This is a genomic window from Burkholderia sp. Bp8986 (genome assembly GCF_003854225.1).
Classification (GTDB): Bacteria; Pseudomonadota; Gammaproteobacteria; order Burkholderiales; family Burkholderiaceae; genus Burkholderia.
Map to the genome: position 1 here is coordinate 1 of NZ_QTQM01000007.1, position 56,670 is coordinate 56,670.

Genomic DNA, 56,670 nt, shown 5'->3' on the forward strand with positions numbered 1-56,670 from the left:
GGCTTCGAGCCGGACCTGATCACGATGGCCAAGGGCCTGACCTCGGGTTACGTGCCGATGGGCGCGGTGGGCATCCATGAACGCGTCGCGCGCCCGATCATCGACAACGGCGAATTCAATCACGGGCTCACGTACTCGGGCCACCCGGTCGCGGCGGCGGTGGCGGTCGCGAACCTGAAGCTGCTGCGCGACGAAGGGATCGTCGAGCGCGTGAAGCACGACACGGGCCCGTACTTCCAGGCGCTGATGCGCGAAACCTTCGCGCGTCACCCGATCGTCGGCGAAGTGCACGGCCACGGGATGGTCGCGAGCCTGCAGCTCGCCGAGTCGCCGGCCGAACGCCGCCGCTTCGCGAACGGCGGCGAGGTCGGCACGATCTGCCGCGACTTCTGCTTCAACGGCAACCTGATCATGCGCGCGACCGGCGACCGGATGCTGCTGTCGCCGCCGCTCGTGATTTCGCGTCAGGAAATCGATGAACTCGTATCGAAGGCGAAGAAGGCCGTCGATGCGACCGCCCAGCAACTGGGCCTTTCGTAACGACTTTGCCTACAGGCGTGCGGCGGGTGCCGCGCGCCGCCATAACCCAGGGGAATTCCACCATGCGTGCCTGCTTTCTTCGCCAAGCCTGTTCCATCGCGGCCCTTGCCGCGGTGGCCGCGTTCACGTCGGTCGCCAGCCCGTCGGCGCATGCCGACGAGCTGAACGTCTACAACTGGTCCGACTACATCGCACCCGACACGATCCCGAACTTCCAGAAGCAGACGGGCATCCACGTCAAGTACGACAACTACGACAGCGACGACACGCTGCAGGCGAAGCTGCTGGCGGGCAGCTCGGGCTACGACATCGTCGTGCCGACCTCGAACTACATGGCCAAGCAGATCCAGGCCGGCGTGTACCAGAAGCTCGACAAGTCGAAGATCCCGAACCTCGCGAACCGCGACCCTCTGCTGATGAAGATGATCTCGGACGCCGATCCGGGCAACCAGTACGGCGTTCCCTGGGCCTACGGCACCGACGGCATCGGCTACAACGCGCAGGCGGTGAAGAAGGCGCTCGGCGACAAGGCGCCCGTCGACAGCTGGGCGCTGGTGTTCGACCCGGCCAACATGGAAAAGCTGAAGAGCTGCGGCGTGTCGTTCCTCGACCAGGCCGTCGACGTGTTCGCGGCCACGCTGCAGTACATGGGCAAGGATCCGAACAGCAAGAACCCCGGCGACTACCAGGCTGCGTTCGAAGTCCTGAAGAAAGTCCGCCCGTACATCACCCAGTTCAACTCGTCCGGCTACATCAACGACCTCGCGAACAACGACGTGTGCGTCGTGCTCGGCTGGTCGGGCGACGTCGGCATCGCGCACCGCCGCTCGTCGGAGGCGAAGCGCCCGTACGACATCAAGTTCTCGAACCCGAAGGAAGGCGGCCTGCTGTGGTTCGACGTGATGGTGATCCCGAAGGATGCACCGCACCCCGAGGCCGCGCTGAAGTGGATCAACTACGTGTCCGACCCGAAGGTCAACGCGGCGATCACCAACACGGTGTTCTACCCGACCGCGAACAAGGCCGCGCACCCGTTCGTCACGCCGGCCGTCGCGCAGGATCCGACCGTCTATCCGCCCGAGGACGTGCTGAAGAAGATGGTGCTGATGAAGCCGATGCCGGCCGACATCCTGCGCCTCGAGAACCGTCTGTGGGCGCAGCTGAAGACGGGCCACTGATCACGAACCATCACGGCGGCGCAGGCATCGGCTGAACGCCTGCCCGCCAGAGATCCGCGGACGCTTCGTCCGCCCGCGCGCATCGCGCGCTGTTCCATCCGGCACGAGCCGTTGTCCGCGAGTCGCGTTGTACGCCTCGCGCGGGAACGCTCACGCCTGCAATCCGTGAAGAACGAATGGTGACTCCCATGCAATCGATACCCTCTTCCGCTGCCGCACGCCACACCCAACCGGCCGCCGCGGCCCGCACGAAGAACGATGCGTTCGTGCGCATCGAAAACGTCGTGAAGAAGTTCGGCGACAGCACGGCCGTCGACAACGTGAACCTGACGATCGCGAAGAACGAGCTGTTCGCGCTGCTCGGCAGCTCCGGCTGCGGCAAGTCGACGCTGTTGCGCATGCTAGCCGGGCTCGAGACGGCGACCTCCGGCAAGATCTTCGTCGACGGCGAGGACCTCGCGTCGCTGCCGCCGTACCGCCGCCCGGTCAACATGATGTTCCAGTCGTATGCGCTGTTCCCGCACATGTCGGTCGAGTCGAACGTCGCGTTCGGGCTGAAGCAGGAAGGCACGCCGAAAAACGAGATCAAGGAACGCGTGGCCGACGCGCTCGCGCTGGTGCAGATGAGCAAGTACGCGAAGCGCAAGCCGCACCAGCTGTCCGGCGGCCAGCAGCAGCGCGTCGCGCTCGCGCGCTCGCTGGTGAAGCGCCCGAAGCTGCTGCTGCTCGACGAGCCGATGTCCGCGCTCGACAAGAAGATCCGCCAGAAGACCCAGCTCGAACTGGTGAACATCATCGAGAAGGTCGACGTGACCTGCGTGATGGTCACGCACGACCAGGAAGAGGCGATGACGATGGCGAGCCGCCTCGCGGTGATGAGCGAAGGCAAGATCGTGCAGATCGGCACGCCGGGCGAAGTGTACGAATACCCGAACAGCCGCTTCTCGGCCGAGTTCATCGGCTCGACGAACCTGTTCGAAGGCCGGGTGGTCGAGGACGAACCCGATCACATCTTCGTCGAAAGCGACGACCTCGAGGCACGCATGTACGTGAGCCACGGCGTGACCGGCCCGCTCGGGATGCCGGTCGGCATCTCGGTGCGGCCGGAGCGCGTGCACGTATCGCGCGAGAAGCCGGGCTCGCATCACAACTGGGCGCGCGGCGTGGTGACCGACATCGCGTACATGGGCGCCTACTCGCTGTATCACGTGCGTTTGCCGAGCGGCAAGACGGTCGTGTCGAACCTGTCGAGTTCGCACCTGATGCACGACAGCGCGCCGGCGTGGAACGACGACGTGTTCGTGTCGTGGTCGCCGGCCAGCGGCGTCGTGCTGACGCAGTGAGGACGACATGATGAGAACTTCCGCCTCCACTCCGTCCGCGCCGGTTTCGACCGGTGCCGCCGCAACGACACAGGCTTCGAAGCGCCGCAGCCGCTTCGCCGCGCTGTCGCGCTTCCTGCCGTCCGGCCGCGGCGTCGCGATCGGCGTGCCGTTCCTGTGGCTCGTGATCTTCTTCGCGCTGCCGTTCGTGCTGGTGTTCAAGATCAGCTTCGCCGACCAGGTGATGGGGATCCCGCCGTACACGTCGCTCGTCGAGATCAAGGACGGCGTCGTGCACTTCGCGCTGCAGCTGTCGCACTACGCATTCCTGCTGCAGGACGACCTGTACATCGCGACCTATCTCAGCTCGCTGAAGATGGCCGCCGTGTCGACGCTGCTGTGCCTGCTGATCGGATTCCCGATGGCGTACTACATCGCACGCTCGGAGCCGGGCCGCCGTAACGTGCTGATGATGGCCGTGATGCTGCCGTTCTGGACGTCGTTCCTGATCCGCGTGTACGCATGGATCGGAATCCTGAAGGATGACGGCCTCCTGAACCACACGCTGATCGCGCTCGGCATCATCCACACGCCGCTGCGCCTCTATCACAGCGACGCGGGCGTCTACATCGGGATGGTCTATTCGTACCTGCCGTTCATGGTGATGCCGCTCTACGCGCACCTCGTGAAGATGGACCTCACGCTGCTCGAGGCCGCCTACGACCTCGGCGCGAAGCCGTGGGTCGCGTTCACGCGCATCACGCTGCCGCTGTCGAAGAACGGGATCATCGCCGGCAGCCTGCTGGTGTTCATCCCGGCAGTCGGCGAGTACGTGATTCCGGAACTGCTCGGCGGCGCCGACACGCTGATGATCGGCCGCGTGATGTGGGATGAATTCTTCAACAACATGGACTGGCCGATGGCGTCCGCGGTGACGGTCGCGATGGTGCTGCTGTTACTGGTGCCGATGGCGCTGTTCCAGTACTACCAGGTCAAGGAACTGGAGGAAGCGAAATGATCAAGCCGAGCAAACCGCTGTCGACGGGCGTCCTCGCCTTCGGCTTCCTGTTCCTGTACATCCCGATCATCAGCCTGGTCGTGTACTCGTTCAACGAGTCGAAACTGGTGACGGTGTGGTCGGGCTTCTCGCTGAAGTGGTACGCGGCGCTGTGGCAGGACGACGAGCTGCTCACCGCCGCGTGGCTGTCGCTGAAGATCGGCCTCCTGACGGCCACCGCGTCGGTCGTGATCGGCACGTGGGCGGGCTTCGTGCTCGCGCGCTTCGGCCGCTTCAAGGGCTTCACGCTGTACACGGGGATGATCAACGCGCCGCTGGTGATTCCGGAGGTGATCCAGGGGATCTCGCTGCTGCTGCTGTTCGTTGCGCTGGAGCAGATGTTCGGCTGGCCGAAGGGCCGCGGGATGGTGACGATCTGGATCGGCCACGTGATGCTGTGCGTGTCGTACGTGGCGATCATCGTGCAGTCGCGCGTGAAGGAGATGAACAAGTCGCTGGAGGAAGCCGCGCTCGACCTGGGTGCGACGCCGCTGAAGGTGTTCTTCGTGGTGACGTTGCCGCTGATCTCGCAGGCGCTGCTGTCGGGCTGGCTGCTGTCGTTCACGCTGTCGATCGACGACCTGGTGCTGTCGGCGTTCCTGTCGGGGCCGGGCTCGACCACGCTGCCGCTGGTGGTGTTCTCGCGCGTGCGGCTCGGGCTGAACCCGGAAATGAACGCACTGGCGACGCTGTTCATCACCGCGGTGACGATCGGTGTGATCGTCGTGAACCAGATGATGATCGCGCGCGAACGGCGCCGGGTGGCCGACATGAAGGCGGCGTTCGCGGCGGCCTGACGCCCTGCTTCCCTTTTCATCGATAACAAGACCCGCGCGCCGCGAGAAGCGGCGCGCGGGCCGATCACAGATTGACCAAGCGCACGACAAGGAGAATCCGCAATGAAGAAGAAACTGATCTGCCTGCTGGTGGCCGGCGCGTTGCCCGGCATCGCGCTGGCCGACTCGACCTCCGCCGAAATCAAGGCACTGCAGGCGCAGGTCGCCGCGCTGCAGAAGCAGATGAAGGCCATGCAGGCGCAACTCGCCGCGAAGCCGGGCGGCACCCCGGTCGCGCAGGCCGGCGCGACGATCGCGGCTAAGCCGGTGATCGTGGCCGCCGACCCGTCTTCGCCGGACTACGGCAAGGCTCAAGCCACGCTGACCAACGACGAAGTCAGTGAAATGAAGCAGCAGATCGCGAACCAGCAGCTGAAGGTCGACTCGCTGACGGACGCGGCCAACACCGGGCCGCTCGCGGGCCTGTCGGTCACCGGCTACATCGACCCGACCTACATCTACAACCGCGCGGCCGGCACGTCGTCGTTCCTGTTCGCGAACCACGAGAACGCGTACAACTACTTCAACAGCACGTTCGGCGATCTCTACCTCGACATCAAGAAGACCTTCGGCGTCGGCCCGATGGCGCCGTCGGCGGAAATCACGCTGATGCCGAACCGCGGCAACGGCATCACGCTGCTGCAGAACTCGCGCGGCTCGATCACCGACAACCTGCTGAACACCGCGGTCGTCAACGTGCCGATCACCGCCGAGACGACGCTGGTCGCCGGCTTGATCCCGAGCTTCGGCGGCTACGAGGTGCAGCAGTCGAACCAGATGCTCACGCTCACGCACAACCTGCTGTACGATTTCTCGGATCCGGGCAGCTACGTCGGTGTCGGCGCGAACTACACGAAGGGCGCCTGGGCGTGGAAGTTCTTCCTCGGCAACGAGCAGTACCGCACGTACGGTTCGGTCACGCAGACGGGCACCAACGCGCTCGGCGACCCGATCTCCACCAGCAACAAGGTGCCGACCTTCACCGCGCGCGCGGACTACACGTGGTCGAGCGCGCTCGACATCGGCGGTTCGTTCAACATCGGGCGGCAGACGCTGGCGAGCGCGATCGACGACCAGGGCAACGTCCACTACGGCCCGGGCGGCGCGGCGCCGAGCGCCTACGGCTCGTTCTTCTTCGGCGAACTCGACGCAACCTACACGCTCGCCGACATTCAGTACAACGCCGAAGTCGACTACGGCCGACAGCAGCATGCGGCGTTCAACGGCGGGCTCGCGCAGTGGTACGGCCTGTCGCTGCTCGCGCACCGCAAGTTCAACGCGCCGGTGGTCGGCCGCATGGGCGTGACGCTGCGCTACGACCTGCTCGCCAACTCGAAGAACGGCGGCGGCGGCGGCGGTATCGCGCTGAACGGCAACGGGATGGATCCGAGCAACGGCTTCGGCGTCGACGCGGACTGTCTCGCGCAGTCGAAGGCCGGCGGCGGCCTGGGCTTCGAGTGCAAGGGCGCGGTGCGCCAGGACGTCGCACTCGACCTGCTGTTCTATCCGACCCAGCAGATCACCGTGAAGGTCGAATACCGGCACGACTGGGCGAACAACAAGGTGTTCCTGCGCAACGACGGTTCGTACGGCAAGTCCAACGACCTGCTCGCGACGCAGTTCATCTATTCGTTCTGATGCGGGCCGCGCGGGACGCCCTGCCGCGCGCATGGCGTCCCGCATCGTTTCACCCGGCCGGATCGCGGTGCGTCGCGCACCGGCGCCGGCCGTCTTCGACGGAGTCGGTTTGATGACGCAGTCTTTCACCCGCCGCGCCGACGCGCTCGCGCGCGACTCGTACTACGAAGCAACCGCCACGCGCCCCGTGGCCGACGACCCCGTGCTCGAGGAAGCGATCGACGTCGACGTGTGCGTGATCGGCGCGGGCTTCGCGGGCCTGTCGACGGCGCTCGATTGCCGTGCGCGCGGGCTGTCGGTCGCCGTGATCGATGCGCATCGGCCCGGCTGGGGCGCATCGGGCCGCAACGGCGGACAGGCGATCACGGGTTTCGCGAAAGACGAGGTGATCGAGAAGCAGCTCGCCGCCGCCGGTGCGCGTGCCGCGTGGTCGCTGTCGCTCGACGGCGTCGCGCTGATCGCCGAGCGGATCGCGCGCCATGGAATCGACTGCGACTTCACGCGCGGCTACCTGACGGTCGCGACGAAGCCGCGCCGCATCGGCGACCTGCGCGCCTGGATGGATGCCGCGAGTTCGCGCTGGGGCCATCCGTCGCTGTCGTGGCTCGACACCGACGCGATCCGCGCGCGCATCGCGTCGCCGCGCTATCTGGCGGGCGTCTACGATCCGCTGTCGGGCCACCTGCATCCGCTCAAGTATTGCCTCGGCCTCGCCGAGGCGGCGCGCCGCGAAGGCGTCGCGCTCCACGCGCACACGCCCGCGCTCGACGTCGTGCGCGGCGCCCGGCCGGTCGTGCGCACGCCGTCGGGCGAGGTGCGCTGCCGCTTCGTCGTGTCGTGCTGCAACGCGGGCCCCGGCGGCATCCTGCCGGCCGCGACCGCCGCGCGCATCGCGCCGGTCGCGTCGTACATCATCGCAACTGAACCGCTCGGCCGCGCGCGCGCCGACGCGCTGATCGCGCAGCGCGAAGCCGTGTGCGACAACAACTTCTTCCTCGACTACTTCCGGCTGTCGGCCGACCACCGGATGCTGTTCGGCGGTCGTGCGAACTCCGCGGGCGCGTCGCCCGACACGCTCGCCGACACGATCCGGCAGCGCATGGTCGGCGTGTTCCCGCAGCTCGCCGACGTGCGCGTCGACCACGCGTGGGGCGGCTTCGTCGACGTCACGCGCAACCGCGCGCCGGATTTCGGCGCGCTCGATCCGAACTTCTTCTACGTCCAGGGCTTCAGCGGGCACGGCGTCGCGCTGACCGGCATCGCCGGACGTGCGATCGCCGGCGCGATCGCGGGCGACACGCGCGCGTTCGACCTGTTCGCACAGCTGCGCCACCGGCGCTTTCCCGGCGGCGACGCATGGCGGCAGCCCGCGCTCGAACTCGGGATGCTGTATCACCGCGTGCGCGAGCTGTTCTGAACCCCCTTCATTCGTTTTCCTGAACATGCAGACATTCGCCAACCAGCCGCACGTCGCGTCGTACTACGCGGCGACCGCCAACGATACGACCCGCCACGCGCCGCTCGCCGGCGCGACCGACGCCGACGTGTGCGTGATCGGCGCGGGCCTCACCGGCTTGTCCGCCGCGCTCAACCTCGCCGAGCGCGGCCATTCGGTGACCGTGCTCGAGGCGTCGCGGGTCGGATGGGCAGCGAGCGGGCGCAACGGCGGCCAGTTGATCGGCGGCTTTGCATGCGACATCGACACGTTCGGCAACTTCATGCCGGAAGGCGACGTGAAGCGGATCTGGGACATGGGGCTCGAAACGCTGTCGCTCGTGAAGTCGCGCATCGCGAAGCACGACATCGACTGCGCGCTCGTGCCCGGCTACCTGACCGCCGCGAACACCGAGCGCGACGCGGATGCGCTGAAACGCTGGCGCGACGAGGCCGCGAAGCGCTTCGGCCACGAACGGTTCCATTTCGTCGAAGCGGACGAACTCGGCGACTACGTGCAATCGGCGCGCTATCGCGGCGGCCTGTACGACCCCGACAGCGGCCACCTGCATCCGCTGAACTACACGCTCGGGCTCGCGCGCGCGGCCGCCGACGCGGGCGTGCGGATCCACGAGGACAGCTGCGTGACGCGCGTGCGCGACGTGTCGGGCGGCCACGTCGTCGAGACCGGCCAGGGGCAGGTGCGCGCGCGCTTCGTGGTGCTCGCGTGCAACACGTACGTCGGCACGCTCGCGCCCGCGCTGTCGAAGAAGATCATGCCGGTCGGCACCTACGTGATCGCGACCGAGCCGCTCGGCGCGGCGCGCGCCGCCGCGCTGATGCCCGCGCGCGCGGCGATCTGCGACAGCCGCTTCGTGCTCGACTATTTCCGGCCGGCGCCCGACACGCGGCTCGTGTGGGGCGGCAAGGTCAGCTATTCGACGCGGCCGCCGCGCAATCTCGCCGACGCGATGCGCGCGGACATGCTGAAGACGTTCCCGCAGCTCGCGGACGTGAAGATCGACTACGCATGGGGCGGCTTCGTCGACATCACGATGAACCGCGCGCCGCACTTCGGGCGCGTCGCGCCGACGCTGTATTTCGCGCAGGGTTTCTCGGGGCACGGCGTGAACACGACCGCGCTCGCGGGCAAGCTGATCGCCGAGGCGATCGACGGCCAGGCGAGCCGCTTCGACCTGTTCGACAAGATCCGGCATCGCGACTTCCCCGGCGGCGCGACGCTGCGCACGCCGGCGCTGGTGCTCGCGATGAGCTGGTACCGGCTGCTCGACGCGTTCGGCATGCATTGAGCGGCGGCGCACGACACGACCCACGCGGACGTACCGGCCACGCAAAACGGCCGCGCAAGCGCGGCCGTTTCATCGAATCTCGCGGCTTCGGCACGGCAGGCAGGCGACCTTGCCTGCCCGACGCGCCGAAGCCGTGGTCCGCGCGCCGGTCAGTCGGTCCCGTACTTCGGCGAACGCGGCCCGTACAGCAGCCCGTTCGGCGGCCCGGCGGACAGCAGCCTGCTGCTGGTCAAACCGGCCACATCGTGCGCTTCGTCGGTCAGCGAATGCGCGACCTGCTTGACGGCCGCCTGCACCAGCATCCCGACGACCCCGAACGCGTTGACGCTCATGTTGTTGCCGACTTCCTTGCCGGTCGCACGGCCCTCGCCCTGCCACAGCACGTCGCCGGTCTTCAGGTCGACGAGCTTCGCCGACGCCGCGACCACCGTCGTGCTGTCCACCACCTGGTAGACGGAGCCGTATTGCGTGATCTTCGCGTACAGCGCGGCGTCCGCACCGAAGATTTCGCGCAGCTTCGCCGGCGACGTGCCCTGGATTTCCGCGGCGTTCGTGAGGCCGTTCTGCTTGAACGTCTCGTCCATCACCGCGACCGGCACCACGTAGTAGCCCGACTCGGCCAGCGGCTGCGTCATCTGCGACAGCACACCGTAGGTCGCGCCGACATCGGTCGTCTCGTTGAGCGGCGGCAGCACGAGGATCGAGCGCGGCTGGCTCTTCTTGAAGGCCGTGTAGTCGGGGCGTTTGACGGGCTGCGCGCACGCGCTCAACAGCGCGACGATCGACAGCACGGACAGCAGCTTGAATGAAAGTGTCTTGATCATGGCAGGCACGTCACTGTTTGGCGGGAGTCGGATCGGCATTCTTCTGGCCGGCGATCGTCTGGCCGGCGGCCGACGGATTCGCGGCCTTCGCGGCCTTCGCGTCGCCGGCTTTCTTCTTCATCAGGAAATCCATGAACGACGCGGATTCCGGAAAGAGCGCCTTCTCGGCCTGGAATTCCTGCGCGGCCTGCTGTTCGCTGCCGACGCTCGCGTAGAGCATCCCGAGATGCGCATGGAAGCCCGGCGGCGGCGTCTTGCCCTTCGCGCGAATCTCCTGCAGCGCCTTTTCGAGCGCGTCGATCTGCTCCTGCGGGGACTTCTGCCCCTTGAAGTATTCGTACACCTGCGGCTGATAGCCGTTCCATTGATAGAGCGGCGGCGTGGTCGGCGCCGCGCAGCCCGCGAGCAGCATGACGGCCGCCGTCGCCGGCAGCCAGATTCCCCGTTTCATGGTCTTGTCTCTTCTGGTTGGTGAATGATTCGTCGCCCCGTACTGCGCACGGCGCCTATTGCGGTGCCTTCAGCGTGCCGGCGTCGACCTGGTCGACGAGATGATTCACGGCTTCCTGGATCGCGAGGTCCAGCACCTTGCCGTTGAGCGTCGAGTCGTAACCGGCCGTGCCGCCGAAGCCGATCACTTCGCGGTTCGACAGGCTGAACTCGCCCGCGCCCTGGCTCGACGCGACGACTTCCGACGTCGTCGTGTCGACGATGTTCAGGTTGACCTTCGCATACGCGACCTGCGTCTTGCCGCGGCCGAGAATACCGAACAGCTGGTGATCGCCGACGTCCTTGCGGCCGAACTCGGTCACGTCGCCGGTCACGACGTAGTTCGCGCCCTTCACCGCCTGCGCCTTCTTCATGAAGCCGGCTTCCTGCTTGATCTCGTCGAGGTTCTCGCGATCGAGCACGTTGAAACGGCGGCTCTGCTGCAGGCGCGTGACGAGGATCGTCTTCGCCTGTCCGCCGAGGCGGTCGATGCCGTCCGAGAAGATGCCGCGCATGTAGCTCGAGCGGTTGTCGAACTTGCCGACCGCGATCGCGACGGGCTTGCCCGCATACGGTTTCTGCGCGCTGCTCACGGCCGGCACGTCGAGCGTGCGCGACGATTCGGTCGCGCAGCCGGACAGCGCCGCGACGAGCGCCGCCGCCACGAGAACGGTGCGTCGTGTCTGAATGTTCACTGCGGGTCTCCTTACGTGAAAAGATTGCCCGGAACGGGCTCGCCGGCTTGCCGACAAACCGGCGGTCGATGCGATGATCGAAGCGGCCGGGGCGCGCATCGGCGCGCGCGCGACTTCATCGCCCGGACGGCGATGGAGATGGCGGCATGCGAAGGGAAAGTGCACGCAACGGACGTGTTGCGGCGAGACGCGAACGCGCGGCGCATGGATCGACGACCCCGCTTGCGCCGGCTACCGCGTGATTCTGGTTACTGCGCTGTTGATCGCGCATGATCGGCCCCGTATATGATTTTGGCCGATCATACCAAGTCTGATTGTCGAGACGGGATTTCTTTAGAAGAATTGACGATCTTTACAAATCGCCGCGGATCCGTGGTGCGTCACACGCCAGCGGAGCGTGTGCGGGACGCCCGCGCCGGCCCGCGAGCCGGCGCGCCGCTGGCGGTCAGTCGGCCACCTTCTGCCGCATCGTCACGAACTCCTCGGCCGCGGTGGGGTGAATGCCGATCGTATCGTCGAATTGCGCCTTCGTCGCGCCCGCGCGAATCGCGATCGCGATGCCCTGGATGATCTCGCCCGCGTCGCGGCCGACCATGTGCGCGCCGATCACGCGCTGGCTGTCGCGCGCGACCACCAGCTTCATCAGCGTGCGCTCGTTGCGGCCCGACAGCGTGTGGCGCAGCGCCTTGAAGGACGTGCGGTAGATGTCGACTTCACCGTGCACGCGACGCGCATCGGCCTCGGTCAGGCCGACCGTCGCGACCTCCGGCTGGCTGAACACGGCCGACGGGACGTAATCGTGATCGGCCGCGACGCGTGCGCCGCCGAACAGCGTGCGCGCGAGCAGCGCGCCGTCGCGCGTCGCCACCGGCGTGAGCTGCGGCCGCGACGTGACGTCGCCGAGCGCATGGATCGAAGGCACCGACGTCGCCGAATACGCATCGACCGCGATCGCGCCGCGCGCGTCGAGCATGACGCCCGCGCGCTCGAGGCCGAGCCCTTCGACGTTCGGCACGCGGCCGGTCGCATAGAGCACCGCGTCGTACGGCCCGTGCTGCGCGTCGCCGACCTGCACGGAGAGCGTGCCGTCGTCCGCGCGCGCGATCGATTCGACCACCGCGCGCGCGTGGATCGCGACGCCCTGCTTCGTCATTTCGTCGGTGAGGAACTGGCGCACGTCGTCGTCGAAGCCGCGCAGGATCTTCTCGCCGCGATAGAACAGATCGACCTGGCTGCCGAAGCCGTTGAAGATGCCGGCGAACTCGACCGCGATATAGCCGCCGCCGACCACCGCGATGCGCTTGGGGCACGCCGGGAGCGACAGCGCCTCGCGCGACGTGATCGCATGCTCGATGCCGGGACGGTGCGGCAGCGCCGGCCGCGAGCCGGTCGCGATCGCGATGTGGCGCGCGCGGATGGTGCGCTCGCCGATCGCGACCGTATGCGCGTCGACGAGGGTCGCGCGTCCTGCGTGCATCGCGACGCCGGATTGCCGCAGCAGGTCGATGTAGATGTCGCTGAGCCGGTTGATCTCGCGATCCTTCGCGGCGATCAGCGCGGACCAGTCGAGCGTGCCGGCGCCGAAGGTCCAGCCGAAGCCCTTCGCATCCTCGAGTTCGTGCGGATAGTGCGATGCGTAGACGAGCAGCTTCTTCGGGATGCAGCCGCGCAGCACGCAGGTGCCGCCGATCTGCTCCTGTTCCGCTATGCCGACGCGCGCGCCGTATGACGCCGCCATCCGGGCGAGCCTCACGCCGCCGGAGCCGGCCCCGATGACGAACAGGTCGTAGTCGAAATCCATCGCAAGCCCTCATCGCAGTTCGGATGACGGCACGATAGCAAGATTCGGGAATTCGTGCGGAACGTGGCGCCGCAGGACGCGCGCGCCATAAAAAACGGCGAGAGACGTTGCCTCTCGCCGGTCAAACCGGCTGCCGGGTGTGCCATGCGTCACCGATCGACCACATGCCCGGCCTGCCGGCCGCGCGGCACCGGTCCGCCCGGATGCGCGAACGGCGCACCCGCGGCGGGACCAGCCGCCTTGCTCAGGCCTGCGACGTGTCGCTGCCGTCCGTCGCCTGCGTATCGTCTGCCTGCTGCGGCTGCTCTTCCTTCTTCTCGAGCATGCCTTCGATCGCCTCGGCGCCCTTGAAGCCGGCGACGGCCGCCGCCGCCTTGGTCAGCAGGCCCGCATCCGGATCGAGCTTCTCCGCCGCCTCGACGGCTGCCACTGCGCCAGCGATTTCACCCACGGTGTTCAGGATACCCATCGTCATCCCCTTTCAAGAAATTCGTGAGCGCATCGTCCCACGAAAAAAAACCGGCGGACCGTGTTTGTCATCACCGGATACACAAGTTACGCGCCAGGCCGGCCGCACGCGAAACGCGCGCCGGAACGACGCCCGCGCGTGCGTTGCGGCACGCGGCGGACCCTGCACGCAGCGTAGCGGAATCGCTTCGCGCGCACTGTCAAAGTATGTTCTGGAATGCCGACGGAACCCTTACGGGCGGCGTGTTCCCGATGGAGCAATCGCTGAATGGTCGTCTGCGCGCAGGAAGGCGCGTGGCGAAAAAAAAGAGGCTCCTTCCTGGAGCCTCTTCGATGCGCGCCGAACCGGGGCCGGCGCACGCGTTGACGATTTTCGTCAGAAGATATTGCGCAGGCCGATCGCGATGCCGGTCTGGTTGCTGCGACCCGGCAGCTCGACGTTCGCCGCGCCGTTCGTCTTGTTGAAGTCGACCGTGCCGTAGACTTCCGTGCGCTTGCTGAGCGCGTATTCGGCGATGCCGACGATCGCGTAGCGGTTGCCGCTCGCGAGCGTGCCGTTCGCGGTCATCGCGTTGCGCATGTGGTCGTAGTAGAACGCGCCCGTCAGCGTCAGCGGCGTGCTGACCTGCCAGCTCACGCCCGCGAACGGACCGTCGTCGATCCGGCCCGTGCCCTTCGCGACCGGAATCGACTGCTGCGCGAGCAGGCTGTCGACGAAACCGGTGTCGTCCTTCGAGCGCAGGTAGCCCGCATAGATCTTCGCCTTGCTGAACGCATACACGACGTTCGCGTGGTAGATCGTCTGCTTGCGTGCGGAGTTGTCGCTGTTCTGCTGCGCGCCGGCCGCGATGCTGAGCGGACCCGTCACGTACGACAGCGACACGCCCCATGCGTTGCCCTTGCCGAGCGAGCCCGGGATCTGGCCCGAGAAGCCGCCGGCGCCGGTCGATTCGTAGTTGGTGCCCGTCGAGTACATCGCCTTCGCGGTCAGGCCCGCGAACGTGCCCGTGTACTTGATCTGGTTGTCCGCATACAGGCCGCCACCGAGTGCGACCGGCAGCCATGCATTTTCGAGGTAGTTGCCGACCGTCAGCGGATCGTAGGTGTCCGACAGCAGGTCGAACAGCGGCGTCTTCTGGCGGCCGAGGGTCACCGTGCCGTACGGGCTGTCCAGGCCGACGTATGCCGCACGGTTGAACAGGCGGCCGCTGTCGGCGAATGCGCCGTTCTGCAGGTTCACGCCGCTTTCGAGCTTGAACACGGCCTTCAGGCCGCTGCCGAGGTCTTCCGTGCCGTAGATGCCGAAGCGGCTGTTGGTGATCGCGCCGTTGGACATCGACAACAGGCCGTCGTTCTTGGCATTCGCGTTGGTCAGGTAGCGAACGCTGACGTCGGCGACGCCCCACAGCGTGACCGAGCTTTGTGCTGCTGCGTACTGGCTGGCGAAGGCCAGCACTGCGCCCCCTGCGATGGCTGCGAGCCGGGTGGTCTGCTTCATGAGCTTTCCTTTTTGTAGGTGTCTCCATTCATGGCCGGCCGCGTGCGCAGCCGGGTGGCGATCGCGGACGCTCATGGCGCGCGCGATGTGGGCTGAATCATAAGACCAGTGCGCACGCCGAAAGAAATTGAAACGCGCGGTCGCGCGCGATTGTCGCCCTGGAACAACGTTTCCCGCGCCGGGCTTGCCTGTCGCGCGACGGATGCGGGTCGCGGCGATGGCGGGACGAAGGCCGGCGCTGTAAGGCGCGGCCGGAGCAACCGGTTTGCGCTGGGGCTGCGTGGCGGAGGGTGGCGCGATGAGCCGGTGATTCGGCCGCGCGGCGGACCGGCGGGCCGCATGCCGGCGGCCCTGCGCGCGTCAGGCCGGCCGCGGCGTTCCGCCGTCGGGGTTGCTGCCGTTACTGCCGTTGCTGCCGCGAACTTCGGCGCCCCCGTTGCCGGCCGCCCCATCGCCACTGTCACGCCCACCGCCCGCGCGCCGCCGCGCCCGCCGCACGATCTCCGCGAACGCACCGGCGAGCAGCAACACGGCGGCCCACAGCGCGACGTCCGGCACGAGCCGCGTCACGACGCCGCCGACCACCGCGCCGGCCAGGAAGCAGAAGCTGATCGTCGCGAGCAGCGCCGAATCGTGCAGCGCGCCCGCGTCGTAACGGGGAATCAGCCCGACGAACAGCTTCTGCGCGGCGCGCCGCAGGTTGCCGGTCGTCATCACCGACGTGTACGACAGTTCCTCGAGATGAGTAAACGACAGCGTCTGCAGCGTCGCGACGAACGAGATCCCGGGAATCAGCCACGCGCTCGACGCGCCGACGAGCCCGCTCGCGGCGACGCCGAGAAACGCGATCTCGACGATCAGGCTCGCGAACGCGGTGTGCCGCATCCAGCCGCGCTGCGCGGCGAGACCGAGCAGGTGCGCGACGAACACCGCGACCACGAAACCGCCGAGCGGCGGCACGTGATGCAGCGCGGCCGCCCATTCGCCGGCCGACACGTTGATGCCGAGCAGCGCGACGTTGCCGGTCATCGTGTTCGCGAACACGTGGCCGTGACCGACGTATGTGTACGCGTCGAGATAGCCGCCGGACAGCGTGAGCAGCGCGGCGACGGTGAGATTGCGGCTGGCGCCGTCGAGATCCATCAGGCCTCCCGTGAAGAGTCGCGCCAGTATCGCGCACGGGAGGCCGGTTGTGCGCCGCTCACTGGCCGATGCCGGTGAGCCCGATCAGCGCGCCGGCCGCGAGCAGCCACAGCGGATGGATGCGCGTGCGCCACGCGAGCACCGCGCATGCGGCGGTGATGCCCCACTGGATCGCGGTGCGGTTCGACGCTTCCGAGATCAGCACCGCACTGGCCGCGACCAGCCCGGCCGTGACCGGCATCAGCCCCTGTTGCACGTAGCGGCGCCACGGCCGGTCGCGAAAGCGTTCCCACGCGTGCAGCGCGAGCACCGTGACGATCGACGACGGCCCGAACTTCGCGATCGATGCGACCAGCAGCCCGGCCCAGCCGGCCACATGCCAGCCGACCAGCGGCACGATCATCATGTTCGGCCCCGGCGCGGCCTGCGCGAGCGCGAACAGCGCGGTGAACGCGTGCGCGCTCATCCAGTGGTGCACGTCGACGACCTGCCGCTGCATCTCCGGCAGGATCGTATTGCCGCCGCCGAATGCGAGCAGCGACAGCTGGCTGAAGATCGTCGCGATCGCGATCAGCGTGTCGCTCATGACCGGCCTCCGTCGCGCAAGGCGGCGCGCTGCGGTGCCGGCGTCTCGCGACGCCGCGACGCGAGCCAGATGCTCACGGGCGTCAGCACCAGCATCGCGCTCAGGAGCGGGATGCGCAGCACCGCGATCGCGGCGAACGCGAGGGCCGCGATGCCCGCAGCCGTGCGCGGCGCGTGCAGCAGCGGCTTCGCGACCTTCACGGCCATCGCGACGAGCAGGCCCGCTGCCGCGGCGGCGAGCCCGCCGAACAGGTGCTGCACGCGCGGATCGCCCTGCGTCTTCGCATACAGCACACCGAGCCCGACGACCACGAGCGTCGGGCCCGCGATCAGCCCGAGAATGCCGGCGAACGCGCCCGCGACGCCGCGAAAGCGCATGCCGACGGCGACCGACAGGTTGATCACGTTGCCGCCCGGCAGGAACTGGCACAGCCCGAGCAGATCGGTGAATTCGTCGGCGGTGAGCCATTTGCGGTCGTCGACGATCGTGCGCCGCGCGAACGGCAGCGCGCCGCCGAACGACATCAGGCCGAGCGACAGGAAGCCGGTGAACAGCTCGGCGAGGCCGACACGGCGTGGAGGCGCGGCAGGCGACGGAGAAACGGATTGCATGGGGCTCCTCATCAAACGATGCCCCGAGGTTACCGCCGTGCGGCACGCCGGCAAAACGATTTTATCGGCGCGTCCTTGTGATCTAGAATCACAAGCATGGCACGCGATCTCCCGCCCTTTTCCGCGCTTCGGGCCTTTGAAGCAGCGGCACGACATGAAAGCTTCAGCGCCGCCGGCGACGAGCTGCATGTGACTCATGGTGCCATCAGCCGGCAGATCGCCGGGTTCGAGGCGTGGCTCGGCAAGCCGGTGTTCCACCGCTACGGCAAGCGCGTGAAGCTCACCGACGAAGGCCGCCGCTATCTGGATACCGTCCGCGCCGCGTTCGACAGCATCGCGCTCGCCACCGAGCAGCTGCGCAACACCGGGGCCGCGCGCGTGCTGCGCATCAATGCGCTGCCGACCTTCGCGATGAAATGGCTGCTGCCGCGCCTGTCGCGGTTCCAGCGCGACGTGCCGAACGTCGAGCTGAAGCTGTCCACGTCGAACGCGCCGCTCGATGCGCTCGACGGTTTCGACGTCGCGATCCGCCGCGGCCCCGGCCACTGGCCGAACTGCACGAGCGGCCACTTCCTCGACGAAAGCGTGATTCCGGTCTGCAGCCCCGCGCTGCTCAAGCGCGCGCCGATCACCCGCGCGGACGATCTCGCGCGGCACGTGCTGCTGCATTCGGACACGCGGCCGGAAGGCTGGCGCGACTGGTTCGCGGCGGCCGGCGTGACGATGAAGGGGCGCAAGCGGCAGTCGTTCGACCACTTCTACCTGGCGCTGCAGGCGGCCGTCGACGGGCTGGGCGTCGCGCTCGGCCCGCTGCCGCTGATCGACGACGAGCTCGCGAGCGGGCGTCTGGTGATGCCGCTCGACGGGCCGCGCATCGCGACACGCAGCTACTGGTGGATCGCGCCGGGCACGCCGGCCGACGATCCGCTGGTCGCGCAGTTCTGTGCGTGGCTGGAAGCGCTGGGGAATGCGAACGGATGACGCGCGCCGCGTCGCCGATACCCGATCAAAACGACGCGGCGTGCCACCTCACGTCCCCGTCCGCGTTGCAGGAATGAAACCGATCCGCGCGCAACGCCCGCGATTCCCCTGCGGAATCGATGTCGCGCGCCCCCTGCGTTTCCCCGTCGCTCCCGCCACCGGACGTCAGGCTTGGCATGCGGCCGACCGGCCCACCGCCGCGCATTTCAGCGCTGAAACATTTTCGCGTGCGCCGCCTTGCACCGGCGTCACGCGGCCCCCGCCGAGCCCCCGTTTGCGCGGAAGTCGGCGTGCTGGCCCGTTGCTTGCTGAGGGAGCCGTGCAGACCACGAAACCTGCACGGGCGAACGACCCGATGCAGGTGACAAACATTCATCCAGCGGGTCGGGGGAAATCATGTCGAAACTCATATCGGCCGTCACACGGTTGCTGTCCTGCATCACTGCTGCTGTTGCGCATCCGCTGATGCCGACGGCACGACTTCGCACCGTCGAGATCCGCTGTGCCAACACGGTCCACGCCAGCACACGACGTCACGACACCGTGATCCGGTAATCGAAATCCGCAGCCCGCGCGCTACGACGACCATGCGCGCCGTTCGCGCGGGCATTGCCGCCGGCGCCGCGGCTCACACCACCGGCCCCGGCTCCTTTTCCTTGCGCAGGATCGCGTACAGGATGATCGCGCCGAACGTCGCGGTGCCGATCCCGCCGAGCCCGAAGCCGCCGATCTTCAGCGAGAAGTCGCCGGCGCCGAGCACCAGCGTGACGGCCGCGACGATCAGGTTGCGGTTGTCGGAGAAGTCGACCTTGTTGACGACCCAGATCCGCGCGCCCGTCACCGCGATCAGCCCGAACACGACGATCGACACGCCGCCGAGCACCGGGCCCGGAATCGTCTGGATCACCGCGCCGAACTTCGGCGAGAAGCCCAGCCCGATCGCGATCAGCGCGGCGACCGCGAACACGAGCGTCGAATAGATCCGCGTGACGGCCATCACGCCGATGTTCTCCGCATAGGTGGTCACGCCGGTGCCGCCGACGCTGCCCGACACGATCGTCGCGAGCCCGTCGCCGATGAACGCGCGGCCGACGTAGCGGTCGAGGTTGGTGCCCGTCATCGCGCTGACGGCCTTGATGTGGCCGAGGTTCTCCGCGACCAGGATCACCGCGACCGGCGCGAGCATCAGCATCGCGTGCGGATCGAACACCGGCGCGCGGAAGCTCGGCACGCCGAACCACGCGGCATGCGCGACGATCGAGAAATCGACCGGCTTGCCGAGGCCCATCCCGTTGGTCGCGATCGCATAGATCACGTAGGCGATCACCAGCCCGACGAGGATCAGCAGGCGCTGCATCATCCCGCGCGCGAACACCGCGACGCCGCCGACGCACAGCACCGTGACGAGCGCCATCACCGAGTCGAAGGTCGATGCCGACACGCCCTTGACCGCGATCGGCGCGAGGTTCAGCCCGATCACCGCGACCACCGCGCCGGTGACGACGGGCGGCATCAGCGTCTCGATCCAGCGCGTGCCGATGGCCTGCACCAGCGCGCCGAGCGCGACGTACACGACGCCGCACGCGACGATCCCGCCGAGCGCGACCGGGATGTTCGGGTTCGGGCCGCTGCCGCCGTAGCCCGTCACCGCGATCACGAGGCCGATGAACGCGAAGCTCGAGCCGAGGTAGCTCGGCACGCGGCCGCCGACCAGCACGAAGAACAGCAGCGTGCCGATACCCGACATGAAGATGCACAGGTTCGGGTCGAAGCCCATCAGCAGCGGTGCGAGCACGGTCGAGCCGAACATCGCGACGACGTGCTGCACGCCCATCGCGACCATCTGCGGCCACGCGAGGCGTTCGTCGGGGCCGACCACGCGCGAGACCGCGCCGGTCGGTTGCACCCGCCAGCGCGGGAAGTAGGAATCGGACATGGGGAAAAGGGCTCCTGTCGAACGCCGGCTGCGGGACGGTGCGCCGGTCTGGAATCTGGCGCGAGTTTACGGAGCGGAAATGGGGCTGGCAAGCGCGAACCGCCGGGGCGGCGGGCGTGCCTGCCGGGCGGGCATCGGAGCGGCGCGACCGCATCGGCGGCGGCCGGCCGGCGCACCGCGCGATGTAAGCGGGCGCTCACATCGCAGCGGACGCGACGCGGATCACGGATTGATGTACTGGAACAGCGACATGTTCTGCAGCTGCGCGTAAGCCTTCTGCGCGCCGCTCAGCGCGTTCTGCACCTGCAGGTACTGGCTGATGGTCGTGACCATGTTGGCGCTCGTCAGGTCCGACAGGTTGCTGGTCGTCTGCAGCGCCGCGGTCTGGTTGACGGTCTGCATCGCCTTGACCTCCTGCTCGCGGCCGCCGACCGAAGCCAGCACGGTCGTGACGTTGCGCATCGAGTTGCCGATCTTCGTCGCGGCCGTGCTCAGCGTGTTCGACAGCGCGGCGGTCGCCGTCGGATTGCCGGCGACGGGCGTCTTCAACGCCGTGATCATCGAATCGAGCGTCGAGAACACGTCGACCCCGCTCGCCTGCGGCGCGGGCGTGACCGAAAAGGTGTCGGTGGGCGACGGCGTGCCCGACACGGCGACCTTCATCCCGTTGCCGAGCGCGATCGCGGTGCCCGACGTATAGGCCTGCGCGGGCCCGGGAGTCGGGGGTGAAATCGAGTTGTCGGTCACCGTGTAGGTCGGCGCGGCCGCGGTGCCGCCGAAGGTGATCGTGAACTGATGGCCGTTGGTCGCAGCCGACGGATCCGTCACCGTGACGTTGCCGATGGTGGCCGTGCCGGTGTTGGCCGCGCCGGCCGCCTGGACGGGCGAGTTGCCCAGCGCCTGCACCGACATGAACACCGAGAGGCCCGAGTCGCCCTGCGGCACGCTGCGCGAATCGTCGATCTGCACGGTGCGCGTGCCCGTATCGCCGACATAGCTGATGCTGCCGGCGGCGTCCTTCGTGAACGGCGCCGTCGAATTCTGGTAGCCGGCGAACAGGTAGTTGCCCGCGCCGTCGGTCGAGTTCGCGAGCGACACCAGTTGGTCGCGGTAGCCTTCGAGCTGCGCCGCGAGCGCCGCGCGATCGCTGTCGGCGAGCGAGCCGTCGCCGGCGCGCACGATCAACGACTTGACGCTGCCGAGTACGTTGCCGACGCTCTGCAGCGTCTGGTCCTCGGCCTGCAGCGACGCGAGCGCCGTGCTCTGGTTCGCCGCGTACTGCGACAGCGTGGCCGACGTCATCGACAGCTGCACGGCCTGCGCCGCGCCCAACGGGTTGTCGGCCGGCGTCGACAGGCTCACGCCGCTCGAGATCTGCTGGTAGAGCTGCGCGAGCTGGGCCTGCTGATCGTTCATCTGGCCGACGTTCAGCTGGTAGAACTGGGTCGTGGAAATCCGCATCGTTTCTATCCTCTCGAATCCGCTCAGCTGAACAGGCCCAGCACGGTCTGGAACAGCGAAGCCGCCGTCTGGATCACTTTCGCGTTCGCCTGGTAGAGCTGCTGGTACTGCATCAGGTTCGCGGCTTCCTCGTTCTGGTTCACGCCCGACACCGACTGCTGCGCGGACGTGATCTGGCCGACCAGCGCCGTCTGTGCGGTACTCGACGACTTGAGCTGGCTCGCCGCGTTGCCGATGTTGTTCACATAGTTCGCGTAGGCGCCCGTAAGCGTCGTCGTGCCGCCGCCGAGGGTCTTCGCGTTGACGAGCCGCGACAGCGCGAGCGCGTTGCTGCCGTCGCTCGTGCCGCCCGCGTACGGCCCGATCGTGAACGAATCGCCGTCCGACGGCGTGCCCGACAGCGTGACGGTCACGCCGTTCAGCGCACCGGCGGCCGTGCCCGACATCGTCATCGCCGCGCCGGTCGACGGGTCGTACGGCACGGGGTCGGTCGGATTGCTGATCGTCACCGATGTCGGCGGCGTGCCCGGGATCGTCACCGTGGTACCGGCCGGGAAGCCCGACAGCGACTGCGTCGCCGCGTCGTAGGTCAGCTTGGTCGACGGCACCTGATAGCCGGAGGTCACCCCGCTCAGCGCGATCTTGGCGGTGCCGATGTTGGTGCTCGACGCCGACGTGACGGCCGGCGACGCGGCCGCGATCGCCGAGCCGCTCGTCGTCGCGAGGCCGAAGCCCGTCAGCGCGCCGCGCGTCGGCAGCACGGTGAACTGGTCGCCGGCATTCATCGCGCCGGACGAGAACGAGAAGTTCAGCCCGCCGAGCGAGACCGGCATCGGCCCCGCCTTCTGGTCGACCACCGACCCGCTCGCGCGGTCGGTCAGCGTGTAGTTCGTGCCGTCAAACGACAGCGTGTAGTCGCTCGTCGTAGGCTGCGACGCGTTGGCGAACGAGACGGACAGCGCCGCGTTGCCGGTATTGCCCTGGTTCGAATAGACGGTCGGGTTCACCACCGTGAACAGGTTGCCGCCCGGATTGCCCGCCAGGTCGACGCCGAGCGCGTTCTGCCCGTTGACCTGCGCGGCGAAGCTGGTCGCGAGCGCGCCGAGCTGCGCCTGCGCGGGGTCGAGCGTCTGGCTGCGGAACGCGAGCAGGCCGCCGAGCGTGCCGCCCGACAGCGACGCATCGGGCAGCGCCTGGTTCGGCCCCGGCGGGTTCGCGCCGGCGATCCCCTGCGACACGACGGTCAGCTCGCTCGGATCGGACGACGACGTGACGGTCGCGAGCTGGTAGCTCTTGTCGGCAAGAACGAGCGGCTGGCCGCCCGCGAGGAACACGCTGTAGCCGCTGTCGTTGCGCACCACCTGCACGCCGGCGAGGCTCGACAGGTTCGACACCGCGAGGTCGCGCTGGTCCATCAGCTGGTTCGGCGGCTGCCCCTGGCTGCTCGCTGCCGAGATCTGCTGGTTCAGCTGCGCGATCTGCTTGGTGTACGTGTTGATCTGCGACACGGTGTCGGTGAGCTGCGTATTCACGCTCTGGCGCAGCGCGTCGTACTGCTGGCCGGCCGCGTTGAGCTGGTTCGCGAGGATCTGCGCGTTGCTGACCGCGGTCTGCCGTACCGACGGATCGGACGCGTTGTTCGCGACGTTCTGCAGCCCGGTGAAATAGCCCGTGATCCCGGTCGAGATGCCGGCCGTCGGGCTGCCGACGTAATTGTTCAGCTGCGCGACGAGCGAATACCACGTCGACAGCGAGCCGCCCTGCGACTGCGCGCTGTTCAGCTGGTCGCTCAGGTACTGGCTGTACTGCCGCTGCACGGTGACGGTATTCACGCCCTGCGGCATGTAGCCGCTCGCCGTGTACTGACCGCTCGCCTCGGCATAGACCGGGCGCTCGACCGAATAGCCGGGCGTCGCGGCGTTGCTGATGTTCTGGCCGGTCGTCGTGAGGCCCCAGAGCGCGGCATTGAGGCCGCTGACACCGAGGTTCATGAGTGAGTTGGACATGCGCGATCCTGATGAGCCGGCCGCGCTGCGGCCGCCGGGTTGCGTGACTCCCGGTATAACGGCCGCGGATCGGAAAAATTGAGGGAAAAATGCGCGCGCGACGCGCGCATGCGCGTCGTCCGGCGAGCGGCCCGGCGCACGCTGCCGGCGCCGGTGCGAGAGCGGCCCCGAACCGGGCCGCGAGCGGATGCGTCAGGCCCGCGCGAGCGAGCGGCGCTTCATCTCGAGCTGCGTGATCAGGCGCTGCAGCGTGTTCTCCGCGCTGCCCGGCAGCGACATGAAGCGAAAGCCGAGCTGGTAGCGGCGCGAGCCGTTCGGCATCTGGGTCGAACGCTGCGACACGAGCTGCAGGTCGAGCGACAGCTTGCCGTGGCCGTTCAGCTCGAGCTCGACGCCCGGCAGCAGCGTGCCGACATCGAGCGTCTCGACGCGCTCGTCGGCGGTCCGCAGGCCGACGCCGCCGAGCGACAGGTTATGCACCTCGAACATGAAGCCCTCGCCGTCCGGCAACCGGCCGCGGCACAGGAACGGATCGACGATCGGTGCATCGACGCGGAAATACTCGCGGCGCTGGATGCACATCAGCACGTCGGGGAAATCGGCGACGAACGCGGGCAGCCCCTCGTAGCGCGTCTCGCGCGGCGTGTTCGTGGTGAATTCGACGCGCACGCCTTCCGGCGCGGCCGCGAAGGTGCAATGCGACGCGCCGAGGATGCCGGCGTTCTGCTCGGACAGCGCGCCCCAGTCGAACGTGAACGTGCGCGCGCCGACGTCGACCTCGAGCAGGCGCGTGACGAGCTGGCCGCCCGGGTACTGGACGGTCAGGAAGTCGCCCCGGTTCACGAGGTTGCGCAGCTGCACGCCGATCTCCAGCGGATTGCGGCGGGCGTAGTCGGGCCCGGAATGGCCCGCATCCAGGCTCGGATCGGTCGACGTTTCGATATTCATGGCTAGCCGGTTTTCTTTTCAGGGCGCCCGGGCGACCGGTGCGCAGTAAAACCGGGCCAGAACATGGCCCGGTTACAGGTCTCTCACACTTAGCGGCAGTGCTCACCGAAAGTTTAGATCGAAACGCCGGTATTTTTCGCGCAAACGTTGAAAACCGCGCGCGGCGGGATGCCGGGCACGGTTCGTAAGATTGTAAAAACGGCGGCAGGCGGGGCCGTTGCGGCCCTGCCCCGTCAGCCGATCTGCTGCATGATCGAGATCAGCTTCTTCGCGTAATTCGGGTCGGTCGCGTAACCGGCCTTCTGCATTCCGTGCGCGAAACCCTCGACGCTGCGGCTCGCGCTGAGCACGCCTGCATAGCGCGGGTTGTTCTTCAGCAGGTTCGCATAGTCGGTCATCGCGTGCTCGTACGAGTCGTACGCGCGGAATTTCGCGACGACGCGGCGCGGCGTGCCGTTCACGTATTCGGTCGTCAGCGCCGACACCGTGCGGCCCGTCCAGCCCTTGTTCGCCTTGATGCCGAACACGTTGTAGCTCGTCGAGCCGTCGCTCGCGCGAATCTCGCGCTTGCCCCAGCCCGATTCGAGCGCGGCCTGGCCGACGATGAAGCGCGCCGGGATGCCGGTGGTCGCGCTCGCCGCCTGCGCCGGGCCGGCGAGCCGGTCGACGAACGCGTCGGCGTCCTGCACGCCGCTCGCGCCCTTCAGCGGCGGCGTCAGCGCGCTGCCGGCCGTGTAGCCGCGCGAGCCGGCGAGCCCGCCGTTGTTCGCCGCGTTCGCGTAGGCCCGCGCCATCGCGTTCATCGCGGCGAGGCTGCCTTCGTTGCCCGACGTGCCCGAGCCGGCCGCACCCAGGCCCGCCGCAGCGAGCCCGGCCGCGCCCGCGTCGGCCGCCGTATCGCTGCCCGAGCCCTGCCCCGCGTTGCGCAGCAGCTGCTTCATCAGCGCGTCGGCCACGCCGATCCCGCGCTTCGACATCTGCTGCGCGAGCTGCTGGTCGAGCATCGACGTGTACATCTTCGACGTGTGCGAATCGAGCAGCCCGCCGTCGGGCGACGCGTCGCGCATGCTCTTGAGCATCATCTGCGTGAACATCGCGTCGAACTGGCCCGCGACCGCCTTCGCACCGGCCTGCGGCGACTGCTTCGCCTGCGCGCGCAGCGCGTCGAAGCCCTGCACGTCGAGGGCGAAGCGCTGCGTCAGGTCGTTCGCGTTCGGAAGATTCGCCGCCATTCAGATCACCTCCAGGTCTGCGCGCAGCGCGCCGGCCGCCTTCATCGCCTGCAGGATCGACATCAGGTCCGCCGGCGTCGCGCCGAGCGTGTTCAGCGCCTTCACGACGTCGGCCAGGTTCGCGCCGGCGGTCACCATCTTGAGCGCGCCGTTGTCCTGCTTCAGCTGGATCTGCGACTGCTGCGCGACCACCGTCTGCCCGTTCGAGAACGGCCCCGGCTGCGACACCACCGGCTGCGTGTTGACGACCACCGACAGGTTGCCGTGCGCGACCGCGCAGCTTTGCAGCGTGACCATCTGGTTCATCACGATCGAGCCGGTGCGCGCGTTCAGGATCACCTTCGCGGCGGCCTTGTCCGGGCTCACGTCGAGGTTCTGCAGGCGGGCCATGAACGCGACCTGCTGCGCGGAATCCGCCGGCGCGGCGAGCTGGATCGTGCGGCCGTCGAGCGCCGTCGCGGTGCCCGGGCCGAAGCTCGAATTGACCGCGGACACGATCCGCTGCGCGGTGCCGTAGTCCATGTCGTTCAGCTGCAGCTGCAGCACGCCGTTCATCTGCGCGATCGCGTTCGGCACCGCCCGCTCGACGATCGCGCCGCCGACGATCCGGCCGGCCGCGAGCTGGTTCACCTGCACGCGGCTGCCGTTCGCGCTGGCGCCCGCGCCGCCGACCGCCATGTTGCCCTGCGCGAGCGCGTACACCTGCCCGTCCGCGCCCTTCAGCGGCGTGAGCAGCAGCGTGCCGCCGCGCAGGCTCTTCGCGTTGCCGAGCGACGACACGGTCACGTCGAGCGCCTCGCCCGGCCGCGCGAACGGCGGCAGCGTCGCGGTCACCATCACGGCCGCGACGTTCTTCAGCTGCATGTTGTTCAGCGACGACGGCCCGCCGTTGGCCGAGCCGTTGTTGATCGAGATGCCGAGGTTCGCGAGCATGTTCGCGAGCGTCTGCGTCGTGAACGGCGTCTGCATCGTCTGGTCGCCCGTGCCGTCGAGGCCGACGACGAGGCCATAGCCGATCAGCGGGTTGTCGCGCACGCCCTGGATTTGCGCGAGGTCCTTCAGGCGCTCCGCGTGCGCGGGTGCCGCGCCGAGCGCGCACGCCGCCAGCACGAACGCGGCGGCGATCCGCGCGACGGCACGCGCACGGGACGACAGGCGGTGGAGAAGAGGCTGCTGCATCGTCATCACCACGGTGCGATGTTGAGGAAGAAGCGCTGCAGCCAGCCCATCGTCTCGGCTTCGTTGATGTAGCCCTTCGACGAGTATTCGATCTTCGCGTCGGCGACCTGCGTCGAATAGACGGAGTTCGCGCCCGAGATCGTGTTCGGGTTGACGACCCCCGAGAAGCGCACGAATTCGTTGCCCTGGTTGATCAGCATCTGCTTCTCGCCGCTGACCACGAGGTTGCCGTTCGGCAGCACGTTGGTGACGGTCACCGTGATCGTGCCGTTGAACGTGTTCGCCGCGCTCGCGCCGCCGGTGGCCGCGAACTTGTTGGTGCCGGCCGCCGACAGGTTCGCCTTCGCGAACAGCCCGCCGAGGAAGCCGGCCGTCGGCACGTTGAAGTCGGTGTTGCCCTGGCGGTTCGTGTTCGCGCCCGACGACTTGGTCGCGTTGATGTTCTCCGCAATCATGATCGTCAGGATGTCGCCGACGTTGCGCGGCCGCTGATCCTCGAACAGCGGCCGCCCCGCATAGCCGGGGTTGTAGATCGAGCCGGGCGCCTGCATCGACATCGGCATCGGCGGCTGCGCCGTCATCGGCTGCTGGATGATCGGGTCGCGCGGAATCTGCGCGCAACCGGCGAGCGCGGCCACCGCGACCGCGCACGCGGCGCGGACGGGGGCTGACGGGAGGAGGCGAACCTGCTTCATGGCGACGACGGGACGTTCCGGTTAGCTCTTCATCTGCGTGACGGTCTGCAGCATCTGGTCGGACGTCGTCACGGCCTTGCTGTTGATCTCGTAGGCACGCTGCGTCTGGATCATGTTGACGAGCTCCTGCACGACGTTCACGTTCGACGCCTCGACATAGCCCTGGTTGAGCACGCCCGCGCCGTTCAGGCCCGGCTGCGACACGTTCGGCGCGCCCGACGACGTGGTCTCGGCGAACAGGTTCTCGCCCTTCGCCTCGAGGCCGGCCGGGTTGATGAAGGTCGCGATCTGCAGCGAGCCGATCTGCACCGCGTTGCTCGAGCCCGGCTGCGTGACCGACACGACGCCGTCCTTGCCGATCGTCAGCGACTGCGCGTTCTGCGGCACCGTGATCGCCGGCAGGATCTGGTAGCCGCTCGACGTGACGAGCTGGCCCTGTGCGTTGGTCTGGAACGAGCCGTCGCGCGTGTACGCGTTCGTGCCGTCCGGCATCAGCACCTGGAAGAAGCCCGCGCCGTTGATCGCGACGTCCTTCGAGTTGCCGGTCTGCGTGAGGCCGCCCTGCGTATACAGGCGCTCGGTTGCGACCTGCTGCACGCCGGTGCCGAGCTGCAGGCCCGACGGCAGCTCGGTCTGCTGCGTCGAGTTCGCGCCCGGTTGGCGGATGGTCTGGTACAGCAGATCCTCGAACACCGCGCGCGACGCCTTGAAGCCGTTCGTGCTGGTGTTCGCGAGGTTGTTCGAGATCACGTCCATCTGCGCCTGCTGCGCATTCATGCCGGTGGCGGCAATGTAGAGCGAACGGTTCATGTTGAATCTTCTCCTGGGTGCGAGGGCCGGGCCGCTCAGCTGAAGTTGAGCAGCTGGTTCGCCGACTGCTCGTTCTGGTCGGCCGTCTGGATCAGCTTCGACTGCAGCTGGAACGCCCGTGCGTTGTCGATCATCGCGACCATCGCGGTCACCGGGTTCACGTTGCTGCCTTCGAGCGAATTCGGCGTGACGACCACGGTCGGGTCGGCGTCGGCCGGATTGCCGTCGGCGGTGCGGAACAGCCCGTCGTTGCCGCGCGCGAGCGTGGCCGGGTCGGGGTTCACGAGCTTCATCTGGTCGACGATCGCGACCGCCGTCGGCGGGTCGCCCGGCATCAGCGCGGACACCGTGCCGTCCTTGCCGATCGTCACTTCCGCGTTCGGCGGCACCGAGATCGGGCCGCCGTTGCCGAGCACCGGCAGGTTGCTCGCGTTGACGAGCTGGCCGTTTTCATCGACGTGCAGGTTGCCGGCGCGCGTGTACGCCTCGCTGCCGTCGGCGGTCTGCACCGACAGCCAGCCGGCGCCCTGCACGGCGACGTCGAGCGGGTTGCCGGTGCGCGTGATCGGACCCGGCGCGTAATCCGCGCCGGGCGTCGACGCGAGCACGTAGGTGCGCGTCGTCGTCGGGTCGATGTTGCTGCCGTCGCCGAAATTCATCGGCACCGCGCGGTAGGTCGCGAGCTGCGCGCGAAAACCCGTCGTCGATGCGTTCGCGAGGTTGTTCGCGACGATCGCCTGCTGGTCGAGCGACTGCGACGCGCCCGTCATCGCCGTGTAGATCAGTCGGTCCATGGCTGCCGGTTATCCGCGCGTTACAGGTTGATGAGCGTCTGGTCGACGGTCTGCTGCGTCTTGATCGTCTGCGCGTTCGCCTGGTAGTTGCGCTGCGCGGTGATCAGGTTGACGAGCTGCGACGTCAGGTCGACGTTCGAGTTCTCCAGCGCGCTGCCCTGCAGCGTGCCGTGGTTCGTGCTGCCCGGCGCGGAGATCTGCGGCACGCCCGACGCGGCCGTCTCGGCGTACTGGTTGCCGCCGAGGCTGGTCAGCCCGTTCGGGTTGTTGAAGTTCGCGATCGCGATCTGGCCGAGCACCGCCGTCTGGCCGTTCGAGTAGTTGCCGGTCAGCTTGCCGTCCGAGCCGATCGAGAAGGTCGTCAGCGTGCCGCTCGCGTAGCCGTCCTGCGCGAGGTTGTTCACGCCGTCCTTGCCGCCGTACTGCGTGGTGCCGGTCAGGTCGAGCGTGAGGTTCTGCGGCGTCGCCGAGCCGTCGGTGGTCGGCACGCTGAACTGGAACTGGCCGAGCGATGCGGTCGGCGTCGCGGAACCCGGCAGCGTCGTGCTCTGGATCGCGCCCGACGTGTCGAACGTGACCGTGCCGAGGTCGGTCGCGGTGCCGCCCTGCACGCCCGCGTAGGCTTCCCACGAGCCGGCCGCCGACTTCACGAAATACATGTTGACCGCCTGCGAGCCGCCGAGCGAGTCGTACACCTGGATCGACGTCGAATAGTTGTACGTCGTGGTGTCGGTCGGGTCGAACGGCGTCTTGGCCGGCACCGTGTCCTGCGAGTTCAGGTTGAACTGGCCGGTGATCTTGGTCGTCGGGGTCGGCGCGATGTTGGTCGTCGGCGCCTGCAGCGCCACGGTCTGCGCGGTGTTCAGCACGCCGTTCTTGCCGGCCGCGTAGCCCATCAGGTTCGCGCCCGCCGAGTTGACGATGAAGCCGTTCTTGTCGCGCTGGAACGTGCCGTCGCGCGAGTACGTCGTCACGCCGTTGTTCGACATCTGGAAGAAGCCGTTGCCGTTGATCGCGACGTCGAGCGACGAGTTCGTCGTGTTGATCGTGCCCTGGCCGAACTGCTGCTGCACCGACGCGAGCGTCGTGCCGATCCCGATCTGCGTGTTGACCGACGTCGCGAGCGAGTTCGCGTACATGTCGGAGAACTGCGCGGTGCTCGACTTGAAGCCGACCGTGTTCGCGTTCGCGATGTTGTTGCCGATCACGTCGAGCGCGTTCGATGCGCCGGCGAGGCCGCTCAGACCCTGTTGATAACCCATTTCGGTCTCCGTTTTCGAGAAAGCTGGATCAGTTGCTGGTGGTCGTGCCGCCGGACGACGACGACGCGGTGTTCGGGAAAATCGACGCGACCTGGGTCAAGCCCACCGTCGTGCCGTTCGACAGCACGAGCCCCGCCGTGCCGTCGGCCTGCTTGATCACGCTCTGTACCTGCGCGGCCGCGAGCACGGTCGGCGCGTACGTCTTGCCGTCGCTGCCCGTGTACTGCGCGCTCACGGTGTACTTGCCGTCCGGCAGCGCGTTGCCGGCCGTATCCGTCGGCGTCCAGTTGAACGGCACCGTGCCGGCCGACTGCTGGCCCGCGTTGATCGTGTTCACGACGACGCCCGCGCTGTTCTTCACGGTGATCGTCAGGTTCGACACGTCGCTCGTGAGCGACACGCCGAACGGCGATGCCGCGCCGCTCTTCACCGCGACGCTGTTGCCCGGCGCGAGCACGTTCGTGCCGATCAGCAGCGCGGCCTGCGTCTGCTGGCCGGCCGCGAGTTGCGTCGACAGCGACGTGAGCGACGTATTCAGCTGCGCGATGCCGCTCACCGTGTTGATCTGCGCGAGCTGCGACGTCATCTGCGAGCTGTCGACCGGGCTCGTCGGATCCTGGTTCTGCAGCTGCGTGACGAGCAGCTTCAGGAACGTCGCCTGCAGGTCGCTCGCCGAGGTGCCGGTCGTCGACACGTTGTTGGTGTTCATCGTGTCGGTCGGCAGGGTCGACACGTTGGTGCCGCTGCTGCCGATCGTCGTGCTGGAGGAAGTCATCCTGGATAGCCTTGTGTCGAAACGGTCGGGTCTGGGCCCGGGTGTGGAAGGTCGCTCGGCGCGCGGCTTACGTGCCGATCGTCAGCGTCTTGAGCATCAGCGTCTTCGCGGTGTTCAGCGTCTCGACGTTGGCCTGGTACGAGCGCGACGCCGAGATCATGTTCACCATCTCCTGCACCGGATCGACGTTCGGCATCTGCACGTAGCCGTTCGCGTCGGCGGCCGGGTTCGCCGGGTCGTAGGTCGACTTCATCGGCGACGGATCGTCGACGACCTTCGTCACGCGCACGCCGCCCACGCCCTGGCCGGACGCGGTGCGCGCGCCGCCCATCGGGTCGGTCGCGAACACGACCTGCTTGGCCTTGTACGGCTTGCCGTCGGGGCCGGTCGCGCTGTCGGCGTTCGCGAGGTTCGACGCGGTGACGTTCAGGCGCTGCGATTGCGCGGACAGCGCCGAACCGGCGACGCCGAAGATGTTCATCAACGAGGGCATGGAGGCTCCTGGTGCTTGTGCTCGGGTTCGGTTGCGCTTACGAGTTCGTCGAGATCGCGGCGATCATCGCCTTGATCTGCTGGGTCATCACGGTCATCCCGGTTTCGTAGTGCAGCGCGTTGTTCGCGAACTGCACGCGCTCGACGTCGAGATCGACCGTGTTGCCGTCGAGCGACGGCTGCAGCGGCATCCGGTACTGCGCGCGGCCGTAGTCGTCGGCCGGGCCGCCGGTCGGCATCAGCTTCGCGGTGCCGGCCATGTGGCCGGGTGCCGTCGACACCATCGTCATCCCGCTCGCCACGCCGGCCGGCTGCGCCATCGGCAGCTGCGCGGCGTTGCTCGGCGCGAGGCCGCCGCCGGCCTGCTTCAGCGAGCGCGCGAGGGTCGACGCGAAATCGGTGTCGCGGGCCTGGTAGCCGGGCGTGTCGGCGTTCGCGATGTTCGACGACAGCAGTTCCTGCCGATAGGCGCGCACGTCGAGCGCCTGTCGGCCGAACGCGAATTCGGCATCGAGTTTGTCCAGCATGTGTGCGTCTCTCCGTATGAAGCGCTGCACGCCCGTTGCGCCGGATGGCGACCCAAGGGGCTTTTTTCCATGACAGCGATGGTAGGCGGCGGGCGCAACCGGCAATCGGACGAATAACGCGGCAAAGGCCCCCTCTATTCATCGTTTGCGCGGCGGCCCGGCTCCCTAGAATGCGAATCGGATCAACGGCTTCGAGGACACGGCGATGACAGGCAGCGCACTTCGCGGCAACCACGGACGCGGCACGCGCAGGTCGCGTGCGTTCGCGCTCGCCGCGGCGCTGTGGCTCGCGGTGCCGGCCGCGCACGCGGACGACGGGATGATCGTGATTCCCGGCCGCGGCGAAACGGCCGAGACCGCGCTCGCGCAGGCGAACGCGGCGAGCGGCGGTCAGTTCGGCGGGAATTCGGGGACGGCTTCGGGTACCGGCGTGGCCATGACGGGTGGTGCGGGTGGTGCTGCCGGCGTGACGGGCGCGGCCGCGGCCCGCTACGCGGCGCAGCCGGCTGGCTCGATGGTCGTGATGAATGTCCCGCCGCCGGCTGCCGTGCCGGCGCCGACGCCGCGCCCCTCCTACGCCGCCGCGCGCACGAACGCCACGACCACCGCGACCACCGCGAACGCCTCGAACGCCTCGAACGCCTCGAACGCCTCGAACGCCTCGAACGCCTCGAACGCAGGTTATGGTGCCCTGCGCGCCGCCAATCCGGGCGCCGTCGCGACCGTCGTCGCCGGCGCGGCCGACCCGGCATCGAATTCCGCGCGACCGGCCATCGCCGCGCGCCTCGCCGCGGCCCGCGCCGCTTCAGCCCCGCCGGCCCCGCGCGCACCGGCGGCTGCCGCCAACCCGCCCCAGGTAGCCGCCGCGCCCCAGCCGGCGACACCGCCCGGCCAGCAGGACCCCGACACGATCCGGCGCACGGCGCTCGCATTCCTGCAGCAGCAGGTCGCGGGCCTGCCGGGCAAGACGACCGCGACCGTCGCGGCCGCGTTTCCGCGCGGGCTCGCCGCGTGCACGACGCTCGAGCCGTTCCTGCCGACCGGCGCGCGCCTGTGGGGCCGCACGACGGTCGGCGTGCGCTGCGCGGGCGAGCGGCCGTGGACCGTCTACCTGCAGGCGAAGGTTGCCGTGCAGGCCACCTATTACGTCGCCGCGCGCCAGATCGCGCCCGGCGAGCCGCTCACCGCGGCCGACCTCGTCGCGCGCGACGGCGACCTGACTGTCCTTCCGCTCGCGGTGATCACCGATCCCGCGCAGGCGGTCGGCGCGACCGCGCTGGCGCGGATCTCGGCCGGGCTGCCGCTGCGCCAGGACATGTTGAAGAGCGCCGCGTCGGTGTCCGCCGGCCAGACGGTGCGGGTCGTCGCGGCCGGGCCCGGCTTCACGATCTCGGCCGAGGGCAGCGCGCTCGCGAATGCGGCGCCGGGACAGTCGGTGCGGGTCCGGATGGCCGCGGGGCAAATCGTCACGGCGATCGTCAAGGATGCCGGGACCGTCGAAATTCCGCTGTAGGGCCGGATCGCACCGCAAGATTGTAAAGAATTGTTTATTTGGAGAATTTCGGGCTCACGATGCTAAAGTTCGGGCCGACCCGGCCGTTATCTGGGTCATACCGTCCAGGAAACCCCCATCGTGAAGATCGATTCCACTCCGAACCCGAGCCCACTCGCGTCGACCGGCAACGGCGCGGCCCGCGCGCAATCCGGCGCGGCTTCGTCGTCGTCCGCGCAGGCGGCCGACGCAGGATCGACCGGCGGCGACACGAGCGTGAACCTGTCGGGTCTGTCCGGCCAGCTGCGTTCGCTGTCGGCCTCCGGCAGCGCCGACATCGACACGGCCCTCGTCCAGTCGATCAAGGACGCGCTGAACAACGGCACGTTGACGATCGACGTGAACAAGATCGCCGACGGCGTATTGAATACCGCCCGCGACCTGCTGCAACAGCAGCGCTCGCAGGGCAACTGAGCCGGCCCGGGGCCCGTCACGCCCTGACCGGTCCCCTGGTTTGCCGGCATGCGGCCCCGCGTGCCGGCGCGACGAGCATGACGCGATGAGAGAAGAGCTGCTGGCCACGGTCAACGACGAACACGCGACGGTCGAAGCGTTCGCGTCCCTGCTCGCCTACGAGGAAAAGGCGCTGACGACGCCGGAGCCGCTTGAAATGCTGCCCGGCATCGTCGAGAAGAAGAGCGCGCTGATCGACCGGCTCGCGCAGCTCGAGCGCACGCGCGACACGCAGCTGTCAGCGCTCGGCTTTCCGGCCGGCAAGAAAGGGATGGACCAGGCCGCCGAGCGCGACGCACGCCTCGCCGGCCGCTGGCAGTTGCTGCTGCAGGCCGCCGAACGCGCGCGCCAGGCCAATGCGACCAACGGGATGCTGATCCGGATCCGGATGGACTACAACGAGCGCGCGCTCGCGGTGCTGCGCTCGGCGCCCGCGCCGGCCGGCGTCTACGGGCCCGACGGGCGGGTATCGGCGCTGATGCGCTGATTCTCCGACGTACTGATTCTCCGACGTACTGATTCCCTGACGCACCGATTCCCTGACGTACCGATTCCCTGACGTACCGATTCCCTGACGTACCGATTCCCTGACGTACCGATTCCCTGACGTACCGTTTCACTGACGTACGGATTCCCGACGGGCCGATCACGCCGGCGCATCGACGCGCCGCGCGTGCATCGCGCGGCCCGCCTGCGGCCGCGCGCCCCTTCCCCGCCTTACAGCAGCGGACACGCAGTGACCTGCGTGCCGCGTTCCACGCAAAGCCGTTCGTAGTCGCGCAGGTACGCGCGCTCGTCGTCGTTCAGCAGTTCGACGTCGATCAGGTCCCAGTCGTAGCCGACCGTGACGATGTTCTCGAACGCGACGGTGTCCGATGCGTCGTCGTCCGCGCGCACGATCACGATGTTCTCGATCCGCACGCCGCCCTTGCCCGCCACGTAAATGCCCGGCTCGACCGAAATCACCGCGTTCGGCACCAGCCCGTACCGCGCGCCCGGCGCGAACCGCACGCCGCCCTCGTGCACGTGGATCCCAACACCGTGCCCGGTGCCGTGACCGAAATCGTAGCCGTGGTCGCGGCACACCTGGCGCACCGCCGCGTCGACGTCGCCTCCCGTCGCCGTCTTCGGGAAGCGCGTGACGAGCCCCTTGATGCAGGCCTTCAGCGCGACCGTGTAGATCTCGCGCTGCCACGGCTGCGCGACCGTCTCCGGCCGCGTGCGGCGCAGCACGACGCGCGTGCAGTCCGTCGCGAAACCGGCGTCGTAATACGCGCCGCTGTCGAGCAGCACGAGTTCGCCTTCGGTCAGCTCGACGTCGGCGCTCGCCGCCGTGTAGTGCGCGAACGCGCTGTTCGCGCCGTTCGCCGCGATCGACGGGAAGGTCAGCGCGACCGCCGAGCGGGCGCCGTACGCGTCGTTGATCGTGCGGGCCAGGTCGTACTCGGTATGGCGCTGCCCCGGCTCGCCGGCCTTCGCCCAGCGCATCGTTTCGGCGATCGCCGCCGAACTGCGCGCGAACGCGTCGCGGAACCGGTCGAGCACCGCCGGCGTCTTGCCGGCGCGCAGCGCCTCGACCGGGTTGAAGTCGGCGTGCCGCGCGTGCGGCCACACGCGGCGCACCGACTCGACGAGCGCGCAGTTGACCGACTCGAAGCCGTAACACACGTGCTCGACCGCGAACCGCGCGAGGAAGCGCTCGAGTTCGGCGAAGTCGCGCCGGATCACGTGCAGCGCCGGATACGACGCCAGTTCGACCGGGCAGCGGTCGCAACCCTCCGGCAGGAACAGCGCGACCTGCTCGCCGATAGCGAACAGGAAGCCCAGGTGCGACGACGCATTCGGGATGTGATAGCCGCGGCTGTTCAGCAGGTACGCGAGGTCGTCCGACGCGCACGTGAAGAACGCGGTCGTGCCGGGCGCAGCGCCGGTGTGTGCGGCGAGTTGCCGGTTCAGCGCGTCGAGGTTCTGCGCGACGCTCGCGCCGGTCATCGCGTCCGGCAGTTCGAAGATCGGCCGCTCGACCACCCAGCCCGGCAGCGCGATCGCGCGGTCGATCTCGCGCTCGACGAGGCTCGTCCAGTCGAGCGATGCCGCCTGCGTCTGCTCGACCAGCCGGTCGCGCTGCGCGACGCTGATCCGCAGCGCGTCGTAGCCGACCCGCGCGAGCCGGCTCGCGTGCGCGAGCAGCCAGTCGGCCAGCGCCTGCCAGATCGTCACGTTCATGCCGAGCTTCTCGATGCGCACGCGCGCCGGGTCGCACTGCCGTTCGGCCTGCAGGTGATAGCGGCCGTCGACGAACAGCACGAACGGCGGCACGCCGAGCGCCTCGGCGGTCGCCGCGCTCAGGAAGATGCCGCAGCCGGCCGAGCCGTCGAAACCCGACAGCGCATAGCGCGGGTTGTTGCGGCGCGGCAGGTATTCGGTGATGTACTCGTCCTGCGACGTGACCACGACCGCGTCGAGCCGGGCGGCGTCGAGCAGGCGCGACAGGCCGGCCTGCGTGTCGGCGACGGACGCGTCGTACGGGGGAAGGCCGGAGAAGCTGTATTTCAGTCGATCGATCATCGGATACCCGTTATGGATTGTTGTCGGCGGCCGGCGGCGTCACGCGGCATGGCGCACGCCTCACCCGGCACGCTGCCCGCGCGCGGACGACGCGCCGCCCGGCGGGCAGCCGGGCCGTGGCGCCGTTCCAGCGGCAGGCTTTCGGGGAAATTTTTGTCTCACTTAACTTTGTTTGATGCGTGCGACAGAATCTAGAGCACGGTGAAATTGAGGTCAAGCTAAAATTTTCGTAGGGCTAAAATTGCCGATGCGTGCGGTGCGCGACGGCGGCACCGCCGTGCGCGGCGTGGCGGCGGACCGGCGCGACTGCACGGTACAATGCGCCCGCATCGTCGTCCCGACGGCCGTGCTTCGTGCGATTCGCGGAACGGCAACGTCCGGCGACTGCACCGCCCCCCTCGCTCGCCTCCCGACTCGTTGCCACGAAAGAGATCCATGGATTCAGACATCATGCGTATCGGCCAGCGCATTCGCCGCCTGCGCCGGGAAGCGAAGAAAACGCTGCTGGAAGTCGCGACCGAAGCGAACCTGTCGGTCGGGTTCCTGTCGCAGGTCGAGCGCCATCTGACCGGTATCTCGCTGTCATCGCTGGTCAACGTCGCGAAAGCGCTCGACGTACCGCTCGGCACGCTGATCGACCAGCCGCGCCAGGCGCAGCCCGACTCGCACGCGGGCCGCCGCGAACCGTACGCGGTCGACGCCGCGTCGCAGTGGTACGAGCGGCTGTCCACCACCTTCGACGGCAGCCAGATCAACGCGCTCAAGGTCCGGATGATGGAGGGCTACCGGTCGGAATGGGTCGCGCACGGCGGCGACGAGTTCGTGTACGTGCTGACCGGCCGGCTCTGCTACACGATCGGCAAGAAGGATTACCCGCTGTCGCCCGGTGATTCGCTGCACTTCGACGCGAGGAAGCGCCATCGCGTCGCGAACGTCGGCGACGGGCCCGCGGAGCTGATCGCGGTCGGCACGCTGCCCCTCTTCGACGACAACTGCGCCGAGTTGGGGTCCGCCGCGATGAAAATCAGGCTGCTCGCGCGCGATGCCGGCGCGACGCCGGGCGAGCCGCGCGTGAGCCGCCGCGAACCGTCACCGAAGCGGGAGCGCGACGCGGACGCCGCGCAGCCCGCCGACAAGCCGGCCGGCGCCGCGGCCAAGACGGCTGCCGGGAAGTCCCGCGCGGCCACCGGCAAACGTCCGGCTGCCGCCACGCCGGCGCGCCGCACCGCCAAGCGCATGAAGAAATGACGGCTGGCGGCCGGGCGGCGCACCGCTCGGCACGGTCCGCACGATTTGCGGAATCGATTCACGGCCTGATTCGCAACCCGATTCCCCCGCCTATTCCGCGATCGCCAGCGCCTGCTTGACGGCCTCGACCCGCGCGCGATGCACGGCGTCCTTGATCTGCATCGCATCGTTGCCGACGCCGCGCGCGATCGCGCCCGCGTCGACGCTGCGCGCCGCCACCAGCGCCACGCGCAGCCGCTCGGCCTGCGGATACGGCTGCGTGTCGAGCCCGAGCCGGCCGCGCGCATCCGCTTCGCACGCCTGCAGCATCTCCGCGAAGCGCGCCGGCTTGCGCAGCGCGTCGCTGCGCTCGAAGAAACGCACCAGCGCGGCCGCGCCCATTTCCATCACGCGATGCAGGTTGCCGTGCTCGCGCGCGACCACCAGCGCGAGATCGCGGCAATCGTTCGGCACGCGCAGCCGCTCGCACAGCGGCTTGATGAGGTCGACGCTGCGGCCTTCGTGGCCGACATGGCGCGGCAGCACGTCGGCGGGCGTCGTCGCCTTGCCGAGATCGTGCGTGAGCGCCGCGAAGCGCACCGGCAGCGAATAGCCCTGCTTCGCCGCGTAGTCGACGACCATCATCACGTGCACGCCGGTGTCGACTTCCGGGTGATAGTCGGCGCGCTGCGGCACGCCCCACAGCGCGTCGACCTCGGGCAGGATGCGCGCGAGCGCGCCGCACTCGCGCAGCACCGCGAACATCCGCGACGGTTTCGCCTCCATCAGCCCGCGCGCGATCTCCTGCCACACGCGCTCGGGCACCAGCGCATCCGCTTCGCCCGCGTCGACCATCCGCCGCATCAGCGCGAGCGTGTCGTCCGCGACCGTGAAATCGGCGAAGCGCGCGGCAAAGCGCGCGATCCGCAGGATCCGCACCGGATCCTCGACGAACGCGTCGCCGACATGCCGGAACACGCGTGCGCGCAGGTCGGCCTGCCCGTCGAACGGATCGATCACCGGGCCGACCAGCGCGCCCTCCGGGCTCACTTCGCGCGCCATCGCGTTGATCGTCAGGTCACGCCGCGCGAGGTCCTCTTCGAGCGTCACGTCCGGCGCATAGTAGAACTGGAAGCCGTGATAGCCGGCCGCCGTCTTGCGCTCGGTGCGCGCGAGCGCGTATTCCTCCTGCGTGTCCGGATGCAGGAACACGGGGAAATCCTTGCCGACCGGCCGGAAGCCCTGCGCGGCCATCTGCTCGGGCGTCGCGCCCACCACCACGTAGTCGCGGTCCTGCACCGGCACGCCGAGCAATTCGTCGCGGATCGCTCCGCCTACTGCGTAGATGTTCATGGCGTCGGTTCGTATTCGGCGATCACGTTGGTTTCGCGGCGCGCGCCATCGATCCAGCGCTGCACCGCCGGCAGTGCCGTCACGCGCGCCGCATACCCGGCCGCTTCCGGCGACAGCGCCGGCGCATACGTGTTGAAGCGCATCACGACGGGCGCATACATCGCATCGGCGATGCCGAATTCGCCGAACAGGAACGGGCCGCCCGAGGCCTCGATGCACGCGCTCCACAGCGCGTCGATGCGCGCGACGTCGGCGAGCGCCTCGGGCGTCGCGCCGCGCCCCGGCATCGACGCGCGCACGCTCATTCCCATCTGCGTGCGCAGCGCGGCGAAGCCCGAATGCATCTCGGCCGAGATGCAGCGCGCATGCGCGCGATCGAGCGGATCGGCCGGCCACATCGGGAACTGCGGATAGCGCTCGGCGAGCGTCTCGGCGATCGCGAGCGAATCCCAGATCGCGACGCCGTGGTCGTCGATCAGGCACGGCACCTTGCCGGTCGGCGAATACTCGCGGATGCGCGCGGCCGTGTCGTCGCGGCGCAGCTCGATCACGATCTCGTCGAACGGGATGCCGAAATGCGCGAGCAGCAGCCACGGCCGCATCGACCACGACGAGTAGTTCTTGTCTCCAATGACGAGTTTCATGGCGGTGTTCCGGAAAGCGCGAAAGTGAATGACGGAAGCGACGGTCCGCGGCGCCTAGCGGCGGCGCGAGCGGAACCAGTCGAAGCGGGAGCGCCGCGCGGCATGGCCGAGATACGCGGGCGCGATACTCTCGAGACTCGCGGGCGAGATCCCGAGTTCCGGTGCGAGCGGCCCGGACAGCACGTTCGGCACCGACATCGACGCGAGATTGTCGCGCGTGATCACCGGCTCGCCGGGCAGGCATTCGAACACGCTCGCCTGCAGCCGCGCGAGCGCGTCGGGCAGCCGCACGATGCGTGCCTGCCTGCCGACCAGCGTGCCGCAATAGCGCACCAGCTGCTCGAGCGTATAGACGGTCGGGCCGCCGAGTTCGTAGGTCTTGCCGTGCGCGGCCGCGAGATCGAGCGTGTTGACGAACGCGCGCACGACGTCGCCGACGAACACCGGCTGGAAGCGCGCATCGGGCATCGCGAGCGGCAGCACCGGCAGCGTGCGCTGCAGGTTCGCGAACGTGTTCAGGAATGCGTCGCCGGGGCCGAAGACGACCGACGGGCGGAAGATCGTCAGCGTGAGCGAATCGGTCGCCGCGACCGCATGCAGCGCGGCCTCGCCGTCGCCCTTCGAGCGCTGGTACATGCTCGGGCCGTGCGAATCGGCGCCGAGCGCGCTCATGTGCAGCACGCGCCGCACGCCGACTTCGACGCACGCGGCGGCCAGCGCGGCCGGCAGCGCGACGTGCGCGCGCTCGAACCCGGGCCCGTACGGCGTGCCACGGCCGCCGTGCAGCACGCCGACGAGATTGACGGCCGCATGCGCGCCGGCGACGAACCGGGCGAGCGTGCGCGTATCGAGCGCGTCGAGCTCGACGATCTCGACCGGCAGCATCTGCAGGTGGCGTGCGTGCTCGCGCCGCCGCGTGCCGATCCGCACCTGCTTGCCGGCGTCGATCAGCGCGTTGACGAGCCGGCTGCCGATGAAGCCGGTGCCGCCCAGCAGCGCGACGGTCTGGCGATCCATGTTCGGGTCCTCAAAAGAACACTGCCGCGTCTCGCGCGGCAGTGTGAAGATTGCGGATCAGGGCGAGATCATGCCTAGGCGTTTCTTCAACGACTGCGGTTTGCCCTCGAAGAGCGCCGCGTAGTAGACGGTGTTCGACAGCACGTTCTTCACGTAGTCGCGCGTCTCGTTGAACGGAATCGTCTCCGCGAAGATCGCGCCTTCGACCGGCTGCGTCAACACCTGGCGCCACTGGCGCGGCCGGCCCGGGCCCGCGTTGTAGCCGGCGGTTGCCAGCACCGGCGAGCTGTCGAAGTTGTTGTAGATGTCCGCCAGATACCAGGTGCCGAGCTGGATGTTGGTATTGATGTCGTGCATCTGCGCACGCGTGATCGTGCCCATCCCGAGCTTCTTCGCGACGAGCTGCGCGGTGGCCGGCATCAGCTGCATCAGGCCGCCCGCGCCGACCGACGAACGCGCGTTCGTGATGAAGCGCGACTCCTGGCGGATCAGCCCGTATGCCCATTCGATGTCGAGGCCCGACGACTGCGCGTAGCGCTCGACGATGTCACGGTACGGCGACGGGTAGCGCAGCGTGAAGTCGTGCTCGGCCTTCGTGCGGTCGGCCGTGTTGACGGTGCGGTCGAGCAGGTCGATGCGCTTGCCGTATTCGGCGGCCGCGAGCAGCTGGCGATCGGTCATCCCGCGCAGCGGCCAGTTCCATTCGCGGTTGCCTTCGAGACGCAGGTTCAGCCCGTAGAAGCGTTGCGCGAGCGCGAAGCCCGGGATCTTGCTCATCGCGTCGATGTCGCCATCGCTCACCTTCGTGCGCGGCGGGATCGACGTGCGCTGGCCGAGCTCTTCGCCGGCGAGCTGCCCGTAGAAGTTGTACTGGCCCGCGACCTGCTCGAATTCCTGGTTCGCCTGCAGCGTGTCGCCGCTCTGCTTGAGCGCGCGCGCATGCCAGTAGATCCATGCCGGATCGTCGCGCAGCGACGGCGGCATCTGTTCGATCGACCAGCGCACCATCGGCCAGTTGCCTGCGAGCAGCGCGGCGCGCGTGCGCCATTCGTAGCCCGGGTTCGACAGCGGCGCGTTCGCGGATTTCGCATACCAGACCGACGCGAGCGCCGAGCGCTTGATCGCGCCCTGGTAGCCGATCGCGCCCCACGCGATCGCCTGCTCCTGCTTCGTCAGCGAGCCGGCGATCGACGTCAGCATCCCGGCGGCCGCGTCCGGATCGTTGCGCGCCATGCGGCCGAGCGCGATCAGCGCGAGCTGGTGCGAGGCCGCGTCGGGGCCGACGCCGCGCGCGAGGTACAGCGGCGGCGCGCTGGTCGCCTGGTCGAAACCGACCGGGCGCGCGCCGAGCGCGTCGACGATCTTGCCGCCGAGCGTCGTGTAGTTCTGCTCGTACGCGAGACGCGCCTGCTGCCACACGTCGTCGCTCGTGAACTGCTGGTTGACGGTGAGCGCCGTAATCAGGTCGACACAGGCGTCGCCGTAGTATTTCGGCTCGACGAGCAGCGCACGCGCCGCCTCGGCGACGTTCTCGCCGCGCGCCGCGCGCGATTCGAGCGCGTAGCACTTGACCTGCGTGTCGTCGTCGAGCACGAAGCGCTTGTACTGGTCGTCGAAGTTGCGCCAGTCGTGACGCGCGCCGAGCACGAGCAGGTAGTCGTTGCGCAGGCGGTCGGCGATCGCCTGGCCGTCGTAGCGCTGCAGGAACGACTGCACCGGTGCGTCCGGTGCGTCGACACGTGCGCGGCCGGTCGAATCGAACAGCTGCGGCTTGATCTGGAAATACTCGACGTAGGACGGGACCGGATAGTTCGGGATCATCGACGCGAGCTGCGCGGCCTTCGCGGCGTCGTTGCGGCGCGCGGCTTCGCGCAGCTGCACGAAGATCTGGTCGTCCCCGGCGAGCGTGTCGTCGCCCGGTGCGGCGCACGCGGCCGTGCCCGCGACGAGCGCGGCGGCCGAAAGCGTGAGCGCGACCGCGCGATATACTCGGAAAAGGCTGTTCGACATCATTATGAATGGAGCACGAAGTGAGCGAAAGCATAGCATGCAACCCTGTGCCGAACCCGAAGGTTGCACTGCGCAAAACGCTGTCCGGCGCGCGTCGCGACGCCGCATCGCAGCCCGCCGCGAACGCCGCGCTCGACGCGCGGCTGCGCCTGTTGCTCGAGCGCCTCGCGCCCGCGACGGTCGGCTTCTACTGGCCGCTGCCGGGCGAATTCGACGCGCGCGACGCGGTGCTCGCGTGGGCCGCGGCCGGCACGGGCCGCCGCGCCGCGCTGCCGGTGATCGGAGAGCGTCACACGCCGCTCGCGTTCCATGCGTGGGATGCGGATACGCCGATGCGCGAAGGCCATCACCGGATTCCGGAACCGGCGTCGGGCGTCGTCGTCGTGCCCGACCTGCTGCTGATTCCGTGCGTGGGATTCGATCTGCAGCGCTACCGGCTCGGCTACGGCGGCGGCTACTACGACCGCACGCTCGCGGTGTGGCCCGGCGACACGCTGCCGGTGACGGTCGGCATCGCGTATGAAGCGTGCCGCGTCGATGCGCTGCCAGCCGAGGCGCACGATCTCGCGATGCGCTGGATCGTGACCGACGGCGCGCTTTACCCGGCCGCCTGATGAAGCGGCGCGCGCTGCTGCGTGAGCGGCATGCCGCGCGTCACCGCGCTCACCCTCCCGTCCGCAATCGTTTACAGCGACGCCGCCGCGCGCGCGGCCGTGTCGTAGAGGCCCGATGCGTGGCGCAGCAACTGCGCCGCGTCGCCGATCTGCTCGTTGGTGAGGCCGCTGTCCTTGAGCGTCTCGATCAGGCAGTGCTCGCGCACCTCCCGATACTTCAGGCACAGCTCGCGGCCCGCCTCGGTCGCGAAGAAGAACACCTCCTTGCCGCTCTTCTCGCTCTTCACATAGCCGCGCGCGATCAGTTTTTTCAGCGCATAGGTCGCGACGTGCGTATCCTCGATATTGAGCACGAAGCAGATGTCGGCGAGCTTCTTCTTGCGTTCGCGGTGGCTCACGTGATGCAGCAGCGACACCTCGACCGCCGTCATGTCCTTCGCGCCCGCGGCCGACATGCAGCGCACCATCCAGCGGTTGAATGCGTTGCCGGCCATGATGAGCCCGTATTCGAGTTCCGACAGCTCCGCGCTCGAATCGGAAACGAGGTGTTCGGATGACACGATCTTGGTCGCAGGACGCTTCATGGAAAGGCGGAGCAAGCCGGATGACAGGGTGTGCCGAGTGTACGCCAGAAGCCCGGACATACGGGCTAGGCGAAAACGCTTATTGGGAAGTTGTCGATATTTTATTGACAATGTGCGCTAACATTGCCGTCCGAACCGTGCCAGTCCGATGACGCAACCCCGCATTTATCCGCTCGGCGATGCCGCCCTCGTCTGCGAGGTACCGCCGCCCGCCACGCTCGATTGCCAGCGCCGCGTCTGGGCCGTCGCCGAGGTCGCGCGCGCGTGGCCCGACGTGATCGACGTCGTGCCGGGCATGAACAACCTGACGATCGTGTTCGACGCGCTCGCCACGACGGCCGACTCGCTCACGCCGGCGCTGCGCGACGCGTGGGAAACCGCCGACGTCGAGCACGCGGACGGCCGGGAAATCGACATCCCGGTCGAATACGGCGGTGCCGCCGGTCCCGACCTCGCGGCCGTCGCCGCGCACACCGGGCTGCCGGCCGACGAAGTCGTCGCGCGCCACGCGGCCGGCGCCTACGTCGTGTTCTTCGTCGGCTTCCAGCCGGGCTTCGCGTATCTCGGCGGCCTCGATGCGTCGCTGCACACGCCGCGCCGCGCGGCCCCGCGCCTCGAGGTGCCGGCCGGCTCGGTCGGCATCGGCGGCGCGCAGACGGGCATCTATCCGGCCACGTCGCCCGGCGGCTGGCAACTGATCGGCCGCACGTCGCACGTGCTGTTCGACCCGGCGCGGCCGCAGCCGACGCTGCTGCTGCCCGGCGACCGCGTGCGCTTCACCATTGCCGGAGTCGACGCGACATGAGCCAGAACACCGCACCGGGCACGATCGAGGTCGTCCGCGCCGGCCCGCTGTCGACCGTGCAGGATCTCGGCCGCCGCGGCACACGCCATCTCGGCGTCGCGCAGGGCGGCGCGCTCGACGGCCTCGCGCTCGAGGTCGGCAACCGGCTGGTCGGCAACCGCCCCGACGCGGCGGCCGTCGAAATCACGATCGGGCCGGCCGCGTTCCGCTTCACGCGCGCGACGCGCATCGCGATCACCGGCACCGAATTCGGCGCGACGCTCGACGGCCGGCCCGTGTATTCCTGGTGGAGCCTGCCGGTCGACGCCGGGCAGACGCTCGTGCTGCCGGCCGCGAAACGCGGCATGCGCGGCTACCTGTGCATCGCGGGCGGCATCGACGTACTGCCGATGCTCGGCTCGCGCAGCACCGATCTCGCGTCGCGCTTCGGCGGCCTCGGCGGCCGCGCGCTGCGCGACGGCGACCGGCTGCCGGTCGGCGTGCCGCCGGCCGGCGCCGGCTGCCTCGCGGCCGACGCGCCCGAATTCGGCGTGAAGGCGCCCGCGTGGTGCGCGTTCGTGCGCGTCGACGAACCGCCGCGCCGCCACCGGCCCGCGCATGCGCCGTGGGCGATGCCCGTGCGCGTGCTGCCGGGCCCCGACTACGCGTCGTTCGCGGCCGATTCGCAGCAGGCGTTCTGGGACGAGGAATGGCTCGTCACCGCGAACAGCAACCGGATGGGCTATCGTCTCGCCGGCGCCGAACTGGTGCGCGAGCGGCCGGTCGAGCTGCTGTCGCACGCGGTGCTGCCCGGCACGATCCAGGTGCCGCCGAACGGCCAGCCGATCGTGCTGATGCACGATGCGCAGACCACCGGCGGCTATCCGAAGATCGGCACGGTGATCCGCGCGGATCTCTGGAAACTCGCACAGGCGCGGCTCAACCTGCCGATCCGCTTCGTGCGCACGACACCCGACGCCGCGCGCGCCGCCCTGGTCGCAGAACGTGCCTATCTGCGCCAGATCGACGTCGCGATCGAGATGCGCGAGGAAACGCGCCGCCGCGCGCAATCGCGCGCAGCGTGACAATGACGGAAGCAGGACGAAGGACGCGCCACGCACCCGTGGACGAGGAACATCATGGAAATCGATCTGAATGCCGATCTCGGTGAAGGATGCGGATCGGACGAGGCGCTGCTCGACCTCGTCACGTCGGCGAACATCGCGTGCGGCTGGCATGCAGGCGGCGCCAATGCGATGCGCGACTGCGTGCGCTGGGCCGTGCAGAAAGGCGTGTCGATCGGCGCGCACCCGAGCTTTCACGACCCGGAGAATTTCGGCCGCAAGGAAATGCAGCTGCCGGCCGGCGACATCTATGCGGGCGTGCTGTACCAGCTCGGCGCGCTGTCGGCGATCGCGCAGGCCGAGGGCGGCCGCATCGCGCACGTGAAGCCGCACGGCGCGCTGTACAACCAGGCCGCGCGCGACCCGCTGATCGCCGACGCGGTGGTGTCCGCGATCCACGACTTCGATCCGTCGCTGGCCGTGTTCGGGCTCGCGAACAGCGTGTTCGTCGCGGCCGCGCGCCACGCGGGGCTCGCCGCGGTGGAGGAAGTATTCGCCGACCGCGGCTACCGCGCGGACGGCTCGCTCGTGCCGCGCAACCAGCCCGGCGCGCTGATCGACGATGAAGAAGCGGTGCTCGCGCGCACGCTCGACATGGTGCGCGAGCGGCAGGTGCGGGCAGTGAGCGGCGAGTGGGTGCCGCTCAACGCGCAAACGGTCTGCCTGCACGGCGACGGCCCGCATGCGCTCGCGTTCGCGAAGCGGATCCGCGCGGCGCTCGAAGCGGCGGGTGTCGATGTCGTCGCGCCCGGCGCGCTGCAGGCCGGCGAAGACGCATGATGACGTGACGCGTCGTCGAAGCGCTCAGCCGTCGCAGGTCGAAAACCGCCGCCACAAAAGAAAAAAGCGCCCTCGTGGCGCTTTTCTGTTGGCGCAATCGCCGCGGACTTCGCCGTCTGTCGATTCGCCCCCCGAAACCGTCTGTCGACGGTGACCGGAAACATGCTCCGGATCAAAAAACGTCCGCCGCCGCCCGCTTGCTGCTTCCCCCGGTCGGACGACGGAACGTTGCTTATGCCGCAAGTCTGTCGCATGCATTTGTTGTGCCGACGATGTTTGGCCCCGCCGTGCATGCAGACACTCCGCGGCCGGCACGTTACATACGTGCCGGCTACGCTAACCCCGCGCTTTGTTTTCTGCTACCCCGTAGAACTTATCTATTCTTTTCATTTTTTCAACTTGTGGGATGAAGAATAGAGATTGGCAGAACCGGATGTCAATCGTTTTAAACGCTATTTCCTGAAGATTCGAGGGTTTTCCTTATCGAGCCGCGTGGCCGCGCGGGCGCCTCGCAGCGCGTGCATCTCGTCGATCAAACAGGGGAGGATCGGCGCGCGGTGCGCGGCGCCATCAGTTCGCGTCGAACTGATACCCTTGCTGGCGCAACAATTCGAGCACGCCGCGCGGGCCGCCCAGATGCAGCGCGCCGATGGCCACGAATACCGGCCGGTTCGGCGCGGCGATTGCCGTCATCCGTGCAACGAAGCGCCGGTTGCGCTCGTACAGGATCTTGTTGTCGATCGACGCCGACAGCGCCTTCGAACGGGCCAGCCGCTCGCTCTTCGCGACCGCCCACGCCGAGATCGCGTCGGCGTCGCCAATTCGCCACAGCCGGTGCAGCGCCTTGATGTCGTCGGCGTTCTGCGCCGGGGTCTGCACCATGTCCTGCGCGAGCATCTCGCGCTGCTCGGCGAGCGTCAGCCCGGTGAACGCGCGCATCTGCTCGGCGAGCGTCTCGAGCCCGATCACGCGGCCGCCCTTCTTCTTCAGGAACACGTTCTGCAGCTGCGCCTCGGTGCCGTACTCGGTCTGCAGGCCGGCCGCCAGCGAGTCGTAGGTTTCGACGACCAGCGCCGCGAGCCACGGCCGCATCCGGCGGATCTCCGCGAGCGCGGCCGGGTTGCCGCGCAGGCGCGCCGCGAGGCGCTGCCACTGCGGCTCGGGCAGCAGGCGCTGCAGGCACGGGTAGCGGCACACGCCGTACTTCGACACGTCGTCCTGCGATTCGAGGAGGTCATCCGGCGACAGTTCGAGCGCGAGCGTCGGCGACGCGGCGAGCGCCGCGAGGATGCGCGGCCGGAACGGCTGCGCGGGCGGATAGTCGGACGGGTCGCCCGTGTGCAGCGTGCCGAGCACGTACAGCGTGACCCTGCCCCGGGTCGCGACATAGAACGGCATGCGCGCGGGCTGCACGCGCACCGTGCCGCGCGCGACCGTGCCGTTCGACACGGACGGCACGTGGAAGCCCGGCAGGTTCATGCCGGGCGGCGGAACCTGCGACGGATGGATCGGCGAACTCGCCGGCGCGCGCCTTTCGGCACGCGCGGCGTCGACCGGGACCAGCACGCTGGCCGCCACGCACGCGCCGGCCAGCGCCGCGCCCGTGACCGTGCGCACGCTCCAGCGCCGTGCGTTGCGGCACGCGCGCATCACGCGCGCGCGGCCGCCCCCCGAACGGCGCACGCCAGGCGCGCGCGCCGCCAAACCATCAGGCATTCACCTCCCCTACCTCCTCGGCGCGATGGCAGGCCACGCGGCGTCCGTCGACGTCGCGCAGCTGCGGTTCCTCGACGCGGCAGCGCTCGACCGCGTACGGGCAGCGCTGGTGAAACGCGCAGCCCGACGGCGGATTGAGCGGCGACGGCAGCTCGCCCTGCAGCTTGATCTGCACGCGGCGGTCTTCCTCGAAGATCGCCGGCGTCGCCGACATCAGCGCGCGCGTGTACGGATGGCGCGGATGCGCGTAGATCGTCGCCTTGTCGCCGAGCTCGGCGACGCTGCCGAAGTACATCACCATCACGTCGTCGGCGACGTGCTCGACCACCGACAGGTTGTGCGAGATGAACACGTAGCTCGTCTTGAACTGCTCCTGCAGGTCCATGAACAGGTTCAGGATCTGCGCCTGGATCGACACGTCGAGCGCGGACACCGGTTCGTCGGCGACGACGATCCGCGGATCGAGGATCATCGCGCGCGCGATCGCGACCCGCTGGCGCTGGCCGCCCGAGAACATGTGCGGATAACGCTTCGCGTGCTCGGGCCGCAGGCCGACCGTGCGCATGATCTGCGCGACGCGCTGCGCGCGTTCGGCGGCCGTCAGGTTCGCGTTGATCTCGAGCGGCTCGGAGAGCGTCTGCTCGACGGTCTTGCGCGGGTTCAGCGACGCGAACGGGTTCTGGAACACCATCTGTACGCGGCGGCGCAGGTCGGCGACCGTCTCGCGGCTCGCGCCGGCCACGTCCTTGCCGTCGATCGTCAGGTGGCCCGAGGTGGGCGTCTCGATCATCGTGAGCTGGCGCGCGAGCGTCGATTTCCCGCAGCCCGACTCGCCGACGACGGCGAGCGTCTTGCCGCGCTTGAGCGTGAACGACACGCCGTTCAGCGCCTTCACGGTGCCCTGCCCGAACATCCCGCGCTTGACCGTGTAGTGCTTCGCGAGCCGGTCGGCGACCAGCACCGCTTCCTCGTCGTGCGGCACGCGAGGCGTTTCGTGGACTGCATTCATCGTGCGCCTCCCGTCAGGTCGAGGTTGGAAACATTGAGCGGCTTGATGCAGCGCGCGCGCATCGCATCGTTGGCCGGCACCAGCGTATCGAGCGCCGGACGCGCCTTGCGGCAATCGTCGACGACGTACTTGCAGCGCGGCGCGAACAGGCACCCGGACGGGCGATCATCGCGGCCCGGCACCATGCCCGGCAATGCGGCAAGGCGACGCGCCCCCTGATTGTGCTCGGGAATCGCCGCGAGCAGCGCTTCGGTATACGGATGATGCGGCGCACGGAAGATGTCCGGCACGCGATTGGTCTCGATGACTTCGCCCGCATACATCACCGCGACGCGCTGCGCGACCTCCGACACGACGGCCAGGTCGTGCGAGATCAGCACGAGCGCCATCCCGCGCTCCTTCTGCAGCTTCACGAGCAGGTCCATGATCTGCGCCTGGATCGTCACGTCGAGCGCGGTGGTCGGCTCGTCGGCGATCAGCAGCTTCGGGTTGCACGCGACCGCCATCGCGATCATCACGCGCTGGTTCATGCCGCCCGACATCTGGTGCGGGAACGCCGTGATGCGGTTCTTCGCATCCGGAATGCCGACCTGGTCGAGCAGCTCGAGCGCGCGCCGGTGCAGCGCGTCGCCGCGCAGGCCTTCGTGCAGCTTCAGCACTTCCTTGATCTGGTAGCCGACCGTGTAGCTCGGGTTCAGGCTCGTCAGCGCATCCTGGAACACCATCGCGATGTCCTTGCCGACGATCTTGCGGCGCGCCTTCGGCGACGCCTTCAGCAGGTCCACACCGTTGAACGTGACCTCGTCGGCCGTCACCTTGCCCGGCGCATCGATCAGGCCCATCAGCGCCATCATCGTCACGCTCTTGCCGGAGCCCGATTCGCCGACGACGCCCACCACCTCGCCCGGCGCGATCGACAGGTTGATCCGGTCGACCGCGGGCAGGCCGTTGAAGTTCACCGCGAGATTGCGGATAGTCAGTAGATCTTGGCTCATGGTCACGCCATCCGCTTCAGTTTGGGATCGAGCGCGTCGCGCAGCCCGTCGCCGAGCAGGTTGATCGCGAGCACCGAAATCAGGATCGACAGGCCTGGCATCGTCACGATCCACCACGCGTTGTCGATGTAGTCGCGCGCGGACGCGAGCATCGCGCCCCACTCGGCGGTCGGCGGCTGCACGCCGAGGCCGAGGAAGCCGAGCGCGGCCGCGTCGAGGATGGCCGACGAGAAGCCGAGCGTCGCCTGCACGATCAGCGGCGCCGTGCAGTTCGGCAGCACCTGCGAGAACATCAGGCGCAGCGTGCCGGCACCGGCCACGCGCGATGCCGTCACGTACTCCTTCTGCAGTTCGCCGAGCGCGGATGCGCGCGTGAGGCGCACGTAGGCCGGCAGCGCGACGATCGCGATCGCGAACATCGTGTTGGTGAGGCCCGGGCCGATGATCGCGACGACCGCGACCGCGAGCAGCAGCGACGGCAGCGCGAGCAGCACGTCCATGATGCGCATCACGGGCGTGTCGGCCCACTTCTGGAAGAACGCGGCGATCAGCCCGAGCACGATGCCGGGGATCAGCGCGAGCACGACCGACACGAAGCCGATCCAGAACGACATGCGCGCGCCGAACATCAGGCGCGAAAGGATGTCGCGGCCCGCTTCGTCGGTGCCGAGGATGAACTGCCAGTTGCCGCCCGCGAGCCATGCGGGCGGGATCTTCACGTAGTCGCGGTATTGCTCGACCGGGCTGTGCGGCGCGATCAGCGGCGCGAACAGCGCGACGAGGATCAGCACCAGCACGACGATGCCGGCGCCGACGGCGCCGCGGTTGCGCGAGAAGTTGGCCCAGAACTCGCGCAGCGCGAGCGCACGGCCGCCGGCCGGCGCGGATTCGCTCGGCAGGGTGTTTTGCAGATTGCTCATGGAATTACCTCGTGTGGCGGATGCGCGGATTCAGCACGCCGTACAGCAGGTCGACGACCAGGTTCACGACGATCACGAGCGTCGCGATCAGCAGGATGCCGCCCTGGACGACCGGATAGTCGCGGCGGCCGATCGCATCGATCAGCCACTTGCCGACACCGGGCCACGAAAAGAGCGTCTCGGTCAGCACGGCGCCGGCCAGCAGCGTGCCGATCTGCAGGCCGATCACGGTGACGACAGGGATCAGCGCATTGCGCAGCGCATGCACGACGACCACGCGCACGGGCGACAGGCCCTTCGCGCGCGCCGTGCGGATGTAGTCCTCGCGCAGCACTTCGAGCATCGACGAGCGCGTCATCCGCGCGATCACCGCGAGCGGGATCGTGCCGAGCACGATCGCCGGCAGGATCAGGTGGCTGACCGCCGATTTGAACGCGCCTTCGTCGGGTGCGAGCAGCGCGTCGATCAGCATGAAACCGGTCGGATGCGGGAAATCGTATTCGACCGCGATGCGGCCCGACACGGGCGTCCAGCCGAGGTACGACGAAAACACCATGATGAGGATCAGCCCCCACCAGAAGATCGGCATCGAGTAGCCGGTGAGCGCGGTGCCCATCACGCCGTGATCGACGACCGAGCCGCGCCGCAGCGCGGCGATCACGCCGGCCGGCAGCCCGACCGCGAGCGCGAACACGAGCGCGCACAGCGACAGTTCGACGGTCGCCGGGAAGCGCGCGAAGAATTCGCCCGCGACGCTGGTGTTGGTGATGATCGACGTGCCGAGGTCGCCATGCAGCGCCCGGCCGATGTAGTGGATGTACTGCAGGGGCAGCGGCTGGTCGAGCCCGAGGCGTTTCATGGCCTCCGCATGCATCGCGGGATCGACGCCGCGCTCGCCCATCATCACTTCGATGGGGTCGCCCGGTATCAGGTGAATCAGCGCAAACGCCAGGATGGTGATGCCGATGAAGGTCGGGATCACCATGCCCACGCGGCGCAACACGAATGTGAACATGATGCGTCTCGTATTTTCTTGTGGGAAATGTACGACCGGCGACGAGGGGCTTTTGGCCCCTCGTCGCCGGATGATTTCAAGCCGGTCTTCTCAAGACGACAGCTTACGCCAGGCCGGTTACTTCACGCTGACACCGTCGAAACGCGCATAGCCGAGCGGCTCGATGCGCATGTCGACCACGTTCTTGCGTACCGGCTGGTAGACCGTCGAGTTCGCGATCGGCGAGAACGGCAGCTGCTGCGCGAAGATCTGCTGGGCCTGCGTGTAGATCTTCGTGCGCGCGTCCTGGCCCGTCGTCGTGCGACCCTTCTGGATCAGGTCGTCGAACGGCTTGTAGCACCAGTGCGAGAAGTTGTTGCCCTTGATCGCCTCGCAGCCGAGCAGCGTGCCGAGCCAGTTGTCGGGGTCGCCGTTGTCGCCCGTCCAGCCGATCAGCATCGTGTCCTGCTCGCCCGTGTGCGCGCGCTTGATGTACTCGCCCCACTCGTACGTGACGATCTTCGCCTTCACGCCGATCTTCGCCCAGTCGGCCTGGATCATCTCGGCCATCAGGCGGGCGTTCGGGTTGTATGCGCGCTGCACCGGCATCGCCCACAGCGTGATGTCGAAACCGTTCGGATAGCCGGCCTTCGCGAGCAGCGCCTTGGCCTTCTCGGTGTCGTTCGGGGCCATCTTCAGGTTCTTGTCGTACGACCATTGGGTCGGCGGCATCGGCGCGCTGGCGGCCTGGCCGGCACCCTGATAGACGGATTCGAGAATCGCCTTCTTGTTGATCGCCATGTCGAGCGCCTGACGCACTTCGAGCTTGTCGACCGGCTTGTGCTCGACGTTGTACGCGAGGTAGCCGAGGTTGAAGCCCGGCTGCGACGGCATGTCGATGCCCGAGTCGGCCTTCAGCGCCGCGATGTCGGCCGGACGCGGATAGCTCATCACCTGGCATTCGTTGCGCTTGATCTTCTGCACGCGCACGCCCGGGTCGGGCGTGATCGAGAAGATCAGCTTCGACAGCTTCACCGCGCCCTTCTTCCAGTAATCAGGATTGCCATCGAAACGGATCGTCGCGTCCTTCGTATAGCTGCGGAAGATGAACGGGCCCGTGCCGACCGGCTTCTGGTTGATGTCGGCGGCCTTGCCGGCCTTCATCAGCTGGTCGCCGTACTCGGCCGACAGGATCGACGCGAATTCCATCGCCATGTTCTGGATGAACGGCGCGTTCGGCTCGGACAGCGTGAACTTCACGGTGTACGGATCGACCTTCTCGATCTTCGTGATCAGCTTGTCGAGGCCCATGTCGGTGAAGTACGGGAACGACACCGGGTAGGCCTTGCGGAACGCATTGTTCGGATCGAGCATGCGCTCGAACGAGAACACGACGTCGTCCGCGTTGAATTCACGCGTCGGCTTGAAGAAGTCGGTCGTGTGGAACTTCACGCCATGACGCAGGTGGAACGTGTACACCTTGCCGTCGGACGAGACGTCCCACTTCTCGGCGAGGCCGGGCTCGACCTTGGTGCCGCCACGCTCGAATTCGACGAGGCGGTTGTAGACGGTGAACGTGGCGGCGGTGAAATCGACGCCGGTCGTGAATTGCGCGGAATCAAAACCCGCCGGGCTGCCTTCTGAGCAGTAGACGAGCGTTTTGTTCGGGATCTGTGCGAATGCAGAACCCGCGACGCCGAGCGATGCCGCTGCCACGCCTGCGATGGCGGTAACACGCAGGGTGTGCAACAGACGGTTGTATTCCATGTTTCCTCCAGGTCTCCAGATCGGAACCGGTCCCCCTGGGGGCCGGGTACGCGGATATTACTTGAGCTAGCGATTTTGCAACAAGCTGGAGAAAAAACTCTTCTAGACGCGCATCCACGCGGGTTTTTGCCGATGTCTTGCACACGCGAAAAGTGCCTCTGCGCGCACGAGCGGCCATTTCGTTCATCCCGCGCATGTTTCGTTCGACAACTAAACAATTCGGGCGCGAACGCAGAGGGTTGTCGCGCCGTGTTCGCGGCCAGTCCGCACATCGTTGCGGCTTCCGAAACGATGCATGCGATGCAATGCAACCGTCAGGCCGGCGCGTCGAGATCCGCGCTGCGCGCGGGCACGAATGCGACCGCGACGATCGACAGTGCGATTCCCGCCATCACGTAATAGGTCGGTGCGAGCGGCGTGCCCGTCACCTTGATCAGCCACGTGACGATGAACTGCCCGAAACCGCCGAACAGCATCACCGCGACGTTGTACGCGATCGACAGCCCGGTCGAGCGCACGTTGGCCGGGAACAGCTCGGCGATCATCGCGCCGAACGGCCCGTAGTAGCCGGCGAGCGTCACCGACAGCACGGCCTGCACCACGATCAGCCGCGCGATGCTCGGCGCCGCGTCGAGCCACGCGAACAGCGGATACATCAGCACGAGTGTCAGCACGAGCGACCACAGCGACAGCCCCTTGCGGCCGATGCGGTCCGACCATGCGCCCGCGACCGGCGACAGCACCATCAGCAGCAGGTTGCCGATGATCACCGCATAGAACGATTGCGCATACGGCAGCTTCAGCTGCTTCACCGCGAAGGTCGGCAGATAGCTGATCAGCACGTAGACCGTCACCGTCAGCGCGATCACCGAGCCGAGCCCGCACAGCACCTCGCGCGGATGGCGCGTGAACACTTCGCCGAGCGTTGCGCGGCGTGCGCTTTGCTGCGCATGCAGGAACGCTTCGGAATCGGCGAGATGACGGCGGATGTAGAAACCGATCGGGCCGATCACGAGCCCGAGGATGAACGGCACGCGCCAGCCCCAGCTGCGCAGCGCGTCGTGCGACAGCCCGCGCGTGACGGCCGCGCCGACGAGCGCGCCGATCAGCAGCGCGCCCGCCTGGCTCGCCATCTGCCAGCTGCCGTAGAAGCCGCGTTTCGAGAACGGCGCGGCTTCGATAAGCAGCGCCGTTGCGCTGCCGAATTCACCGCCCGCCGAGAAGCCCTGCAGCAGGCGGCCGAGCACGATCAGGAGCGGGCCGCCGATGCCGATCGCCGCATAGGGCGGCGCGATCGCGAGCAGGAAGATGCCGGCCGTCATCAGCAGGATCACGAGCGACAGCGCGGCCTTGCGGCCCGCGCGGTCGGCGTACAGCCCGAACACGATGCCGCCGATCGGGCGCATGAAGAACGCGACGCCGAAGGTCGCGGTGGTCAAGAGCAGCGACGAGTATTCGCTGGTCGTCGGGAAGAACAGTTCGGCGATCACGACGGTCATGAAGCCGAACACCGTGAAGTCGTACCACTCGAGCGCGTTGCCGATCACGGCGGCGACTACCGCGCGGCGGTTCAGCGCGCGCTCGGGCCGGATCGTTTTCGTTGAATTCGCAATCGTCGCCATGCGAGCCTCGTTCTCGTGAATCCGCCGTATCGGGCGCGGCGCGCGGAGGGCCCGCGGCGCGTTGGTTTGCAGCGAGTGTAGAAAGCGACGGAACCGTTTTCAAGCATAAAAAACGCCCGCCATCGTCCGATGGCGGGCGTTTTGCGGTTTTCGCCACATTGCGGCATCGCACGATGCCGCCGCGGGCATCAACCCATCTTCGAGAATGCGCTGCACCAGCCCTTCGCCGATACCTGCTTGCCCGGGAATGCACCGCACGGGCCCGACGCCGAGCCCTTCTTGCCCTGGTACAGCATGCAGGCCGCGCAATCCTGGCCCGCTGCGTATTTCGGATACTTCGTCTTGTCGACCTTCGTCGCATCGGCCTTGTAGCCGAGCGCCACGGCGGTCGGATCCGTTTCCGACAGCA

At 68.2% G+C, this 56,670-nt stretch carries 53 protein-coding genes (1 of these 53 only partly in view); 17 read left to right on the forward strand and 36 right to left on the reverse strand.

Annotated features, from left to right (window positions below):
* The 8 genes from DID99_RS09275 to DID99_RS09310 all read left to right on the forward strand — a co-directional run.
* Positions 1–540: aminotransferase class III-fold pyridoxal phosphate-dependent enzyme (locus tag DID99_RS09275; RefSeq protein ID WP_124666536.1), on the forward strand; the 540-nt coding region annotated here is incomplete at its 5' end.
* A gap of 62 nt (positions 541–602) precedes the next feature.
* A complete protein-coding gene (locus tag DID99_RS09280; RefSeq protein ID WP_124666537.1) occupies positions 603–1,718 on the forward strand; it encodes a polyamine ABC transporter substrate-binding protein in 1,116 nt (371 codons plus the stop codon).
* Between the two features lie 188 nt (positions 1,719–1,906).
* Positions 1,907–3,061 (forward strand): ABC transporter ATP-binding protein, encoded by a 1,155-nt coding sequence (locus DID99_RS09285; protein ID WP_124486635.1) that lies wholly within the window; start codon positions 1,907–1,909, stop codon positions 3,059–3,061.
* A gap of 10 nt (positions 3,062–3,071) precedes the next feature.
* A complete protein-coding gene (locus DID99_RS09290) occupies positions 3,072–4,058 on the forward strand; it encodes an ABC transporter permease subunit (RefSeq protein WP_044847898.1) in 987 nt (328 codons plus the stop codon).
* Positions 4,055–4,894 (forward strand): ABC transporter permease subunit, encoded by an 840-nt coding sequence (locus DID99_RS09295; protein ID WP_044847895.1) that lies wholly within the window; start codon positions 4,055–4,057, stop codon positions 4,892–4,894. Before DID99_RS09290 ends, DID99_RS09295 begins: the two co-directional genes overlap by 4 nt.
* A 102-nt stretch (positions 4,895–4,996) precedes the next feature.
* Positions 4,997–6,571 carry a DUF3138 family protein gene (locus DID99_RS09300; RefSeq protein ID WP_124520515.1) on the forward strand — a complete coding sequence of 525 codons (1,575 nt, stop codon included), beginning with the start codon at positions 4,997–4,999 and terminating at the stop codon, positions 6,569–6,571.
* Positions 6,572–6,683: 112 nt separating this feature from the next.
* The gene (locus DID99_RS09305) at positions 6,684–7,988 is read left to right on the forward strand and encodes an FAD-binding oxidoreductase (protein WP_124666538.1); all 1,305 of its coding nucleotides are present in this window, start codon (positions 6,684–6,686) and stop codon (positions 7,986–7,988) included.
* A 25-nt stretch (positions 7,989–8,013) separates the two neighbouring features.
* On the forward strand, positions 8,014–9,315 hold the full coding sequence (locus DID99_RS09310) for an FAD-binding oxidoreductase (protein ID WP_124666539.1): 1,302 nt from the start codon (positions 8,014–8,016) through the stop codon (positions 9,313–9,315).
* 149 nt (positions 9,316–9,464) lie between these two features.
* Here DID99_RS09310 and DID99_RS09315 read toward each other — a convergent pair whose 3' ends face one another.
* From DID99_RS09315 to DID99_RS09355, 9 genes are all read right to left on the reverse strand, one after another.
* A complete protein-coding gene (locus tag DID99_RS09315) occupies positions 9,465–10,139 on the reverse strand; it encodes a DUF799 domain-containing protein (protein ID WP_044847891.1) in 675 nt (224 codons plus the stop codon).
* Between the two features lie 10 nt (positions 10,140–10,149).
* Positions 10,150–10,590 (reverse strand): DUF4810 domain-containing protein, encoded by a 441-nt coding sequence (locus tag DID99_RS09320; RefSeq protein WP_124520518.1) that lies wholly within the window; start codon positions 10,588–10,590, stop codon positions 10,150–10,152.
* Positions 10,591–10,645: 55 nt separating this feature from the next.
* A complete protein-coding gene (locus DID99_RS09325) occupies positions 10,646–11,317 on the reverse strand; it encodes a CsgG/HfaB family protein (protein WP_185500359.1) in 672 nt (223 codons plus the stop codon).
* A 451-nt stretch (positions 11,318–11,768) separates the two neighbouring features.
* On the reverse strand, positions 11,769–13,124 hold the full coding sequence (gene gor / locus DID99_RS09330; protein ID WP_124666540.1) for a glutathione-disulfide reductase: 1,356 nt from the start codon (positions 13,122–13,124) through the stop codon (positions 11,769–11,771).
* 244 nt (positions 13,125–13,368) lie between these two features.
* A complete protein-coding gene (locus tag DID99_RS09335) occupies positions 13,369–13,593 on the reverse strand; it encodes a hypothetical protein (RefSeq protein ID WP_121861342.1) in 225 nt (74 codons plus the stop codon).
* Between the two features lie 375 nt (positions 13,594–13,968).
* Entirely contained in the window at positions 13,969–15,090 is a 1,122-nt protein-coding gene (locus DID99_RS09340) for a porin (protein WP_044847888.1), read from the reverse strand.
* Positions 15,091–15,450: 360 nt separating this feature from the next.
* Positions 15,451–16,233, reverse strand: a complete 783-nt coding sequence (locus tag DID99_RS09345; RefSeq protein ID WP_124570725.1) for a YoaK family protein — start codon at positions 16,231–16,233, stop codon at positions 15,451–15,453.
* A 58-nt stretch (positions 16,234–16,291) separates the two neighbouring features.
* Positions 16,292–16,819, reverse strand: a complete 528-nt coding sequence (locus tag DID99_RS09350) for a chromate transporter (RefSeq protein WP_124666541.1) — start codon at positions 16,817–16,819, stop codon at positions 16,292–16,294.
* Positions 16,816–17,430, reverse strand: coding sequence for a chromate transporter (locus tag DID99_RS09355; protein WP_124666542.1), 615 nt, complete (start codon positions 17,428–17,430; stop codon positions 16,816–16,818). The genes DID99_RS09350 and DID99_RS09355 overlap by 4 nt, the downstream gene beginning before the upstream one ends.
* Positions 17,431–17,526: 96 nt before the next feature.
* Here DID99_RS09355 and DID99_RS09360 point away from each other — a divergent pair, with 96 nt between their 5' ends.
* Positions 17,527–18,411 carry a transcriptional regulator GcvA gene (locus DID99_RS09360; RefSeq protein WP_124486642.1) on the forward strand — a complete coding sequence of 295 codons (885 nt, stop codon included), beginning with the start codon at positions 17,527–17,529 and terminating at the stop codon, positions 18,409–18,411.
* Between the two features lie 628 nt (positions 18,412–19,039).
* Here the strand turns inward: DID99_RS09360 and DID99_RS09365 are convergent.
* From DID99_RS09365 to DID99_RS09425, 13 genes are all read right to left on the reverse strand, one after another.
* Positions 19,040–20,347 carry a solute carrier family 23 protein gene (locus DID99_RS09365; RefSeq protein WP_124570728.1) on the reverse strand — a complete coding sequence of 436 codons (1,308 nt, stop codon included), beginning with the start codon at positions 20,345–20,347 and terminating at the stop codon, positions 19,040–19,042.
* Positions 20,348–20,569: 222 nt separating this feature from the next.
* Positions 20,570–21,808: a flagellar hook-associated protein FlgL gene (flgL, locus tag DID99_RS09370; RefSeq protein WP_124666543.1), complete on the reverse strand. Its 1,239-nt coding sequence runs from the start codon at positions 21,806–21,808 to the stop codon at positions 20,570–20,572.
* A 23-nt stretch (positions 21,809–21,831) separates the two neighbouring features.
* The gene (gene flgK, locus DID99_RS09375; RefSeq protein ID WP_124666544.1) at positions 21,832–23,814 is read right to left on the reverse strand and encodes a flagellar hook-associated protein FlgK; all 1,983 of its coding nucleotides are present in this window, start codon (positions 23,812–23,814) and stop codon (positions 21,832–21,834) included.
* Positions 23,815–24,006: 192 nt separating this feature from the next.
* On the reverse strand, positions 24,007–24,762 hold the full coding sequence (locus DID99_RS09380; protein WP_124486646.1) for a flagellar brake protein: 756 nt from the start codon (positions 24,760–24,762) through the stop codon (positions 24,007–24,009).
* 233 nt (positions 24,763–24,995) lie between these two features.
* The gene (gene flgJ, locus DID99_RS09385; protein WP_124570731.1) at positions 24,996–25,994 is read right to left on the reverse strand and encodes a flagellar assembly peptidoglycan hydrolase FlgJ; all 999 of its coding nucleotides are present in this window, start codon (positions 25,992–25,994) and stop codon (positions 24,996–24,998) included.
* Positions 25,995–27,173: a flagellar basal body P-ring protein FlgI gene (locus tag DID99_RS09390; protein ID WP_044847897.1), complete on the reverse strand. Its 1,179-nt coding sequence runs from the start codon at positions 27,171–27,173 to the stop codon at positions 25,995–25,997.
* Between the two features lie 5 nt (positions 27,174–27,178).
* Positions 27,179–27,868 (reverse strand): flagellar basal body L-ring protein FlgH, encoded by a 690-nt coding sequence (gene flgH, locus DID99_RS09395; protein ID WP_044847878.1) that lies wholly within the window; start codon positions 27,866–27,868, stop codon positions 27,179–27,181.
* Between the two features lie 21 nt (positions 27,869–27,889).
* On the reverse strand, positions 27,890–28,678 hold the full coding sequence (gene flgG, locus DID99_RS09400) for a flagellar basal-body rod protein FlgG (RefSeq protein WP_014895799.1): 789 nt from the start codon (positions 28,676–28,678) through the stop codon (positions 27,890–27,892).
* Between the two features lie 35 nt (positions 28,679–28,713).
* Complete coding sequence (gene flgF / locus DID99_RS09405) at positions 28,714–29,472, reverse strand: flagellar basal-body rod protein FlgF (protein ID WP_044847877.1); 759 nt, start codon at positions 29,470–29,472, stop codon at positions 28,714–28,716.
* Positions 29,473–29,492: 20 nt separating this feature from the next.
* Positions 29,493–30,734 (reverse strand): flagellar hook protein FlgE, encoded by a 1,242-nt coding sequence (flgE, locus tag DID99_RS09410; protein ID WP_124666545.1) that lies wholly within the window; start codon positions 30,732–30,734, stop codon positions 29,493–29,495.
* Between the two features lie 28 nt (positions 30,735–30,762).
* Positions 30,763–31,509, reverse strand: coding sequence for a flagellar hook assembly protein FlgD (locus DID99_RS09415; protein WP_044847875.1), 747 nt, complete (start codon positions 31,507–31,509; stop codon positions 30,763–30,765).
* A gap of 67 nt (positions 31,510–31,576) precedes the next feature.
* Positions 31,577–32,002, reverse strand: a complete 426-nt coding sequence (gene flgC, locus DID99_RS09420) for a flagellar basal body rod protein FlgC (RefSeq protein ID WP_044847874.1) — start codon at positions 32,000–32,002, stop codon at positions 31,577–31,579.
* A 37-nt stretch (positions 32,003–32,039) separates the two neighbouring features.
* The gene (locus DID99_RS09425) at positions 32,040–32,528 is read right to left on the reverse strand and encodes a flagellar basal body rod protein FlgB (protein ID WP_124666546.1); all 489 of its coding nucleotides are present in this window, start codon (positions 32,526–32,528) and stop codon (positions 32,040–32,042) included.
* 205 nt (positions 32,529–32,733) lie between these two features.
* On the opposite strand from DID99_RS09425, the gene flgA reads away from it, so the two are divergent.
* The 3 genes from flgA to DID99_RS09440 all read left to right on the forward strand — a co-directional run bounded on the left by flgA (position 32,734) and on the right by DID99_RS09440 (position 35,020).
* Positions 32,734–34,041 (forward strand): flagellar basal body P-ring formation chaperone FlgA, encoded by a 1,308-nt coding sequence (flgA, locus tag DID99_RS09430; RefSeq protein ID WP_124666547.1) that lies wholly within the window; start codon positions 32,734–32,736, stop codon positions 34,039–34,041.
* Between the two features lie 120 nt (positions 34,042–34,161).
* Positions 34,162–34,494 (forward strand): flagellar biosynthesis anti-sigma factor FlgM, encoded by a 333-nt coding sequence (gene flgM, locus DID99_RS09435; protein ID WP_044847871.1) that lies wholly within the window; start codon positions 34,162–34,164, stop codon positions 34,492–34,494.
* 85 nt (positions 34,495–34,579) lie between these two features.
* Positions 34,580–35,020, forward strand: coding sequence for a flagella synthesis protein FlgN (locus DID99_RS09440; protein ID WP_039317824.1), 441 nt, complete (start codon positions 34,580–34,582; stop codon positions 35,018–35,020).
* A gap of 230 nt (positions 35,021–35,250) precedes the next feature.
* Here DID99_RS09440 and DID99_RS09445 read toward each other — a convergent pair whose 3' ends face one another.
* Entirely contained in the window at positions 35,251–37,101 is a 1,851-nt protein-coding gene (locus tag DID99_RS09445; protein WP_124666548.1) for a M24 family metallopeptidase, read from the reverse strand.
* A 435-nt stretch (positions 37,102–37,536) separates the two neighbouring features.
* Between DID99_RS09445 and DID99_RS09455 the strand changes: the two genes are divergently transcribed.
* Positions 37,537–38,349, forward strand: coding sequence for a helix-turn-helix domain-containing protein (locus DID99_RS09455; protein WP_124486653.1), 813 nt, complete (start codon positions 37,537–37,539; stop codon positions 38,347–38,349).
* A 90-nt stretch (positions 38,350–38,439) separates the two neighbouring features.
* On the opposite strand, the gene DID99_RS09460 is transcribed toward DID99_RS09455, so the two are convergent.
* Genes DID99_RS09460 through DID99_RS09475 form a run of 4 tightly spaced genes read right to left on the reverse strand, consistent with a single transcriptional unit; the run spans position 38,440 to position 43,352 of the window.
* Positions 38,440–39,681 carry a multifunctional CCA addition/repair protein gene (locus tag DID99_RS09460; protein ID WP_124666549.1) on the reverse strand — a complete coding sequence of 414 codons (1,242 nt, stop codon included), beginning with the start codon at positions 39,679–39,681 and terminating at the stop codon, positions 38,440–38,442.
* Positions 39,678–40,325 (reverse strand): glutathione S-transferase family protein, encoded by a 648-nt coding sequence (locus DID99_RS09465; protein WP_124486655.1) that lies wholly within the window; start codon positions 40,323–40,325, stop codon positions 39,678–39,680. The genes DID99_RS09460 and DID99_RS09465 overlap by 4 nt, the downstream gene beginning before the upstream one ends.
* Positions 40,326–40,379: 54 nt before the next feature.
* Positions 40,380–41,342: a complex I NDUFA9 subunit family protein gene (locus DID99_RS09470; protein ID WP_124520538.1), complete on the reverse strand. Its 963-nt coding sequence runs from the start codon at positions 41,340–41,342 to the stop codon at positions 40,380–40,382.
* 57 nt (positions 41,343–41,399) lie between these two features.
* Positions 41,400–43,352, reverse strand: a complete 1,953-nt coding sequence (locus DID99_RS09475; protein WP_124486656.1) for a lytic transglycosylase domain-containing protein — start codon at positions 43,350–43,352, stop codon at positions 41,400–41,402.
* Between the two features lie 8 nt (positions 43,353–43,360).
* Between DID99_RS09475 and DID99_RS09480 the strand changes: the two genes are divergently transcribed.
* Entirely contained in the window at positions 43,361–43,966 is a 606-nt protein-coding gene (locus tag DID99_RS09480) for a 5-formyltetrahydrofolate cyclo-ligase (RefSeq protein WP_044847864.1), read from the forward strand.
* Between the two features lie 71 nt (positions 43,967–44,037).
* Here the strand turns inward: DID99_RS09480 and DID99_RS09485 are convergent, their stop codons facing one another.
* Complete coding sequence (locus tag DID99_RS09485; RefSeq protein ID WP_059448486.1) at positions 44,038–44,550, reverse strand: winged helix DNA-binding protein; 513 nt, start codon at positions 44,548–44,550, stop codon at positions 44,038–44,040.
* Between the two features lie 148 nt (positions 44,551–44,698).
* On the opposite strand from DID99_RS09485, the gene pxpB reads away from it, so the two are divergent.
* From pxpB to pxpA, 3 genes are read left to right on the forward strand one after another with little or no spacing between them, the layout of a single operon-like run.
* Entirely contained in the window at positions 44,699–45,355 is a 657-nt protein-coding gene (gene pxpB / locus DID99_RS09490) for a 5-oxoprolinase subunit PxpB (RefSeq protein ID WP_124570737.1), read from the forward strand.
* The gene (locus DID99_RS09495) at positions 45,352–46,419 is read left to right on the forward strand and encodes a biotin-dependent carboxyltransferase family protein (protein ID WP_124520540.1); all 1,068 of its coding nucleotides are present in this window, start codon (positions 45,352–45,354) and stop codon (positions 46,417–46,419) included. Before pxpB ends, DID99_RS09495 begins: the two co-directional genes overlap by 4 nt.
* A 54-nt stretch (positions 46,420–46,473) precedes the next feature.
* Positions 46,474–47,238, forward strand: a complete 765-nt coding sequence (gene pxpA, locus DID99_RS09500; protein ID WP_124486658.1) for a 5-oxoprolinase subunit PxpA — start codon at positions 46,474–46,476, stop codon at positions 47,236–47,238.
* Positions 47,239–47,808: 570 nt separating this feature from the next.
* On the opposite strand, the gene DID99_RS09505 is transcribed toward pxpA, so the two are convergent.
* The 8 genes from DID99_RS09505 to DID99_RS09540 all read right to left on the reverse strand — a co-directional run.
* Positions 47,809–48,954: a TraB/GumN family protein gene (locus tag DID99_RS09505; RefSeq protein WP_124666550.1), complete on the reverse strand. Its 1,146-nt coding sequence runs from the start codon at positions 48,952–48,954 to the stop codon at positions 47,809–47,811.
* A complete protein-coding gene (locus tag DID99_RS09510; RefSeq protein ID WP_124570738.1) occupies positions 48,947–49,963 on the reverse strand; it encodes a peptide ABC transporter ATP-binding protein in 1,017 nt (338 codons plus the stop codon). The genes DID99_RS09505 and DID99_RS09510 overlap by 8 nt, the downstream gene beginning before the upstream one ends.
* Positions 49,960–50,958 (reverse strand): ABC transporter ATP-binding protein, encoded by a 999-nt coding sequence (locus DID99_RS09515; protein WP_044848857.1) that lies wholly within the window; start codon positions 50,956–50,958, stop codon positions 49,960–49,962. The genes DID99_RS09510 and DID99_RS09515 overlap by 4 nt, the downstream gene beginning before the upstream one ends.
* Before the next feature lie 2 nt (positions 50,959–50,960).
* Positions 50,961–51,878, reverse strand: coding sequence for an ABC transporter permease subunit (locus tag DID99_RS09520; protein WP_044848856.1), 918 nt, complete (start codon positions 51,876–51,878; stop codon positions 50,961–50,963).
* 4 nt (positions 51,879–51,882) lie between these two features.
* Positions 51,883–52,893 carry an ABC transporter permease subunit gene (locus DID99_RS09525; RefSeq protein ID WP_044848855.1) on the reverse strand — a complete coding sequence of 337 codons (1,011 nt, stop codon included), beginning with the start codon at positions 52,891–52,893 and terminating at the stop codon, positions 51,883–51,885.
* A gap of 117 nt (positions 52,894–53,010) precedes the next feature.
* The gene (locus tag DID99_RS09530) at positions 53,011–54,639 is read right to left on the reverse strand and encodes an ABC transporter substrate-binding protein (RefSeq protein ID WP_044848854.1); all 1,629 of its coding nucleotides are present in this window, start codon (positions 54,637–54,639) and stop codon (positions 53,011–53,013) included.
* 314 nt (positions 54,640–54,953) lie between these two features.
* On the reverse strand, positions 54,954–56,261 hold the full coding sequence (locus DID99_RS09535) for an MFS transporter (RefSeq protein ID WP_124570740.1): 1,308 nt from the start codon (positions 56,259–56,261) through the stop codon (positions 54,954–54,956).
* Positions 56,262–56,449: 188 nt separating this feature from the next.
* A protein-coding gene (locus DID99_RS09540; RefSeq protein WP_021163765.1) for a high-potential iron-sulfur protein crosses the window boundary here: on the reverse strand, positions 56,450–56,670 show its 3' portion. The gene runs 91 nt beyond the window's last position; 221 of the gene's 312 nt are visible here — the last part of the coding sequence; its start codon lies off the right edge, out of view; its stop codon occupies positions 56,450–56,452.

Excerpts from the sequence above, each read along its gene's own strand:
- DID99_RS09525 (WP_044848855.1), bottom strand. The coding sequence starts at position 52,893 with ATGTTCACATTCGTGTTGCGCCGCGTGGGCATGGTGATCCCGACCTTC.
- DID99_RS09390 (WP_044847897.1), bottom strand. The coding sequence starts at position 27,173 with ATGCAGCAGCCTCTTCTCCACCGCCTGTCGTCCCGTGCGCGTGCCGTC.
- DID99_RS09455 (WP_124486653.1), top strand. The coding sequence starts at position 37,537 with ATGGATTCAGACATCATGCGTATCGGCCAGCGCATTCGCCGCCTGCGC.
- flgH (WP_044847878.1), bottom strand. The coding sequence starts at position 27,868 with ATGAAGCAGGTTCGCCTCCTCCCGTCAGCCCCCGTCCGCGCCGCGTGC.
- DID99_RS09425 (WP_124666546.1), bottom strand. The coding sequence starts at position 32,528 with ATGCTGGACAAACTCGATGCCGAATTCGCGTTCGGCCGACAGGCGCTC.
- DID99_RS09505 (WP_124666550.1), bottom strand. The coding sequence starts at position 48,954 with ATGCCTGATGGTTTGGCGGCGCGCGCGCCTGGCGTGCGCCGTTCGGGG.
- DID99_RS09315 (WP_044847891.1), bottom strand. The coding sequence starts at position 10,139 with ATGATCAAGACACTTTCATTCAAGCTGCTGTCCGTGCTGTCGATCGTC.
- flgA (WP_124666547.1), top strand. The coding sequence starts at position 32,734 with ATGACAGGCAGCGCACTTCGCGGCAACCACGGACGCGGCACGCGCAGG.
- DID99_RS09320 (WP_124520518.1), bottom strand. The coding sequence starts at position 10,590 with ATGAAACGGGGAATCTGGCTGCCGGCGACGGCGGCCGTCATGCTGCTC.
- DID99_RS09415 (WP_044847875.1), bottom strand. The coding sequence starts at position 31,509 with ATGACTTCCTCCAGCACGACGATCGGCAGCAGCGGCACCAACGTGTCG.
- flgK (WP_124666544.1), bottom strand. The coding sequence starts at position 23,814 with ATGTCCAACTCACTCATGAACCTCGGTGTCAGCGGCCTCAATGCCGCG.
- flgG (WP_014895799.1), bottom strand. The coding sequence starts at position 28,678 with ATGAACCGTTCGCTCTACATTGCCGCCACCGGCATGAATGCGCAGCAG.
- pxpB (WP_124570737.1), top strand. The coding sequence starts at position 44,699 with ATGACGCAACCCCGCATTTATCCGCTCGGCGATGCCGCCCTCGTCTGC.
- DID99_RS09495 (WP_124520540.1), top strand. The coding sequence starts at position 45,352 with ATGAGCCAGAACACCGCACCGGGCACGATCGAGGTCGTCCGCGCCGGC.
- DID99_RS09355 (WP_124666542.1), bottom strand. The coding sequence starts at position 17,430 with ATGCAATCCGTTTCTCCGTCGCCTGCCGCGCCTCCACGCCGTGTCGGC.
- DID99_RS09510 (WP_124570738.1), bottom strand. The coding sequence starts at position 49,963 with ATGAATGCAGTCCACGAAACGCCTCGCGTGCCGCACGACGAGGAAGCG.
- DID99_RS09300 (WP_124520515.1), top strand. The coding sequence starts at position 4,997 with ATGAAGAAGAAACTGATCTGCCTGCTGGTGGCCGGCGCGTTGCCCGGC.
- flgC (WP_044847874.1), bottom strand. The coding sequence starts at position 32,002 with ATGCCCTCGTTGATGAACATCTTCGGCGTCGCCGGTTCGGCGCTGTCC.
- flgF (WP_044847877.1), bottom strand. The coding sequence starts at position 29,472 with ATGGACCGACTGATCTACACGGCGATGACGGGCGCGTCGCAGTCGCTC.
- DID99_RS09440 (WP_039317824.1), top strand. The coding sequence starts at position 34,580 with ATGAGAGAAGAGCTGCTGGCCACGGTCAACGACGAACACGCGACGGTC.
- DID99_RS09290 (WP_044847898.1), top strand. The coding sequence starts at position 3,072 with ATGAGAACTTCCGCCTCCACTCCGTCCGCGCCGGTTTCGACCGGTGCC.
- DID99_RS09380 (WP_124486646.1), bottom strand. The coding sequence starts at position 24,762 with ATGAATATCGAAACGTCGACCGATCCGAGCCTGGATGCGGGCCATTCC.
- DID99_RS09360 (WP_124486642.1), top strand. The coding sequence starts at position 17,527 with ATGGCACGCGATCTCCCGCCCTTTTCCGCGCTTCGGGCCTTTGAAGCA.
- DID99_RS09530 (WP_044848854.1), bottom strand. The coding sequence starts at position 54,639 with ATGGAATACAACCGTCTGTTGCACACCCTGCGTGTTACCGCCATCGCA.
- pxpA (WP_124486658.1), top strand. The coding sequence starts at position 46,474 with ATGGAAATCGATCTGAATGCCGATCTCGGTGAAGGATGCGGATCGGAC.
- DID99_RS09295 (WP_044847895.1), top strand. The coding sequence starts at position 4,055 with ATGATCAAGCCGAGCAAACCGCTGTCGACGGGCGTCCTCGCCTTCGGC.
- DID99_RS09365 (WP_124570728.1), bottom strand. The coding sequence starts at position 20,347 with ATGTCCGATTCCTACTTCCCGCGCTGGCGGGTGCAACCGACCGGCGCG.
- DID99_RS09335 (WP_121861342.1), bottom strand. The coding sequence starts at position 13,593 with ATGGGTATCCTGAACACCGTGGGTGAAATCGCTGGCGCAGTGGCAGCC.
- DID99_RS09280 (WP_124666537.1), top strand. The coding sequence starts at position 603 with ATGCGTGCCTGCTTTCTTCGCCAAGCCTGTTCCATCGCGGCCCTTGCC.
- DID99_RS09485 (WP_059448486.1), bottom strand. The coding sequence starts at position 44,550 with ATGAAGCGTCCTGCGACCAAGATCGTGTCATCCGAACACCTCGTTTCC.
- DID99_RS09475 (WP_124486656.1), bottom strand. The coding sequence starts at position 43,352 with ATGTCGAACAGCCTTTTCCGAGTATATCGCGCGGTCGCGCTCACGCTT.
- DID99_RS09480 (WP_044847864.1), top strand. The coding sequence starts at position 43,361 with ATGGAGCACGAAGTGAGCGAAAGCATAGCATGCAACCCTGTGCCGAAC.
- DID99_RS09460 (WP_124666549.1), bottom strand. The coding sequence starts at position 39,681 with ATGAACATCTACGCAGTAGGCGGAGCGATCCGCGACGAATTGCTCGGC.
- DID99_RS09520 (WP_044848856.1), bottom strand. The coding sequence starts at position 51,878 with ATGAGCAATCTGCAAAACACCCTGCCGAGCGAATCCGCGCCGGCCGGC.
- DID99_RS09350 (WP_124666541.1), bottom strand. The coding sequence starts at position 16,819 with ATGAGCGACACGCTGATCGCGATCGCGACGATCTTCAGCCAGCTGTCG.
- DID99_RS09345 (WP_124570725.1), bottom strand. The coding sequence starts at position 16,233 with ATGGATCTCGACGGCGCCAGCCGCAATCTCACCGTCGCCGCGCTGCTC.
- DID99_RS09470 (WP_124520538.1), bottom strand. The coding sequence starts at position 41,342 with ATGGATCGCCAGACCGTCGCGCTGCTGGGCGGCACCGGCTTCATCGGC.
- flgJ (WP_124570731.1), bottom strand. The coding sequence starts at position 25,994 with ATGGCGGCGAATCTTCCGAACGCGAACGACCTGACGCAGCGCTTCGCC.
- flgL (WP_124666543.1), bottom strand. The coding sequence starts at position 21,808 with ATGCGGATTTCCACGACCCAGTTCTACCAGCTGAACGTCGGCCAGATG.
- DID99_RS09535 (WP_124570740.1), bottom strand. The coding sequence starts at position 56,261 with ATGGCGACGATTGCGAATTCAACGAAAACGATCCGGCCCGAGCGCGCG.
- DID99_RS09445 (WP_124666548.1), bottom strand. The coding sequence starts at position 37,101 with ATGATCGATCGACTGAAATACAGCTTCTCCGGCCTTCCCCCGTACGAC.
- DID99_RS09310 (WP_124666539.1), top strand. The coding sequence starts at position 8,014 with ATGCAGACATTCGCCAACCAGCCGCACGTCGCGTCGTACTACGCGGCG.
- DID99_RS09305 (WP_124666538.1), top strand. The coding sequence starts at position 6,684 with ATGACGCAGTCTTTCACCCGCCGCGCCGACGCGCTCGCGCGCGACTCG.
- gor (WP_124666540.1), bottom strand. The coding sequence starts at position 13,124 with ATGGATTTCGACTACGACCTGTTCGTCATCGGGGCCGGCTCCGGCGGC.
- DID99_RS09465 (WP_124486655.1), bottom strand. The coding sequence starts at position 40,325 with ATGAAACTCGTCATTGGAGACAAGAACTACTCGTCGTGGTCGATGCGG.
- DID99_RS09340 (WP_044847888.1), bottom strand. The coding sequence starts at position 15,090 with ATGAAGCAGACCACCCGGCTCGCAGCCATCGCAGGGGGCGCAGTGCTG.
- DID99_RS09515 (WP_044848857.1), bottom strand. The coding sequence starts at position 50,958 with ATGAGCCAAGATCTACTGACTATCCGCAATCTCGCGGTGAACTTCAAC.
- flgE (WP_124666545.1), bottom strand. The coding sequence starts at position 30,734 with ATGGGTTATCAACAGGGTCTGAGCGGCCTCGCCGGCGCATCGAACGCG.
- DID99_RS09285 (WP_124486635.1), top strand. The coding sequence starts at position 1,907 with ATGCAATCGATACCCTCTTCCGCTGCCGCACGCCACACCCAACCGGCC.